General features: G+C 62.6%; 54 protein-coding genes (2 of these 54 running past the window's edge). 34 read left to right on the forward strand and 20 right to left on the reverse strand.

Going from position 1 to position 57047, the window contains the following annotated elements; translation table 11 throughout:
• From ABUH87_RS04190 to ABUH87_RS04215, 6 genes are all read left to right on the forward strand, one after another.
• On the forward strand, positions 1 to 656 hold the 3' portion of the coding sequence (locus ABUH87_RS04190; RefSeq protein ID WP_367769995.1) for a polyhydroxyalkanoate depolymerase. Its footprint begins 589 nt before the window's first position; 656 of the gene's 1245 nt are visible here — the last part of the coding sequence; its start codon lies beyond the left edge, outside the window; the stop codon is at positions 654 to 656.
• A 99-nt stretch (positions 657 to 755) separates the two neighbouring features.
• Positions 756 to 1460 (forward strand): murein L,D-transpeptidase catalytic domain-containing protein, encoded by a 705-nt coding sequence (locus ABUH87_RS04195; RefSeq protein WP_367769997.1) that lies wholly within the window; start codon positions 756 to 758, stop codon positions 1458 to 1460.
• Between the two features lie 59 nt (positions 1461 to 1519).
• Entirely contained in the window at positions 1520 to 2110 is a 591-nt protein-coding gene (locus ABUH87_RS04200) for a TetR/AcrR family transcriptional regulator (protein WP_367770000.1), read from the forward strand.
• Between the two features lie 71 nt (positions 2111 to 2181).
• Positions 2182 to 3183 (forward strand): XdhC family protein, encoded by a 1002-nt coding sequence (locus ABUH87_RS04205; RefSeq protein WP_367770003.1) that lies wholly within the window; start codon positions 2182 to 2184, stop codon positions 3181 to 3183.
• Positions 3180 to 3761 carry a nucleotidyltransferase family protein gene (locus ABUH87_RS04210; RefSeq protein WP_367770006.1) on the forward strand — a complete coding sequence of 194 codons (582 nt, stop codon included), beginning with the start codon at positions 3180 to 3182 and terminating at the stop codon, positions 3759 to 3761. Before ABUH87_RS04205 ends, ABUH87_RS04210 begins: the two co-directional genes overlap by 4 nt.
• Positions 3762 to 3810: 49 nt before the next feature.
• Complete coding sequence (locus tag ABUH87_RS04215) at positions 3811 to 4962, forward strand: oxidoreductase (protein ID WP_367770009.1); 1152 nt, start codon at positions 3811 to 3813, stop codon at positions 4960 to 4962.
• 26 nt (positions 4963 to 4988) lie between these two features.
• Here ABUH87_RS04215 and ABUH87_RS04220 read toward each other — a convergent pair whose 3' ends face one another.
• Positions 4989 to 5768, reverse strand: a complete 780-nt coding sequence (locus ABUH87_RS04220; RefSeq protein WP_367770011.1) for a TetR/AcrR family transcriptional regulator — start codon at positions 5766 to 5768, stop codon at positions 4989 to 4991.
• Between the two features lie 204 nt (positions 5769 to 5972).
• Here ABUH87_RS04220 and ABUH87_RS04225 point away from each other — a divergent pair, with 204 nt between their 5' ends.
• From ABUH87_RS04225 to ABUH87_RS04245, 5 genes are all read left to right on the forward strand, one after another.
• A complete protein-coding gene (locus ABUH87_RS04225; RefSeq protein ID WP_367770013.1) occupies positions 5973 to 6857 on the forward strand; it encodes a TauD/TfdA dioxygenase family protein in 885 nt (294 codons plus the stop codon).
• Positions 6858 to 6885: 28 nt separating this feature from the next.
• On the forward strand, positions 6886 to 7962 hold the full coding sequence (locus ABUH87_RS04230) for an LLM class flavin-dependent oxidoreductase (protein ID WP_367770020.1): 1077 nt from the start codon (positions 6886 to 6888) through the stop codon (positions 7960 to 7962).
• Between the two features lie 143 nt (positions 7963 to 8105).
• Entirely contained in the window at positions 8106 to 8996 is an 891-nt protein-coding gene (locus tag ABUH87_RS04235) for an SDR family NAD(P)-dependent oxidoreductase (protein WP_367770026.1), read from the forward strand.
• A 22-nt stretch (positions 8997 to 9018) separates the two neighbouring features.
• Entirely contained in the window at positions 9019 to 9984 is a 966-nt protein-coding gene (locus ABUH87_RS04240) for a TauD/TfdA dioxygenase family protein (protein ID WP_367770029.1), read from the forward strand.
• Entirely contained in the window at positions 9968 to 10276 is a 309-nt protein-coding gene (locus ABUH87_RS04245; protein ID WP_367770032.1) for a putative quinol monooxygenase, read from the forward strand. Before ABUH87_RS04240 ends, ABUH87_RS04245 begins: the two co-directional genes overlap by 17 nt.
• Before the next feature lie 47 nt (positions 10277 to 10323).
• On the opposite strand, the gene ABUH87_RS04250 is transcribed toward ABUH87_RS04245, so the two are convergent.
• Positions 10324 to 10842 carry a YqgE/AlgH family protein gene (locus ABUH87_RS04250; protein ID WP_419956665.1) on the reverse strand — a complete coding sequence of 173 codons (519 nt, stop codon included), beginning with the start codon at positions 10840 to 10842 and terminating at the stop codon, positions 10324 to 10326.
• Positions 10843 to 11029: 187 nt separating this feature from the next.
• Between ABUH87_RS04250 and ABUH87_RS04255 the strand changes: the two genes are divergently transcribed.
• A complete protein-coding gene (locus tag ABUH87_RS04255; RefSeq protein ID WP_367770036.1) occupies positions 11030 to 11725 on the forward strand; it encodes a fumarylacetoacetate hydrolase family protein in 696 nt (231 codons plus the stop codon).
• A gap of 43 nt (positions 11726 to 11768) precedes the next feature.
• Here the strand turns inward: ABUH87_RS04255 and ABUH87_RS04260 are convergent, their stop codons facing one another.
• Together ABUH87_RS04260 and ABUH87_RS04265 are read right to left on the reverse strand one after the other, a co-directional pair.
• Entirely contained in the window at positions 11769 to 14276 is a 2508-nt protein-coding gene (locus ABUH87_RS04260; protein WP_367770039.1) for a TonB-dependent receptor, read from the reverse strand.
• 271 nt (positions 14277 to 14547) lie between these two features.
• On the reverse strand, positions 14548 to 15876 hold the full coding sequence (locus tag ABUH87_RS04265) for an amidohydrolase family protein (protein ID WP_367770042.1): 1329 nt from the start codon (positions 15874 to 15876) through the stop codon (positions 14548 to 14550).
• Positions 15877 to 16091: 215 nt separating this feature from the next.
• Between ABUH87_RS04265 and ABUH87_RS04270 the strand changes: the two genes are divergently transcribed.
• From ABUH87_RS04270 to ABUH87_RS04285, 4 genes are all read left to right on the forward strand, one after another.
• Positions 16092 to 17951 carry a flavin-containing monooxygenase gene (locus tag ABUH87_RS04270; RefSeq protein ID WP_367770045.1) on the forward strand — a complete coding sequence of 620 codons (1860 nt, stop codon included), beginning with the start codon at positions 16092 to 16094 and terminating at the stop codon, positions 17949 to 17951.
• Positions 17952 to 18013: 62 nt separating this feature from the next.
• Entirely contained in the window at positions 18014 to 19420 is a 1407-nt protein-coding gene (locus tag ABUH87_RS04275) for an aromatic ring-hydroxylating oxygenase subunit alpha (protein WP_367770048.1), read from the forward strand.
• 127 nt (positions 19421 to 19547) lie between these two features.
• Complete coding sequence (locus ABUH87_RS04280) at positions 19548 to 20390, forward strand: TauD/TfdA dioxygenase family protein (protein ID WP_367770051.1); 843 nt, start codon at positions 19548 to 19550, stop codon at positions 20388 to 20390.
• Positions 20391 to 20432: 42 nt separating this feature from the next.
• On the forward strand, positions 20433 to 21851 hold the full coding sequence (locus tag ABUH87_RS04285) for an aromatic ring-hydroxylating oxygenase subunit alpha (protein ID WP_367770054.1): 1419 nt from the start codon (positions 20433 to 20435) through the stop codon (positions 21849 to 21851).
• An 11-nt stretch (positions 21852 to 21862) separates the two neighbouring features.
• Here ABUH87_RS04285 and ABUH87_RS04290 read toward each other — a convergent pair whose 3' ends face one another.
• Both ABUH87_RS04290 and ABUH87_RS04295 read right to left on the reverse strand, forming a co-directional pair.
• On the reverse strand, positions 21863 to 22471 hold the full coding sequence (locus ABUH87_RS04290) for a flavodoxin family protein (RefSeq protein ID WP_367770058.1): 609 nt from the start codon (positions 22469 to 22471) through the stop codon (positions 21863 to 21865).
• A 101-nt stretch (positions 22472 to 22572) separates the two neighbouring features.
• The gene (locus tag ABUH87_RS04295) at positions 22573 to 24381 is read right to left on the reverse strand and encodes an SLC13 family permease (RefSeq protein WP_367770349.1); all 1809 of its coding nucleotides are present in this window, start codon (positions 24379 to 24381) and stop codon (positions 22573 to 22575) included.
• Between the two features lie 354 nt (positions 24382 to 24735).
• Here ABUH87_RS04295 and ABUH87_RS04300 point away from each other — a divergent pair, with 354 nt between their 5' ends.
• Positions 24736 to 25338: a DUF4142 domain-containing protein gene (locus ABUH87_RS04300; RefSeq protein WP_367770062.1), complete on the forward strand. Its 603-nt coding sequence runs from the start codon at positions 24736 to 24738 to the stop codon at positions 25336 to 25338.
• A 71-nt stretch (positions 25339 to 25409) separates the two neighbouring features.
• On the opposite strand, the gene ABUH87_RS04305 is transcribed toward ABUH87_RS04300, so the two are convergent.
• Together ABUH87_RS04305 and ABUH87_RS04310 are read right to left on the reverse strand one after the other, a co-directional pair.
• Positions 25410 to 26930 carry a phospholipase D family protein gene (locus tag ABUH87_RS04305; RefSeq protein WP_367770065.1) on the reverse strand — a complete coding sequence of 507 codons (1521 nt, stop codon included), beginning with the start codon at positions 26928 to 26930 and terminating at the stop codon, positions 25410 to 25412.
• Between the two features lie 209 nt (positions 26931 to 27139).
• Entirely contained in the window at positions 27140 to 28327 is a 1188-nt protein-coding gene (locus ABUH87_RS04310) for a hypothetical protein (RefSeq protein WP_367770068.1), read from the reverse strand.
• A gap of 306 nt (positions 28328 to 28633) precedes the next feature.
• Between ABUH87_RS04310 and ABUH87_RS04315 the strand changes: the two genes are divergently transcribed.
• The 7 genes from ABUH87_RS04315 to ABUH87_RS04345 all read left to right on the forward strand — a co-directional run bounded on the left by ABUH87_RS04315 (position 28634) and on the right by ABUH87_RS04345 (position 35858).
• On the forward strand, positions 28634 to 29641 hold the full coding sequence (locus ABUH87_RS04315; protein ID WP_367770071.1) for a 2-oxoadipate dioxygenase/decarboxylase family protein: 1008 nt from the start codon (positions 28634 to 28636) through the stop codon (positions 29639 to 29641).
• A complete protein-coding gene (gene astD, locus ABUH87_RS04320) occupies positions 29638 to 31056 on the forward strand; it encodes a succinylglutamate-semialdehyde dehydrogenase (RefSeq protein ID WP_367770076.1) in 1419 nt (472 codons plus the stop codon). Before ABUH87_RS04315 ends, astD begins: the two co-directional genes overlap by 4 nt.
• Positions 31053 to 32252, forward strand: coding sequence for a hydrolase (locus ABUH87_RS04325; RefSeq protein ID WP_367770078.1), 1200 nt, complete (start codon positions 31053 to 31055; stop codon positions 32250 to 32252). Before astD ends, ABUH87_RS04325 begins: the two co-directional genes overlap by 4 nt.
• Positions 32249 to 33265 carry an arginine N-succinyltransferase gene (locus tag ABUH87_RS04330; protein WP_367770081.1) on the forward strand — a complete coding sequence of 339 codons (1017 nt, stop codon included), beginning with the start codon at positions 32249 to 32251 and terminating at the stop codon, positions 33263 to 33265. Before ABUH87_RS04325 ends, ABUH87_RS04330 begins: the two co-directional genes overlap by 4 nt.
• 53 nt (positions 33266 to 33318) lie before the next feature.
• A complete protein-coding gene (locus ABUH87_RS04335; RefSeq protein ID WP_367770084.1) occupies positions 33319 to 34569 on the forward strand; it encodes an N-succinylarginine dihydrolase in 1251 nt (416 codons plus the stop codon).
• Positions 34570 to 34629: 60 nt separating this feature from the next.
• Entirely contained in the window at positions 34630 to 35517 is an 888-nt protein-coding gene (locus ABUH87_RS04340; RefSeq protein WP_367770087.1) for an SDR family NAD(P)-dependent oxidoreductase, read from the forward strand.
• A 71-nt stretch (positions 35518 to 35588) separates the two neighbouring features.
• On the forward strand, positions 35589 to 35858 hold the full coding sequence (locus ABUH87_RS04345; protein ID WP_367770090.1) for a hypothetical protein: 270 nt from the start codon (positions 35589 to 35591) through the stop codon (positions 35856 to 35858).
• Positions 35859 to 35876: 18 nt separating this feature from the next.
• Here the strand turns inward: ABUH87_RS04345 and queF are convergent, their stop codons facing one another.
• Positions 35877 to 36353 (reverse strand): preQ(1) synthase, encoded by a 477-nt coding sequence (queF, locus tag ABUH87_RS04350; RefSeq protein ID WP_367770093.1) that lies wholly within the window; start codon positions 36351 to 36353, stop codon positions 35877 to 35879.
• A gap of 116 nt (positions 36354 to 36469) precedes the next feature.
• On the opposite strand from queF, the gene ABUH87_RS04355 reads away from it, so the two are divergent.
• From ABUH87_RS04355 to ABUH87_RS04365, 3 genes are read left to right on the forward strand one after another with little or no spacing between them, the layout of a single operon-like run.
• The gene (locus ABUH87_RS04355; protein ID WP_367770096.1) at positions 36470 to 37774 is read left to right on the forward strand and encodes a hypothetical protein; all 1305 of its coding nucleotides are present in this window, start codon (positions 36470 to 36472) and stop codon (positions 37772 to 37774) included.
• A 32-nt stretch (positions 37775 to 37806) separates the two neighbouring features.
• Entirely contained in the window at positions 37807 to 39021 is a 1215-nt protein-coding gene (gene metC, locus ABUH87_RS04360) for a cystathionine beta-lyase (RefSeq protein ID WP_367770100.1), read from the forward strand.
• Positions 39022 to 39068: 47 nt separating this feature from the next.
• Positions 39069 to 40094 carry a mechanosensitive ion channel family protein gene (locus tag ABUH87_RS04365; protein ID WP_419956666.1) on the forward strand — a complete coding sequence of 342 codons (1026 nt, stop codon included), beginning with the start codon at positions 39069 to 39071 and terminating at the stop codon, positions 40092 to 40094.
• Positions 40095 to 40147: 53 nt separating this feature from the next.
• On the opposite strand, the gene ABUH87_RS04370 is transcribed toward ABUH87_RS04365, so the two are convergent.
• Both ABUH87_RS04370 and ABUH87_RS04375 read right to left on the reverse strand, forming a co-directional pair.
• The gene (locus tag ABUH87_RS04370) at positions 40148 to 41845 is read right to left on the reverse strand and encodes an amidohydrolase (RefSeq protein ID WP_419956661.1); all 1698 of its coding nucleotides are present in this window, start codon (positions 41843 to 41845) and stop codon (positions 40148 to 40150) included.
• A complete protein-coding gene (locus ABUH87_RS04375; RefSeq protein ID WP_367770103.1) occupies positions 41842 to 42738 on the reverse strand; it encodes an NAD(P)-dependent oxidoreductase in 897 nt (298 codons plus the stop codon). Before ABUH87_RS04375 ends, ABUH87_RS04370 begins: the two co-directional genes overlap by 4 nt.
• Before the next feature lie 84 nt (positions 42739 to 42822).
• On the opposite strand from ABUH87_RS04375, the gene ABUH87_RS04380 reads away from it, so the two are divergent.
• Together ABUH87_RS04380 and ABUH87_RS04385 are read left to right on the forward strand one after the other, a co-directional pair.
• The gene (locus tag ABUH87_RS04380) at positions 42823 to 44127 is read left to right on the forward strand and encodes a threonine ammonia-lyase (protein WP_367770105.1); all 1305 of its coding nucleotides are present in this window, start codon (positions 42823 to 42825) and stop codon (positions 44125 to 44127) included.
• Positions 44128 to 44475: 348 nt separating this feature from the next.
• Positions 44476 to 45321, forward strand: a complete 846-nt coding sequence (locus ABUH87_RS04385; protein WP_367770108.1) for an arginyltransferase — start codon at positions 44476 to 44478, stop codon at positions 45319 to 45321.
• A 197-nt stretch (positions 45322 to 45518) separates the two neighbouring features.
• On the opposite strand, the gene tatC is transcribed toward ABUH87_RS04385, so the two are convergent.
• From tatC to argS, 8 genes are all read right to left on the reverse strand, one after another.
• On the reverse strand, positions 45519 to 46325 hold the full coding sequence (gene tatC, locus ABUH87_RS04390; protein ID WP_367770111.1) for a twin-arginine translocase subunit TatC: 807 nt from the start codon (positions 46323 to 46325) through the stop codon (positions 45519 to 45521).
• A 46-nt stretch (positions 46326 to 46371) separates the two neighbouring features.
• Positions 46372 to 46749: a Sec-independent protein translocase protein TatB gene (gene tatB, locus ABUH87_RS04395; RefSeq protein ID WP_367770114.1), complete on the reverse strand. Its 378-nt coding sequence runs from the start codon at positions 46747 to 46749 to the stop codon at positions 46372 to 46374.
• A gap of 30 nt (positions 46750 to 46779) precedes the next feature.
• Entirely contained in the window at positions 46780 to 47037 is a 258-nt protein-coding gene (locus ABUH87_RS04400) for a twin-arginine translocase TatA/TatE family subunit (protein ID WP_367770117.1), read from the reverse strand.
• A 61-nt stretch (positions 47038 to 47098) separates the two neighbouring features.
• Entirely contained in the window at positions 47099 to 47752 is a 654-nt protein-coding gene (scpB, locus tag ABUH87_RS04405) for an SMC-Scp complex subunit ScpB (protein ID WP_367770120.1), read from the reverse strand.
• A complete protein-coding gene (locus ABUH87_RS04410; RefSeq protein ID WP_367770123.1) occupies positions 47749 to 48540 on the reverse strand; it encodes a segregation and condensation protein A in 792 nt (263 codons plus the stop codon). Before ABUH87_RS04410 ends, scpB begins: the two co-directional genes overlap by 4 nt.
• Positions 48537 to 49565 (reverse strand): beta-N-acetylhexosaminidase, encoded by a 1029-nt coding sequence (nagZ, locus tag ABUH87_RS04415; protein WP_367770133.1) that lies wholly within the window; start codon positions 49563 to 49565, stop codon positions 48537 to 48539. The genes ABUH87_RS04410 and nagZ overlap by 4 nt, the downstream gene beginning before the upstream one ends.
• Positions 49566 to 49669: 104 nt before the next feature.
• The gene (locus tag ABUH87_RS04420) at positions 49670 to 50446 is read right to left on the reverse strand and encodes an SPOR domain-containing protein (RefSeq protein WP_367770136.1); all 777 of its coding nucleotides are present in this window, start codon (positions 50444 to 50446) and stop codon (positions 49670 to 49672) included.
• Between the two features lie 2 nt (positions 50447 to 50448).
• On the reverse strand, positions 50449 to 52194 hold the full coding sequence (argS, locus tag ABUH87_RS04425; protein ID WP_367770139.1) for an arginine--tRNA ligase: 1746 nt from the start codon (positions 52192 to 52194) through the stop codon (positions 50449 to 50451).
• A gap of 78 nt (positions 52195 to 52272) precedes the next feature.
• On the opposite strand from argS, the gene miaB reads away from it, so the two are divergent.
• Complete coding sequence (gene miaB / locus ABUH87_RS04430) at positions 52273 to 53607, forward strand: tRNA (N6-isopentenyl adenosine(37)-C2)-methylthiotransferase MiaB (RefSeq protein ID WP_367770142.1); 1335 nt, start codon at positions 52273 to 52275, stop codon at positions 53605 to 53607.
• Positions 53608 to 53643: 36 nt separating this feature from the next.
• On the opposite strand, the gene ABUH87_RS04435 is transcribed toward miaB, so the two are convergent.
• Positions 53644 to 54135 (reverse strand): RcnB family protein, encoded by a 492-nt coding sequence (locus ABUH87_RS04435; protein ID WP_367770145.1) that lies wholly within the window; start codon positions 54133 to 54135, stop codon positions 53644 to 53646.
• Between the two features lie 247 nt (positions 54136 to 54382).
• On the opposite strand from ABUH87_RS04435, the gene ABUH87_RS04440 reads away from it, so the two are divergent.
• The 4 genes in view from ABUH87_RS04440 to ABUH87_RS04455 are tightly spaced (at most 33 nt apart) and all read left to right on the forward strand, a layout consistent with a single transcriptional unit that may run on beyond the window.
• Positions 54383 to 55405 (forward strand): PhoH family protein, encoded by a 1023-nt coding sequence (locus ABUH87_RS04440; protein ID WP_367770148.1) that lies wholly within the window; start codon positions 54383 to 54385, stop codon positions 55403 to 55405.
• A 9-nt stretch (positions 55406 to 55414) separates the two neighbouring features.
• Positions 55415 to 55906, forward strand: a complete 492-nt coding sequence (gene ybeY / locus ABUH87_RS04445) for an rRNA maturation RNase YbeY (RefSeq protein ID WP_367770151.1) — start codon at positions 55415 to 55417, stop codon at positions 55904 to 55906.
• Between the two features lie 21 nt (positions 55907 to 55927).
• Positions 55928 to 56848: a hemolysin family protein gene (locus ABUH87_RS04450; RefSeq protein WP_367770153.1), complete on the forward strand. Its 921-nt coding sequence runs from the start codon at positions 55928 to 55930 to the stop codon at positions 56846 to 56848.
• A 33-nt stretch (positions 56849 to 56881) separates the two neighbouring features.
• Positions 56882 to 57047, forward strand: the beginning of a protein-coding gene (locus tag ABUH87_RS04455; protein ID WP_367770155.1) for a LysR substrate-binding domain-containing protein. The gene runs 719 nt beyond the window's last position; the window shows 166 of its 885 coding nt (coding positions 1-166); it begins with the start codon at positions 56882 to 56884; its stop codon lies beyond the right edge, outside the window.

The following is a 57047-nucleotide window of genomic DNA, read 5'->3' on the forward strand; positions in this document are numbered from 1 at the left end:
CCGCGACGCTCACCATGATGGGTGGGCCGATCGACACGCGCGAGGCTCCGACCAGCGTCAACGATGTGGCGATGCAGCAGCCCCTCGCCTGGTTCGAGAACAACGTCATCGCCACAGTTCCGCTATCGTACCCTGGCACCGGTCGACGGGTCTATCCCGGGTTCCTGCAACTCGCGGGGTTCCTGTCCATGAACCTGGGCAGCCACCTGATGAGCCACTGGGCCATGTTCAAGCACCTCGTCGCGGGCGACGGAGAAAGCGCCGCCGCGAGCAAGGCCTTCTACGACGAATACCGTTCGGTCTGCGACCTCACTGCGGAGTTCTACCTTCAGACAGTGGAGCACGTTTTCCAGAAGCACTCGTTGCCGAAGGGTGAATTCGTTCACCGCGGCAAGCGGATCGACCTTACCGCCATCAACGACACGGCGCTGCTGGCCATCGAGGGTGAAAAGGACGATATTTCGGGAATCGGACAGACGCGAGCGGCACTTCACCTCGCCACCGGACTGCCTGAGGCGCGCAAGAAGTACTATCTGGCGCAGGATGTCGGTCACTACGGCATCTTCAATGGCAGCAAGTGGCGCAACCGCATCGCTCCTGTTCTGGAAGAGTGGATCGAGACGCACCGGACGGCGCCTCTGGGGGCCCACTCCTGATCGCATCAGGCTCATCGCTGACCACGGGCTAGCAGAGTCGATGGTGAGAGGGGTTCGGCTCAGGCTGGAAAAGCGCGGATAATCCGCTAGCTTGTGGCCATGACAGAAATTCTGGGAAGGCGAGACATTCTGAAGGGTGCTTTGAGCCTGGGCGCGGGACTTACCGCGTCCGGCTGGGCCCTTTCGGCACAAGCGCAATCCGGCAGTACACAACCCGGCAGTCCGACGGATGCTCTGACTTCACGTACGGGTTCGCTGGCGTCGGGCCCGTCCTCGCCCGTTGGCACACCTGAGTACGACCGCCGCATCCTGGCAACTGCCAAGGCACAGGCAGAGCGCGTCGGAGCCAAGCTTTGGCGTACCGATCTGGTCGGCATCGCGGATTTTTCGCGCCCATCGTGGGAACCCCGATTGCACTTCGCGAATCTGGAAAACGGTACGGTGCGATCTTTCCTGCTCGCACATGGCAAAGGCTCCGATCGGGAGCATAGCGGTTGGCTACAGAACTTCTCCGATCTGCCCGGCTCGGAAGCGACATCGCGTGGCGCCTATCTCACCTGCGAGTGGTACACCGGCAAGTACGGCACTTCGATCCGTCTCGTCGGGCTCGATCCGGATAACGCAACCGCCTTGCAGCGCGCGATCGTCATGCACTCCGCCTGGTATGTAGACCGTGGGATGATCGACAAGTGGGGCAAGATCGGCCGAAGCGAGGGCTGTTTCGCCATGAGCCAGCCCGACTTCAAGGAAGCGCTGTGGCACCTGTCCGGCGGACGCCTGCTTTTCGCAGACCGCATCACCTAGCCTGCGCCGGAGGGCCGGATGGAATCGACACCGTTGCGCGCTGATGTTAGGCACGCCTGATGGAAGCCACACTGAGCGGAGCCAAGCGGGCCGAACCTACCGACGCGCGCCAGGTACGCTCGCGCAAGGCCCTCAACGAAGCACTGTTGGCGCTTCTTGAGGAGAAGCCGTTCGACCAGATCACCATTCGCGAAATCAGTGCCCGGGCCGGCACGGGATACGCGACGTTCTTTCGTCATTACGAGACGAAGGAAGCGCTCCTGGGCGACGTCGCCTCAGAGGAAATCGCCGGTCTCCTGGCGATGACACTGCCGATCCTGCGGCAGGCTAACAGCTACGAGTCCACGCTCGCACTTTGCCGGTATGTAGGAGCGCATGGAAAGCTCTGGTCGGCGCTTCTCGCGGGAGGAGCAGCGGGGATCGTGCGCGGCGAGTTCATCCGACAGGCCCGTGAACTCCCCGGCGATTTGCAGCGACCTGACGGTTGGCTCCCCGCCGACTTGGGGGTCGTTCATGGCACAGGCTCCATGATCGACGCTCTCGCATGGTGGCTTACCGTCGGCACTGACTACTCGGATGAGGAGTTTGCCGGGATCGTGCACCGCCTCGTCATCGCCCCATTGGTCGGCGACGTGAAGACTGAGCTTTGAAGAGCCATTGGATCGCGCAACCTGATGAGCAGGAGTGGCTAGATTCTGTGATCCGGCCTATATCGTAGCGGATGCGGCGCGACACCGATACTCAGGCGGATGATGACCTTCTTGCTGGCGCTGACTGGCCTACCTTCGGCTGGAGTGACGACGTGCGGCCGGCGCTTGCTCGGGCCATTGCGCAGGGTCAGGCAGCCGCGCTTGCAACGCTCTACAAGGTAGAGGGCAGCGCACCGCGGGGACCGGGTGCGCAAATGCTCTTCGTCGGCAACGAAGCGACCGGCTACTTTTCCGGTGATTGCATAGAGGGCGACGTCGCGGGCCACGCCCGCCAGGTCCTTGCCGATGGGCAGCCGCAACGCCTGCACTATGGCATGGGCAGCCCCTGGATCGACATCCGACTGCGGTGCGGAGGGGCTCTGCATATATTGGTGGAGCGGATTGCACCTGACAGCGCGTCTGCCTCGCACTTGCTTGCCATGGCGCAACACAGGCAAGTCTGCGTCTGGCGCAGCGACGGCACCATGCAACAGATTGTTGAAGGGGTAGCACCTCTGCTCTCCTTCTCGGACGAGCCTTTTGCCGTGGCTCGCCGCTTCGACCCGCCGCGCCGCCTGATCGTCTCAGGCGGCGATCCCGGCGCTCTGGCACTGGCACGGCTGGGAACGCTGACCGGATTCGAGGCGATCCTGGTTCGGCCTCACGGTCCTGAAGACGCCCCCCCGTTCCCTGTCGCTCAGTACGTGCGGGTTCCGGTGAGCGAGGCGCTTGATCACCTGGGCCTTGATCGCTGGACCGCCTATGTGGGCGCAACTCACGAGGATGAGCATGACCTCGGCGGATGCTTGTCCGCGCTTCGGGGCGGAGCTGGATACGTGGCGATGATTGGCGCCAAATCTCGCGCGCCGGGCCGTCTGGCCGCACTGCGCGATGCAGGAGCCACACAGGAAGAGCTCGCCCGGTTACGCCTCTCACCCGGCATCGCCGGACTGGGCAAAGCGCCTTGGGAGGTCGCCACCGGAATACTGGCCGAGGTGATGCAAGCTCTGAACCCGGCGCAGGAACGCGCTTGAAACTGGCCGCAGTCGTACTCGCGGCCGGTTCGGCGACCCGCTTCGGCAGCGACAAACTTTCGGCGCCGTTCCATGGCGAACCCCTGGTCTTCCATGCCATTCGCGCCGCCCGCGCCGCACCGGTCGAGAAGGTTGTCATCGTCGCGCACCCTGCGCTGAACATCGGTGTGTGGGCGGGAGAGCCTTGTACCGAGGTCGTGCGCATGACCAGTGACGGCCTCTCCATCTCCCTCCGTGCCGGATTGTCTGCAAGCGGCGAGGTCGACGGCCTCTTCGTCTTCCTCGGAGACATGCCTCTGGTGCCGCACAATGCCGCACAACGGCTCGCCGAGAAGATCGGAGATCACTATGCCGCCCTTCCCCGCTACCACGGCACCCCAGGTCACCCCGTTCTGTTGTCCTGCCGCGCCTTTGCCGATGTCCTCACACTGACGGGCGATGCTGGGGCCGCCAAGCTGCTGCGCGCTCGCAGCGATGTGCTGTTTGACGACTGTCCAAATCCGCTTATTCATCTGGATGTAGACCGCCCCGAGGATCTCGGGTGGCTGGCGAGACGCGGGCGGGAAGAAGAAGAATAGAAAAGAGGCCGTGCGCCAGGGACCGGCGGCCCGACCGGAGAGCGCATTGATGACGGATTTCGGCCCGCTGTTCACCCCGTTCCAGCTCGGCAAATTCACCTTGCCCAACCGGATCGTCTTCCCGCCGATGGGATTGCAGGTCTGCGAGGGCGGCATTCCCGGCGACGAGGCGGCCGAGTATTACGCGCGGCGCGCGGCGGGCGGCGCCAGCCTCGTCATGACCGAGGGCGTCTACATCGATCACCCCTCTTCCGGAGATAACCCGCTGCTAGGCCGCTTCCACGGTGAGGATGCGTTCGCAGCCTGGAAGAACGTCGCTGCGAAAGTTCATGCGGCAGGGGGCATCTGCGTGCCCGAACTCTGGCACGTCGGCCTGATCTACAGAGGGCCGGACGTGCTCACCGGGGGGCCGCTCGCTTACCGTCCGGAGCTGGGGCAAGTCAGTCCGTCAGGGTACATCGACCCTCAGAACAAGGTCTGCGAAGAGATGACCCAAGCGCAGATCGATGAGGTCATCGCCGCCTATGCCCGTGGCGCGCGCAAGGCAGTGGAACTCGGCTTCGATGGAGTCGAACTGCATGGCGCGCACGGCTACATCATCGACCAATTCCTCTGGAAGGCGCTCAACCGTCGGACCGACAGATACGGCGGATCCCCTCGGGCCCGCGGGCAGTTCGCTGCGGAGGTGATCCGCGCATGCCGTGCGGAGATGGCGCCCGGCATGCCGCTGATCATGCGGATCTCGCAGTGGAAGATGGTCGACTACAACGCTCGGCTGACGGAAACGCCGCAGGAGCTGGAGGAACTGCTAGCACCCCTCGTCGAAGCCGGTGTCGACTTGTTCGACTGTTCCCAGCGGCGCTTCTGGGAGCCCACTTTCGATGATGGCACGGACTATAACCTCGCGGCGTGGACGAAGAAGGTCACAGGCGTGCCAACCTGCACGATCGGATCGATCGGACTGGATAGCGACTTTTTCGTCAGCCTCGGCGAGGGCAGAGCCTCTGAACTCGACTTGCGCAACCTCGACGAACTGATGCGGCGTTTCGACCGGGGCGACTTCGATCTCGTCGCGGTCGGGAGAGCAATGATCGCGGAGCCAGATTGGCCGAAGCTGGTCCAGGCGGGAAGGCTTGACCGGTTAAAGCCCTTCACACCCAAGGCGCTCGACGAGGCGCTGATAGCACATGTAACGGATTGAAGGTGAAGCGGCCAAATTGTCGCGTCTCATCGCGACGGCCCCTTGCTCCCTATCGATTGCTCGACAGCCCTCAGATGCTTGCGCGCCTCATCGAGATGCGCGCAAGCATCGGTTACGAGCCGACTTAGCTGTTCGTTAGGTGGCGCCTCTTGCGGCGCCGCAATGCCATGCAAAAACAGGCGCACGCCGAAGCGAGTCTGACGTTCGACCGATCCCGGATCCAGCACCTGCCCCCAGGCTGCACTGTTCGCAGGGCCGGCAACGATCAAATTCAGGAACGCTTGCGCCGCCTCTTGCGCATGCGGCGCCGGCAGTTGCAGCCGTCGCTCCAGCAGGCCTGCGAGATAGTCCAGAGTTGGCGCCGTGCCGGAGCGAACATTCTCCGCGCTGATCTCCGGTGTACGCACCGACTCCGCATTCGTCAGGCGCAGCAGGCGCAAACCGGCGGGACTCAAGACGTTTGCGACCAGCGTGTCTCCGATCAGCACGAGAGTCTGCTCGAAATCCTCCTGCTCCAGAGCCCGGAGCCGCTCGACCGGAACGATCCACTCGTCGATTGCGCGCGAGAGCGCAGCCTTGAACAGCCGCGTCTTGTCGCCGTAACGCGCGTAGACGGTGCGCTTAGCCATCCCAGCCGCCGCCGTGATAGCGTCGATGCTGGTGCCCTCGAATCCCTTTTCGAGAAACAGGTCGAGAGCCTTGTCGAGAAGTTCTTCATTGCTGAGCGATGGCCTGCCGGGTCGCCGTGCAACCGATCCCTGGGCGTCCTGCGCGCCAGCAGCCCGTCGCCTCTCAGACGAACGCATCTGTCCCCCTACTCGTACCGTCACCCTGCCCGCCTAGCCGACGAGCAGAGATGGAGCAACCCGTTTGAAACGCATCAGGTTTCATTCATCCTTCATTTCGCACGTGACAAGACCAGTGCCGAATGGTAATGAAACGACAAAGGTGACTATCGCAAAAGACGACACACTTCGCATCGCTCACCTAGAAAAACGGAGAATGTGAGGATGACTTTGAATACGGCACCGCTCACTCCACGAATCGGGTCGGAACTGAAGATCGCGAAGGCAGATCTTCTGAGCGGAAATCATGCGCACGCCATCCGAGACCTGCTGGTCGAACGCGGCGCTGTTGTAATCCGCGGGCTTCATCTTGATGATGAGGAACTGCGGACTGCGGCGCGCACGCTGGGCGACCTGCGGGTGGGAACCGCGAAGAGAGGCGCCGATGGCAAGGTCCTGAAGGAAGGCGATGAAGGCGTCCTCAAGGTAAGCCTCGATCCGAAGGTGAACCCCGACTACGCGCGCTTCCTCTTCGGAAACCTGCTATGGCACATGGACGGCACTTACGAGGCCGTGCCGCCGTTTGCGACGCTATTCACGCCCCACCATCTTTCCATGCAGGGCGGCGACACGATGTTCGCAAGCACATACGCCGCGTACGAGGACCTGCCAGCGGAAGAGCAGGCCTTCTTGGATACCTTGCGGGTGGTCCATACCATGCAAGCCGCCTTGTTCCCGGCGAAGCGCGATTGCACACCGGAAGAGTTTGCTATCTGGTCCAGCTATCCGCAGCGCTCCCACCCGCTGGTCTGGCAGCATAAATCGGGACGCAAGTCGCTCGTGCTCAGCACCTCGGCAGCATACGTCGAAGGCATGCATCCGGCCGAAAGCCACGATCTGCTCCAGCGCCTGATGCTCCATACCGTCCAGGACAAATACACCTACCGCCACAAGTGGCAGGAAGGCGATCTGGCGATCTGGGACAACACCGGCGTCATGCATCGCGCCATGCCCTTCGAAGAGGGCAGCAAGCGCGAGTTTCATCGCTGCACATTGAACGGCGAGGAGCCGATTACCGCACCTGCCCGGGAACTGGCCGAGAGCGCCTGACATCCGCATTCGATAAGGAGAGTGACCCATGCAAGTCGGCGTTCATCTCGGATTCCAGAACCTTCACGGCCTTCCCGATTACGAGTTCTTCCGCAAGGAAACCCAACTGGCCATCGAGGCCGAAGCCATGGGTTTCGACTTCGCAGCCATGGTGGAGCACCACTTCACCGATTATGCCGCCTGCCCCGATCCCCTCCAGGCCCTGAGCTACGTCGCCGCCAAGACCAAGACGATCAAGCTGATGCCCGCCGCTGTCATCCTGCCATGGAACGATCCGCTGCGGGTGGTCGAGAAGACGGCGATGCTTGACGCCTTGTGTGAAGGCCGTCTGCACTTGGGAATGGGTCGCGGCGCGGCGCGGCGCGAGTTCGACAAGTTTGGCGTCACGCTGCACGACTCGCGCGAAATGTTCGACGAGGCCGCGCTCATCATCATGGACGGCCTTGAGAGCGGCTACGTCGAGGCAGACACCAAATGGTACAAGCAGCCGCGCGCTGAAATCCGACCTCGCCCTCAGGGCTGGAGCCGCGACCGGTGCGTCATGGTTTCGATGTCACCGTCCTCCTGCGAAGTTGCAGCAGACTATGGACTGAAGGCCCTGCGCTTCAGCCAGGGAGACTGGTCGAAGACGCTGCCGGAGATCGACAAGTACCGCAACACCTTCCGCGAAAAGCACGGGAAGCAAGCACCGCCCTTCATCATCTCGGACTTCATGGTCTGCTTCGCCGACCGTGCGAAGGTGACCGACTACACCGATAAGTACTTCGCCGCGCAATTCCGGCAGGTTGCGAACCATTACGAGTTCATGAGCCCGCATTTCAAGGACCTGCCGAGCTACGCCACTTACGCCTATATGGGTGATATGGCGGCGGCACGCGGGGGACCGGACAAAGCGTACAAGGACTATGTCGACGGTAATCTGATCGGTACGCCGGACGAGCTCTACGAAAAGCACCTCATGCGCAAGGCAATGGTGGGCGACTATGAGATTATCGCCAACTTCAGCTTCGGCGGCATGCCGTACGAAGATGTTTACGAGCAGATGAAGTTGTTTGCAGACAAGGTGATGCCGCGGCTCAAGGCGGAGGAGCCGGTACCAGCCTGAGCAACCGCGTCCCGGGCAGGCTTGGCACCACGGGAGGGGTACCGCCGCACATGTAGTCACCCCGCCCGGACCATCTGCCGCCGCGCGCCCTTGAGGGGCAGACGCTTGCAGATACCATACTAACGAGAAAGAGGAGGGAGAGGATGACGGAGATATCAGGCCGCACTGCGGTCGTCACCGGCGGAGGCAGCGGCATCGGCATGGGCCTCGCCAAGGCTCTCGCTCGCGAGGGCGCACGGGTTGCCGTGGCCGACATCATGCTGGGCAATGCTGAGAACGTGGCGGAGGCCATCCGGGCCGCCGGTGGCGAGGCAATCGCCGTCGAATGCGACGTGTGTGAGCGCTCCGCGATTGCCGCGATGAAAGACGCAGTGCACGCCGCCTATGGGCCGGTACAGCTCCTGTTCGCCAACGCTGGCGCAACCTCCTTCGACCCGCTGATGGATATGTCGGACGAGGACGTCGACTGGATACTCCAGGTCAACCTGCACGGCGTCATGAACACGACGCGCGCCTTCCTGCCCGACATGATTGCCGCACGTGAGGGCCATGTCTGCGCCACCGCCTCCATGGCGGGACTGCTGCCAGGCTGGATTCCCGAGCATGCACCTTATTCGGCTGCGAAGGCGGGCATCATCGGCCTGATGATGAACCTGTCGCTCGAAATGGCCGAGCACAACATCCACACGACCTCCTATTGCCCGGGCGGCGTGGCCACGGGAATGAAGGCCAACAATTCGCGCTATCGGCCTACCCGCTTCGGCGGCCCGACTGACGGCATGGTACATGTGAGCGAAGCGTCTGCAGTGGCTCACTCTCACGACTTCTACACACCCGAAGCGATTGCGCCGATGGTGCTTGATGCCGTGCGCCATAACCGCGCCTTCGTTTTCGACCACCCCGATCAGCGCGAGCATTTCCGGCGCACCTATTCGGGCGTCGTCGAAGCGTGTTATGATGCCGCCGACGAGTGGCACCGCGACCATGGAACGCCGAAGGCAAATCCGAACGGCGCAATGCTGCTCGAAAGCTAGAAAATGCCAAGAGGATGCAGAGATGAGTGACCTGAACGTTCGTCCATTGACCGAAGGCCGCGACTTCGGCGTGAGGCTTCGCGGCCTCACGTTTGAACAGACGCAGGATCCTGAGATTCGCACGCAGGTAAACGCGCTGTTCGAACGGCACGGGATGATCGTGTTCGAGGATGTCGAGCCTACCGGGCGGATGCATGTTGCTCTCTCGGACATCTTCGGGCCGATGAAGGATCACCCCAGCAAGGCAGTGCCCCGGGTGGACCAGGATTCCATGCCAGGCGTCATCGACATGACCTGCAAACCGTACCCCGAGGGACGGATCGAGATCGATGGAAAGGAGGTCACCCAATGGCTGCCCTGGCACTTCGATCATGCCTACAACAACGAACTCAATCGCGCAGGCGTGCTGCGCGCGCTCGACATCCCGCCTGAGGGTGGGCTGACCGGCTTCGTTGACGGCATCGAACTGTACGAAGCCCTCTCTCCCGAACTGCGCGAGAAGATCGAAGGATCCAACGTTCTCTACCGCATGAATGTCATCATGAAGGACTTTCACTTTGGCGCGCCTGAGAGCTACAAGTGCCTATCTGAAAATCCCTATTCCGACGCGGTGATGGAGGCCGCGCGCGACGTTCCGCGTGCAGTTCACCCGGCCGTCTGGACGCGCGAAAGCGGAGAGAAGGTGCTCCACGTTTCGCCGTGGATGGCCGAGGGCATCGAGAACAACGAGACGCCGGAGGGTAACGCTCTGCTCGACGCTGTCAGCCGGGAGGTGTTCGAAAATGCAAAGGACCTGTCCTATTGGCACGCCTGGAAACCGACGGACATGCTGATCTGGGACAACTGGCGCGTGCTGCATGCCGTCAGCGGCCACGACCCCCAGTATGGGCGCCGGATGCAACGCACCACGATCAAGGGTGATTACGGCCTCGGCTACTTCGAAGGCGGCGCATCGAGCGACAACAAGATCCTTGAGCGCACGTACTGATCCGATGATCCTCGTCATTGCGACCGTTCGCGTCGTGCCCGGTCAGGAGGCCGAGTACGAAGCAGCGGTCGCCGAGATCATGCCGAGGGTACGCGAGGCGAACCCCGGCATTCTCTTCTATCACGCGGGCCGATGCCGGGAAGAAGCAGGCACTTACCGCGTCGTCGAGGCATACGCCGACCGGGCAGCCATGGAACGCCATATCGGAAGCGCGAGCTTACAGGCGTCGCTGGCTCAGCTTCAGCCGGTGGTCGCGGACGTGGAGATCAAGCTTCACGACTTTGTCGCGTAAGGGACAGCCAGCGTGGAGAGCAGGTCCGCTTCAATCCCGAGAGCGGGTCACGCACTTCCCGTTGTGTTCGCAAGAAACGATGGGTCGATCCCCTCCGCACGCCAGGTTGCCGCCCATCGCCCGTCCACAGGCGTATTGAACAAGACCTCACGATGGCCGGAGGCGGCATACCAGCCGTGTTGGCGCATCTCGTTCTCGAGCTGCCCGCTTCCCCATCCTGCATAGCCCAGCGCAATCACCCAGTCCTTCGGGCCGCGTCCCTCAGCGATCGCACGCAACACGTCCAACGAGGCTGACATGGCGCAGAGCGGGTCCACGGTGATCGTGTCCTGACCGCTCCAATCGGTGGAATGCAGCACAAAGCCGCGGCCCGGCTCGACGGGGCCGCCATGCAGGACCTCACGGTCCGGCGCATCGCCGGGGTCGATCCCCACTTCCTCCAGGAGCCCTCGAAACCCCACGCCTTCGCGAACGTGGCCGATGCCGATGCCGAGCGCGCCATTCTCGTCATGCACGCACATCACGTTAACCGATCGCTCGAAACGAGGATCGAACATGCCGGGCATGGCGAGAAGCAGTCTTCCCGACAGGTATTGTTCTTGGGTCACGCGAGTGAATGTAGGCTATCGCGCGCACGCCGGGCAAGGCTTTCGGTCTCTTGCCGATCACCATTCGGCTCGTGGGGAATGGAGGCTTTTCTCAAGAGAGCGTCCAGCTTATGCCACCATGGCCTGTTATGGAGATTTCCGCCGCGTGACCTTGCTGTTCGATCCGCCATCCGCCCCCGTCGTACCCATCGTTGGGGCGGACACGCAGTTCCCGGTCCGGCGCATATTCTGCGTTGGCCGCAACTACGAAGCGCACGCGCGCGAAATGGGCTTCGCTCCGGAGCGCGAAGCCCCGATCTGGTTCACCAAATCGCCCGCCGCGCTGTGTACTGCCGGAGGCACGATCCCGTATCCGCCCGGAACGAAGAACTGCCATTATGAGATGGAATTCGTTGTGGCACTGGGCAGTGCCGGCTTTCGCGTGACCAGCGCCGAAGCCATGGACCTGGTTTTCGGCTATGCCTGTGGACTGGACCTCACGCGACGGGATCTGCAAAATTCTGCGAAGGAACGAGGCTTTCCGTGGGACACCGGGAAAGACTTCGAAAACGCTGCGGTGATCGGGCCTATTACGCGCGCGGCTTCGTTTGGAATTCCCGGCACACAGCGAATCTTCCTCGCACAAAACGGCACGATTCGACAGGACGCCGATCTCTCTGAGATGATCTGGGGCGTCGCCGAACTCGTCGCCGATCTCTCCCGCATGTACCACCTGGCGCCGGGTGACCTCATCTACACCGGAACGCCGGCTGGCGTTGGTCCGATCGCACCGGGCGATCTGCTGGAGGGCAGCATCGAGGGCTTAGAGCCCATCACGTTGGACATCAGCGAGCCCGAGTAGCGTCCGCCCCCTCTCTGCACAGAGGGGGCTTAACCTTCGCCGCTCAGTACCGGAACGTAGCCTGCAGAGTGACACTTCGCGGCAACGCCGGTGTACCCGTAATGTCGGGCTGCCGATCGCAATTGGTCTGCGTCAGGGTAGCACACTGGACAAATCCTCCCTTGCCGCCGCCGGTGCTGTTGCGATCGTTGGCATTGATCAGGTTGCGCTTGTTGGTCAGATTTCGCCCGATCAGAGCCAGTTCCCAGCGCCGGTCGGCCGAGAAGATCCGCATGGTGGCATCCAGCTTTGCGAAGGCTTCCTGATAGCTATCCGGATTGTAATTCGTGCTGGTGATGTAGCCGTCGGAGTAGGCGACGTCGGCTGACAGGCTTGCCATCCAGCTGCCGCTGACATCAAATTCATAGTAGCCGCCAGCATTGGCGGTCCACTTGGGAGCCTTTCTCAGGCGAACACCCGACAGGTCCTGCGACGTGTAGCGAGGCTCCAATTGCCCGGTCGCCGGATTGAATGCCAGCGACGAAGGACTGCCGACGTCGTTGAGAACAAGGTTGCAGCCAAGATCGCGTGTCTGCCCAGCATAACAATCGCCGATGTAATCCCGGAACTTGGCATCGTTCAGCGAGACTGCGGCGTGAAGGTTGAAGCCGGGCAGGCTACGCGGGTTGTATGCCGTCTGGAGTTCCAGGCCACGGACGCGCGCTTTCGCGGCGTTCTCTGTCCTAAAGGCGTGGATCTGCGTGTCGAACACCGACACTTGCAGGTCACCATAGTCGTACCAATAGCCGGTCAGGTTGAAGATGAGCTGCCGGTCTAGCAGTTCGGACTTGAAGCCCGCCTCAAAGCCCTCGACCTTCTCCGGCCTGAACGTCTGCCCCTGCGCTTGCCGCTGCGGCGTGAGGATAGCACCGGCCGTATAGCCCGCATCAAAGCCGCCGGACTTGAAGCCCTTCTTGTATGACGCGAAAAGCATCAACTCGGGAGACACGTCATACTTGACGGTGATCTCGGGCGAGAAGTTGTTGAATGTCAGCTTTGGATCGGGACTTCCCGGATATGTGGGCAGTTGCGTCACATCCACGGGGTTGTTCGGGTATGTACTGGCGGGATTATACACGAGATAGTCGCGCAGCTTCTTGATCTCGCGCGTGTAGCGTCCGCCTGCGGTGATCTGCAGTTCGGGCGTGACGTCGAACAGCACTTGTCCGAAGCCCGAATAGCTGATTTGCCGCTGGCGGGTCGTCTCAATGCCGTACAAGTTCAGCAAGAGCGTCGGCACACCGAGCTGCGTGCCCGTGAAGAGCTTCCGGTTCTCGTAGAACGCTCCGACCAGGAAGTTGACGGGTGAATCGAAGCTGGAGGCGAGGCGCAACTCCTCGGTGAACTGCTCAGAGTTGAACTTCACCGCAAAGGCGTAGTTCGGCACGATCTGGTAGGAGCCATTCGACATCAGGCTTTCCCGGATCCAATAGTACCCGGTGACGGACGTCAGCGTCAGTTCGTCCGTCAGGTCGTACTCGGCCGTTGCCGCGATCAAGGCCTGCTTGTTGTACCGCTCGCCCCGCCGATTGTTCAGGTTGAATTCGCTGATGCCCAGATAGTCAGCCGGTAAGAGGGAGGTGTAGATCACACCGTCGTTCTCGCAGTTGTTCAGAGCCGGCGTTTCCTGCGGCACGCCATAAGGACAATGCACCACGTCGGTGAAGTACGACGCGCTGCCTTCGATGTACGTGCGCGTGTACGTGCCCTTGAGCTTGAAGCTGAATCGGTCTGTGGGCGTGAAGGCCAGAGTGCCGCGCAGGAACGTCTCATCCTGTTTGGGAAAGGCATCAAGGTCATAGGGATCAATGCCTGCGGGATAGGCCTCGGATGGTAACTTCTTGATCTTGATGTAGCCGTCCATGGCTGAGTAGCGGCCGGCGAGGCGCAGGCCCAGGGTGTCCGTCAAGGGCGCCGAAACGATCAGTTCGCCGTACTTCTCATTTGCCTTGAACTCGTTACCCGCACGCGCGATCACCTCGAGGCGGTCACCCGGATCTTCCGAGGTCAGGGATATGACACCTCCAGGGCTGTTCTTTCCGAAGAACAGCGCTTGCGGTCCACGCAGTATCTCGATCTGCTTCAGATCGAGCTGCGCTGCCCGCAACAATTGGGCGCTGCTGATTTGGACGCCGTCGACGTTGAGCGAAACGACCTGGTCTATGAACGGCTGGCTCTCGCCCGATCCGACGCCGCGAAGCGAGATCGAACCACCGATCGAGCCGGAGCTCTCGCCGGTTATCAGCCCCGGCGTGAGCGATGCGATATTGTTGAGGCTTCGGACTGCGTAGCGGTCAAGCATGGCGCTGCTCAGAACCGAGATGGGGACAGGAGTCTCCTGCGCCGTCTCAGCGCGACGGCGTGCGGTGACGATGATCTCCCCCTCACTGAGGATGCGCGGGTCTTCCGCCGATATCTCTTGCGAGGCCGCCGTCTGAGCCGCAGCGGGAACGAACGTCGCACACAGTGCAAGCGGCGCGACCGTACGAAGCAAAGTCTGTGTTACCCTCATTCCTCGTCCCTCCTCGACGTCGACTATGCCGGACAGGCTCCGCCCTCCGGCATTGAGCAACCAGCCGAGGTGTCGACGCACCTTCTGTCGTTCGGCTGCTCTCATGGAGGCAGTATTAGGGGGGTAGCCCCCGATCAACCGCTGTGTGTCACTCCTCATCTATTGCCATCTAGATGTGGCTATTCGGCCGCTGACCTGTGGCTGATCCCAATCGACCCTCCTCGCCGCGGCTCCTCACCGAGGCAGAAGAGGGTCGATGGTCGACAGTTCTTTAGGCTGCTTCGATCTCTCTGGCCCTCTTTTCAGCGTGAGACTTCATCATATTCATGATGTCGCCTGACGTGATCGGCCGATCATCAGCCACCGGCTTCGATCCGCCGGAGCTCTTGGGGCTGGTATCGACGCCCTTGGCCGCTGCCTTCGCGCGCAACGCTCCGACTGTCACTTCCTCTCGCTTGAAGTTCTCGAACAGCGCGTCGTGCCGGAACCACTTGATGGCGTTGCGGTGCGTGATCTTGTCGATCTGCTCGTCGCTGAGCATGTGGCACTGCTTGTAGAGGTGCTCCGGCGCATCGGGCCACAGCGCGTCCGAGTGCGGGTAGTCGACTTCGTAAGCGACGTTCTCCTCGCCGATCTCGGCCAGGTTCTTCAGGCCATACTCGTCCCACAGGAAGCAGTGGAGGAAGTGACGCTTGACCATTTCGCTGGGCTTCAGGTCCTTGAACCGGGAGTTGGTCCAGGCGGCATGGCGCCAGTTGGAGAAGTCGGCGCGCTCCATGAAGTAGGGTACCCAGCCGATCGAACCTTCCGAGATGGCTATGCGCATGTCCGGGTATTTGTGCAGTTCCTCCAGCTGCAACCAGTCGGACAGCCCTTGGGCGACGGAGAGCGGCATCGTGGAGATCCAAGCCTCAATCGGCGTTTCCATCGAAGCATGCGGCGCCGGGTTGCCCGAGCCGATGTGCAGCGCCGTGGTCATGTCGTTCTCGGCGATGGCCTTGAACATGGGATCCCAGTAGTCGTTATGAATTGAGGGCAGCCCCTGCACTGTCGGGTTCTCGTTCATCGAGAGGACGCGGAAGCCCTTCTTTGCGCAACGGTTGATCTCCGCAACCGTGGCATCCATGTCCCAGGTCGGCAGGATCATGATCGGGATAAACCGCCCCGGGTAGGCCATGCACCATTCGTCGTAGTGCCAGTCGTTCCACGCCTGCAGGTGGCGCAGGGCCAGCTTCTTGTCGGGTGCCTTGTGGAACGTCTGCCCGTCGAAGCCGATGGAGTTGCCGAAGCACATGGAGGCGGCGATTCCGTTTACGTCCATGTCGTCGATCCGGGCGTGAACGTCATAGCAGCCCTCGCGCAGTTGGCTGAAGGAGCTTGGCTCCATGCCGTATTCCTCGAACGGACGCCCGACTACGGCGTTGAGGCCAATCAGCCCACGAACATGACCCTGATAATACCAGTAATTGTTGCCGTCCTCATCGGTTTTCAGCTTGGGGGCGCTGGCCAGCAGATCGCCGGAAAGCTGGTTGTCGAACATGTTGGGCGGTTCGCAGATATGATCATCGGTGCTGATGATCACCATGTCGTTCATTTCCATCGGTCGATCCTCTCAAGGTGAGCAGAGGGGCCGCTGATCGGCGCCTTATCCGCAAAGCTGCCCGCGCCCATCGATTGCGCCATTGATCGAGGTCAAACATGCGTGAGGCCCGCGTCATCGACAGCGCCATCCGGCATTTTGATCGCGATCAAGGTTCGGCAGCGACTCGCAGGTTAAATGAACAGCACTGTTGATTAGAACTTCGCGAGGATGCCATGTCGCTCTACAACCCGACCGTCTGCCCACCCGCCGACCAGATCGATATTCCCGCGATCCGGGCCAAGTACCTCGCCGAGCGGGACCGTCGCATCAAGAAGGAAGCCAACGACCAGTACGTCCCGACCAGCGGCAAGTACGCCGACATCTACGAGCACGATCCATACAACCCGGTGGTGCCGCGCGATCCGATCACCGGCGAGACCGACGTGGTCATCCTGGGCGCGGGCTACTGCGGCATGATGGTTGCCGCGCAGCTGAAGAAGGCTGGCATCGACGATTTCTACAACGTCGATCATGGCGGCGACTTTGGCGGCACATGGTACTGGAACCGCTATCCCGGGATCCAGTGCGACAACGATGCGCTATGCTATATGCCGTTGCTGGAAGAAACGGGCTATATGCCATCCAGGAAGTTCGCGGACGGCATCGAGATTCAGGCGCACTGCCGTATCATCGCCAAGCACTTCGGCCTTTACGACAACGCGCTGTTCCACACCCTCATCAAGACAGTGAACTGGGACCCGGCGATCAACCGCTGGCACGTGGGCACCAACCGTGGCGACCAGATCAAGGCCCGCTTCGTCGTCCTCGCCATGGGCCCCCTCAACAAGCCCAAGCTGCCCGGCATCCTGGGCATGGACGACTTCAAGGGCAAGATGTTCCACACCGCCCGCTGGGACTATGAGTACACCGGCGGCGAGTGGGGCCGTCCCGAGTTGGAGAAGCTGAAGGACAAACGCGTGGCCATCATCGGCACCGGCGCCACGGCCGTGCAGGTCGTCCCGTATCTCGGTAAATACGCCAAGCAGCTCTACGTCATCCAGCGCACCCCATCGACCATCGACTTCCGCAACAACCGTCCGACCGATCCCGAATGGTTCGCCGCGCAGCCCGACGGATGGCAGAACGCGCGTATCGAGAACTTCCACCATGCCGCCATGGAGCGGCTGTCGCCCGGCGAACCGGATCTGGTCGAGGACATCTGGACCGAGATCAGCCGCAACGTAAACGCCGAACTGGAAGCGGAAGGCTGGCCCGACGTCACGCCAGAGGAATTCGCCCGCCGCCGCGAGGTGATGGACTATCGCGTGATGGAGCGCCTGCGCGCCCGCGTCGATGCCATGGTCAACGATCCCGAAACGGCCGAGGCGCTCAAGCCCTACTACCGTTACTTGTGCAAACGGCCCTGCTCGAACGACGACTTCTACCCGACCTTCAACCGCCCGAACGTCAAACTGATCGACGTCGCTGAAACGCAGGGGCTGGAGCGCCTGACTGAGAACGGCTTCGTCCACAAGGGCGAGGAATACGAGATCGACTGCCTGATTTTCGCCTCCGGCTACGAGGTAACCAACGATCTCGACCGGCGCTGGGGCATCGATGTCATAGCCGGGCGTGAGGGGCTTTCGATCTACGACTACTGGCGCGAGGGCTTCCAGACATTCCAGGGGATGATGGCGCACAACTTCCCCAACATGTTCTTCACCGGCTTCACCCAGGCCGGAGCCAATGCCACCAACTCCAAGACGTTCATCGATCAGGGCCGCCACATCGGCTACATCGCCAGCGAAGCGATCAAGCGCGGCGTGGCAGTGGTTGAGCCCACGCAGGAGGCGCAGGACGCCTATATTGCGCACCTCCGTTCGGTCGCGGTCGACAACTCCGCCTACGTCAACGAGTGCACGCCCAGCTACTTCAACAACGAAGGCGACGCGACCAAGAAGCGCCACATCTTCGGTGAGCCCTGGGGCGAGGGCTATTACGCCTTCGAGGCCATGCTCCAGCGCTGGCGCGAGGCGGGCGAACTGAAGGGCCTCTCCCTCACCCCCGAAGCCGCTCTCGAACCAGCAGAGTGAAGAACGACGGGAGGCGCACCGGCCCGACCGCCGGGACGCCTCCAACGTCTGAGGAGGATGTCATGAACAAGCCTGAAAAGATCATCGCGGAAGACTTGTCCGAACCGCTCACCTTCCCCGCCGAGGCTTATACCAGCCGCGCTTATGCCGAAGCCGAAGGTGACCGCCTCTGGTCCAAGGTCTGGCAGCAGGCCGGTCGAGTGGAGGAGATCCCGGAGCCGGGAAATTACATCACCTACAACATCGGCCATGACTCGATCCTGATCGTGCGTGCGGACAAGGAGACCATCAAGGCCTACCACAATGTCTGTCCGCATCGCGGGCGACGGCTGGTCGGCAACAACTGCGGCGGTGGACACGGTCTTCTGCCGCAAAGCAAGGGTGAGCACAGCGCATGCGGTCGGCAGGGCGCCTTCGCCTGCCCTTATCACGCGTGGACGTTCAACGTTGACGGCAAGGCGACGCACATCCTCGACAAGGAGGACTGGCAGGGCACTCTTACCGAGGAGCGCACCAGCCTCACGCCCGTGCAGGTCGATACCTGGGGCGGATGGATCTGGATCAACATGGACCCTGCGGCGGGGCCGCTGCGGGACTATCTGGAGCCGATCGCCTCCCTGCTGGATCCGTTCGAATTCGATCAGATGCGCTACCGCTTCCGGGTATGGGGCGTGTTCGACTGTAACTGGAAGGTGGCGCTCGAAGCCTTCCTGGAGCCCTATCACGTCGCCGGCACGCATCCGCAACTCACCAAGTACGGGGACTTCTACGCCTGGTCGAAGGCGCTTGGCCTGCACGGCAACGACGGCTTCGACACCAAGGATCATGCCGCCGACGGGTCGGCCGCCGAAACCACCGTGCATCGCGCCGCGAAGGGCGAGGATGCACGCGTGAGCATCGCGCGCATGCAGCAGGAATTCTGGGACACCATCGGCGCCTCCACCACCGAGACTCTAGTGAAGGCTGCGCAGCGGCTCGTCGACGAACTCCCGGAAGGCACCGCTCCCCACGAGGTTCACCGTCATTGGATCGAGTCAGCCAAAGCCGATGATGCGATGCGCGGCGTACAGTGGCCTGCCATCACCGACGCCCAGATGGCTGCGGCGGGCCTCGCGCTGTCGATCTTCCCGAACATGAACATCCTGCCCGGTCCGACATTCGCGCTGTACTACCGCGTACGACCCTATGGCTCCGATCCCGACAGGTGCATCTATGAGGCTGTTGCGCTCGACCGCTTTGCGCCCGGCGAGGAGCCAAAGACAGAGTGGACGTTCCTGGAGCAGGATTTGAGCCAATGGCCGCACGTCATCGCACAGGACATCTCCAACATGGTGGAGATGCAACGTGGCCTGAAGTCGCGCGGCTTCCGGGGCAATCTTCCCAATCCGTGGCAGGAGCGCAAGGTCACCAACCTGCATCGCGGCCTTGCGCGCTTCATGGGGACCGGGGCGCCCGTACCGCTCGATTGAAATAAGCAGAAGGCGCGGCGGCTTGTTTGCGCAAGATCAAAGTCGCCGGCGCACCTGTGCTTCACCATCCTGTCATCAACGCTGATGCCGCCGAGCTGTTACCGGCGGTCCTGCATGGAGAGATGCCATGGCAACTGCCGCAACCACCCGCACCGCACTGAAGTACGAGATCATCAAGTCCAAGATCGGCGCACGTATCCTTAACACCAAGGACGAGCTGCTGAGCGGTGAACTGACCGATCAGATCAACGACCTGCTCGAGCAGCGCGGCGTGCTGGTATTTCCGCTGCTGCACTTCACCGACCCCGAGCAGGTCGCCTTCACCGACAGTCTCGGGGGCAATGCGCGCGAGATCCGCGGGCAGGATGTCTTCCCGATTTCGCTCGACAAGTCGATTAACAAGGAGGCCGTCGAATACCTCAAGGGCTCGCTGTTCTGGCACATCGACGGGACAATGAACTCTGTGCCGATCCGTGGCTCCATTCTGACCAGCAAGGTTCTCCCCACCTGGGGCGGCAACACTGAATTCGCCAACTGCTACGCCGCCTACGACGACCTTCCCGAGGAGACAAAGGCCGAGATCGAAGGCCTGAAGGTGGTCCATTCCATGTGGGCGTCACAACTCTATCACTGCCCCGAACCCAGCCTCGCCCAGCTCAAGGACTGGCAATCGAAGGGCGAGGTCGAGCTGCCGCTGGTGTGGACGCATCAGTCGGGCCGCAAGTCGCTGGTGCTGGGTAACACCGCACAGCAGGTGGTCGGAATGTCGCTGGCCGAGAGCGCGCGCATCCTGCACGGTCTGCGCGAGTTCGCCACCAGCGAGCCCTACCACTACAGCCACGAATGGAGCGTGGGGGACTCGGTGATGTGGGACAACACCGGCACTCTGCATCGCGCCATGCCCTACGACCCGGACTGCGGTCGCCTGCTCCACCGCACCATTCTGATGGGTGGCGAACCTTTCGCCTGACCCGGCAAACGGCTGCCGCAAGCCCCAACAGAGAGGTGCCTCATGGCTGATTTCGATTTCAACGAGCGTCTTCGCGCGGGCAATCCTTTCCCGATCATCGACCCGCGCCAAGTGCCCGCCGCCCGATACTACGACGAGGAGTTCTACAAGCTGGAGTGCGAGCAGCTATGGCCGCGCGCCTGGCAGATGGCCTGCCGCCTTGAGCAGATCCCCGAGGTCGGCGACTGGGTGGAGTACGAGAACGTCGGCAAGTCGGTGCTCGTGGTCCGCACTGCCGAGGGGGTGAAGGCCTATCACAATCACTGCCGCCACCGCGGGGTGCCGATCGCCGGCGGCGATGGCCAGTCCTCCGGCAATTGCGCGCACAGTGGCTTCATCTGCCCGTTCCACGGCTGGCGTTGGAACATGGATGGCGAGAACACCTTCGTCTACGGGCGCCAGCTGTTCGATCAGGACCAGCTCGACCACGCCGAACTCGCTTTGAAGCCGGTGAAGGTCGAGACCTGGGGCGGCTGCGCCTTCATCAACCACGACCGCGACGCACCTTCCCTGCGCGACACCTACGGCCCGGTGCTCGACCGTCTGGAAGCACACGGGATGAGCAAGCTGCGCTCCGAATGGTGGTTCGCCACCGATCTTCCCGCAAACTGGAAGATCGCGATGGAGGCCTTCATGGAAGGCTACCATGTGATGATGACTCACCCGCAGCTGCAGCGGGCGGTGCCGACGCTCTACAACCCGCGCTATGGCAACGACACTGGCGGCATCGGCCTGCCGATCGACCCCGACCAATCGGTCGCGGAGAACATCCGCAGCCAGATAGAGAACCTGGAACTGCTCAGCAATGGCATGGCGGGCATGTGCCACGCCAAGGAGGTCGAGATCGCGCGCGAACTCGTCGATGTCGACCTGCCGCCGACCGTCGCCGAGGCGGTCCCGATGTGGTTCGGGATCGTCCAGGAGGCGATCACGCGAAAGCTGCGCGAGCGCGGCGAGGACGTACCGGATCTCAATGCAGTCTGCCAATCCGATCCGGTGAATGCGGTCGAGTATCTGTTCCCGCACTATTTCCTGCTGCCGTTCTTCACCTCCATGGCCAGCTATCGTATCCGCCCGACGGGACCGGAGACGTGCCGCTTCGAGATCTGGTCCCTCACCCACTTCGCGCCGGGCGAGGAGCCGGAAGTGCCGATGGAACCCACGGTGCTGCCCTACAACAGTCAGGACTTCCCGCAGATCCCCCGACAGGACTATTCGAATATCCCGCTGCAGCAGAAGGGACTGCACAGTGAGGGCTTCGAATACATGCGACTCTCGGGCCAGGTGGAAGGCCTGATCAGCAACTATCAGAGGCTGATCGACGGCTATATTGCGGGGTGCGAGCCGGAGAAGCTGGCCACCGCCAACCGGCAGCTGGGCGGCAACTTCGATGGCCCGATCATCGAGGCGCTTCTGGTTTAACCCGGTCCGCCTTAGCCGGGATAGGGCGCTTCCTTCAGCAGACCGGCTAGGTGGGCTGCGTTGGAAGCAACCATCCCGGCTGTCTTGGTAACCTTCTCCGGCGTCTCGGGCAGATCCTTGAAATCTGTGGAGCCCATCGCCTCTCCGACCCAGTAGCAGGCGGCGACCGCCGGGATGGTCCAACCCACGTCGTTCAAAGCCTGAAACAGTTGAGCGGAGAGGAAGTGAGCACCGTCTTCATTCCCGACGATGGCCGCGACAGCGACTTTGCCATAGCTCGGCATCCGGCCTTGATCGTCCGTCTCGGAGAGGAAGGCGTCCATTCGCTCCAGCACGCGCTTGGCGACGCTGCCGATCTGACCGAGCCAAATCGGCCCGCCAAAGATGAGGACGTCGTGAGCGAGAATCTTCTCGCGCAACGCGGGCCAGTCATCACCGTCTCCTTCGTCAGACGTGACCCCCGGCTTGATGTTGAGCGCCGCCACGCGGACGGTCTCTGATATCTCGACGTCGTGCTGGTGAAAGGCTTTTCCCAGCACCGCGATCATTGCGTCAGTAGACGATGACTCGCCCTCTTCGGCCTTGAGTGTGCAATTCAGCGCGATGGCTTTGAGCGGCATGTTTCGTCTCCTCGCTGAGCACCGCAGAGCGGCGGGATCAGCCGAGGAAACGCAGCGCAGGCCCTTTCGTGCCCCTGCCCCTCAGTGCACACCTCCACTACCTAGAACAACCAGTTGATCGCAAAACACGCGGCAATCCCGACCACGATGTTCATCGGTAGACCTACTTTGATGAAGTCCGTAAACCGGTAGTTGGCGGCACCGTAGACCAACGTATTCGTCTGATAGCCAATGGGCGTGGCGAAACTGGCGCTTGCACCGAACATGATCGCCACGATGAGCGGCCTCGGGTCAGTGCCCATCGCCTCGCTAAGCCCTATGACCAGCGGCGTCATGATGACCGCAACGGCGTTGTTGGTGACCGTCTCCGTCAGAGCGCTCGTCAGTGCGTAGATCGCAAACAGAAGGACCAGAGGGGACGCATGTGTGAGCGCTGGGCGGATGAAATCCACGATCAGCTGAACTGTCCCGGCCGCCTGCAGCCCCGTGCCGAAAGCCAGCATTCCGAAGATGAGCACGAGCGTGTTGCCGTCGATCGTGCTCCACGCCTCTTCCGGCTCGATGCAACGCGTAATCAGGACCACCGCAACGCCCACGAGAGCCAGAGCCTCGATCGGCAGATTGAGCAACGCGGACCCCAGTACGACCAGGGCAAGCACCGCAGCGGCAATCGGCGCCTTTTGCCGCTTGAACGCACGCGCGGGTGCTTCCGCGACTTGCGCGAGTCCAATGTTGCTGGCGAGCGCGATTGCGGCATCCTCGCCAGCGGCGATCAGCAGACGGTCGGCGGCACGCACCCGTGCGTTGGCGAGATCGGGACCGGGAAGATGACGGGGGCGCGAAAGGCCGAGCACTCTTACCCGCAGGCGCGACAGCATCGGGATGTCTGCAAGACGGCGCCCGATTACCGGATGCGATGGTGAAACAACGGCCTCGACCAGCCGCGCATCCTCGGCTCTTTCAGGCCCGGCCGTGACGATGCCGCCGCCAATGCCGGTCAGCCCCACTCGAAAGTCCTGCTCTTCCGCCAGCGATGCCAGCTCGGCGGGGCTGGCGGAGACAACCAGTTGATCGCCCGCCTGCAACTCCACCTCGCCGAGTTGCTTGCGCAGTGTAGTCTGGCCACGCCTGATAGCGATTACCTGCACGCCTTGCCGGCGGCTGAGTCCAGTCTCCTCCAGCACCTGACCCACCAGCCGGCTATCCGCGAGCAGTACCAGGTGAGAAAGGTAGTTGTCGCTTTCGCCGTGTTCACCTGCGCCAGGTTCCTCCCGGTCAGGAAGCAGCCAAGGGCCGACGAGCCCAAGGAAGCCGATGCCTGCCACCGCCGTAATCAGGCCCACGCCGGTGATCTCGAACATCCCGAAGCCGGGTAGCCCCTGCTCCTGTGCGACGCCGTTGACCAGCAGGTTTGTCGAGGTTCCGATCAGCGTCAACGTTCCGCCCAGAATGGTGACATAAGACAGCGGAATCAGCAGACGCGTTGCACTGGTTCCAATCACCCTGCCGAGGCGCTTGATGATGGGTATCATCACGATCACCACCGGCGTGTTGTTCATCACCGCGGATGCGGCGAATGCGCCCGCACCGATCTCCGCCATCGCAAGACGCGGCCTGCGCATGGAACGGCGCAGCACCCAACCGGATATCTCTTCCAGCACTCCGGTCCGCAGGAGAGCGCCGGACAGGACGAACATGGCACCGATCGTCACGGGCGCCGTATTGCTGAAAACCTGCAGTAACTCGGATGGAGGGAGAAAACCCAGCACCATCATCAAGACTCCGGCCACCAGGGCGATCACCACCGGCGGGAGCCGTTCAGTGGCAAATGCAGTCAGGAGAACGGCGAGCAGAAACAGTCCGATGACGGCGCTGTGTTGGGCCAGAATGGGAGCAAGAGGGTGCGAAATAAAAGAACCTCCTCAAGATGGAACGCACACGCGCTCACATCGCCAATTCACTGCATCGCAGAAGGTGGCAAGCGGCGCTATCGCACCTTCATCCGATTTACTGTTCTGGCCTGCCGCTTTTGCCGGAAAGGCGCTCAGGCCGTACGGAGGATATAGCAGGGATCCGGGAACATCCCCCGGCGACAGCGCTTATCTGAGTGATCACTTCGAACGCCCTCGAGCGTGCTCGGGCGCTTCCGCGTGTAATCTGCTGGAACATTTATCCTCCGCTCCAGTTCAGAGAACGCACACGGGATCAAGGCATTGGCACAACGACCTGCAAGCCTTGCCCACGCGCCACACGGAGAAAGTGCCATGAAAAGACTCGTTCTGATAGCCGCATCCACCCTCGCCCTCACCGCCTGCGGCAGCAGCGAGAACGCGGCCGACGTGACCAACGAGATGAGTGACGCCGCAGGCTCGGCCGTCAGCGCAGTCGAAGACACCACCGCTGCCGCAGTCGGCGCAGTCACAGCTCCCATGGTGAACACAGCTGATGGGTATGTCACCAACGCTGCCATTAGCGACATGTATGAGGTTCAGTCGAGCCAACTTGCGCTGGAGAAAGCGCAGTCAGCCGAGGTGAAGCAGTTCGCTCAGAAGATGATCAACGATCATACCGCCACGACAGATCAGCTGAAGTCTACCGTGGCGTCAGCCAACCTCAACATCACCCCGCCCACATCGCTGGATTCGCGGCGCCAGGGCATGCTGGACAACCTCAAGGGCCTGTCCGGTGCCGAGTTCGACAAGGCGTATCTTGAGCAGCAGACCGCAGCCCACGAGGAGGCTCTCAACCTCCATCGCGGCTTTGCCGAAGATGGCGACAACGAAGCTCTCAAGAAGCTTGCGGCCGAAATTGCACCCAAGATCGAGAACCATCTTGAGATGGTCAGGGGCATGAAGACGAGCGCCTAACTCCCGCTCAGCCCTGCTCGTGCCCGGATCGAATGCTTCATTCGGGCACGAGCGTGGGCGTCCTCAGCGCTTCAGAGATACTTCTCGATAGGCAAGCGCGAAAGGACGGCCACCAATGCGCGGCTGAACAGTCCCGTGCCGGGTTCGACGAATTCACGCATCGGATGGTCGTCACGCCTATCGACCCAGTAGAGCCGGTCATCGTCAGTCACCCCCAGACGGTAGACGTTCTCGGCAATGTCATGGCTGAACGTCTGCGCGAGATCCCCAGCGAGTTCAGGTGACTCAATGACGAGACCCAGCTCCGTGTTGAAACAGGCGGAACGAGGGTCGAAGTTCGCCGAGCCGATATAGACTTCGCGCCCGTCGACCCCGAACATTTTCGCATGCAGGCTGCGGCCTTCATTTCGCAGGGCGCGAGAACGAGCGGAGCTCGCACGAACGAACTTGCGGGCCGTCTTCGGCTTGTCGTCAGGAGCGGGCATTTCGTAGATCTGGATTCCCGCACGCAGCAGCGCTCGCCGCCAGGGAGCGTAGCCTGCGTGAACGAAACCCACGTCCGTTGCTGCATACGAATTGGTCAGAACCCGCACTCGAACCCCGCTCCTGACCAGCTTTATCAGATCGGTCGCGCCTTCTTGTGTCGGAACGAAGTACCCGGAAATGATGTCGAGGGACTTTCGCGGCAACGCAAGGGAAGACGGCAGCAGTGCATGAAGATCGGTTACGCCGGTTTGCGCTTCTCCACTCTGATAGTCGTGATTGACCATGCGAGACGGCGCCCAGATCATCTTCATCGTGCCATCAATCAACTCCCCGAAAAGGCGCCGACAACGCACTGCCTCCCGGTAGCGTTCCGCCCGTTCGCTTGTTGCGAGGCGGTCCCGCGCACGTTCCATTTTCCTGCGCCTTCGGCTGGATACGCTGCCCACCAGACTTGCGACCGGCCGCACGTCGGGGCCATTCCAGCAGTCGTCGAACGCCCTTGAAACATGCGGCACCACGGCTCCCACTGCGAGGACATCGAGATCGGCGAAAAGGCCGCTCTTGCGGGCAGCGAAGTACTCATCACCGATGTTGCGGCCGCCCAAGATCGTGGCCTGGCTGTCAACCGTGAAGCTCTTCGCGTGCATGCGCCGGTTCAAACGTCGGAAGTCGAAGAGATAATTGATCGGCTTTGGGTAACGGATCACGCAGGGATTGTAGAGCCGCACCTCGAAGTTTGGCTGGGCGGCAAGGCACGCCAACCGCACGTCGAGGCGCGACGTGCCAACATCATCGAGCAGCAGGCGAACCCGGACTCCGCGCTGCGCTGCCGCTTCCAGCTCGTCCAGTAGCAGCGAGCCGGACAGGTCATCGTGCCAAATGTAATACTGCACATCCAGCGTACGCTCGGCGGAGCGCGCAAGGAGCACGCGGGCAGCGAAGGCGTCCTTGCCCTCGTTCAGCAGCTTGTGCCCACTCAAGCCACCCAGATGTGGTCCAAGCATTTCGACTTCGCGACCAAGCATCGTCGACTGCGTGTTGAGGTCTGCATGCGAAGAGGGGTAAACGCCGGGCGGCGGCAGTTGCAGGGCCTTCAGGCGTTTCACAGAGCGATGTCCCCCCTATCCGAGAACCGCAGACGCGCCTGCGGGTTCCACCGTCGACAGCATGGCCGGCGGCAGGCGGAGACAGTGGTGTCGGAGCTGTGGGACGACTTCGCAGGCCATGGGCCGCCATAACAGCTGCTGGCGCACATCCAAGCACCGAGGCGCGACGCGGGAAGCTCGCGTTCAGGTAGGCACTACCATTCTGAGGATCAGGCTCTGAGTGGCTCCGCCGCCGCTATCTCGCGCGTGTCGTTCTGAGAGCGAGGTGCAAGAGCGTCATGCGATCGGCGATGAAGAGCAAGCATGGCGCAGTGAGCAAGCTGGAAAGCCAGGGTGCTCTCGGCTCCGCAATCCAGGTGGGCGCCTGCACCTCCCATGCCGCCTCTGCAACGCCCGGTCGCCAGATCCGCGATCGGCAAAGATTGATCGTTCCCGCCCAGGAACCAGCGCCATGCAGTCATCGCATGCTGGAACCACAATTCGGAGGCGTGTGCCATGTGGGCAGTGAGACATGCCTCTATCGTCGCCTGTGCCTCCAGCGGCTGCCTGTCGGCGGTAGGAGAGACGTAGCCCGTCCCATGCAACTCCGAGCCGATCGGCCGGAAGAAGCCGGTGGAAGAGACCTGATGCCCGCAAACCCATTCCAGCGTCTCGACGCCTGAAGCGACCCAGTCATCACGGCCGAGGGCGGCGCCCGCCTCGATCAGCGCCTGCGGTAAGCGCGGGCTCTCTTGCGCAACCACAGCCTCGAACCAAGCCCAGTCAGGCCTCCGCTCACCACCCAGCAATTTCTGAAGAATGTCACCACCCTGCTGCAACGCATCGCGTGCGGCGGCGTGTCCCGGGCAGGCGCGCAGCATTGCGCCTGCCCCCAAGGTCTTCAATGCGATCGCGAGAGGAGATCCAAGCTCAGCAGGCCACTCCATGACCCGATCGTAGAAGCAGCGCGCCCAGTTTCGGATATCGGGAAGCGGCGCAAGCTCTGCCGCATGGCCAAGGCCCCACAAGGCCTGTCCGTATGCATCCTCCGACGCTTCACACCCGGACCAACGACCATCCGAGTGCATGATTTCGCGAAAGTGCCCTCTCTGCATCTCCCAGGCGGCCTGGACGAAAGCCGCGAACGTGGTGGACCAGCACATGCGGTCTGACGGCGGCAACCCTTCCGCAGCGCTCATCAGCATCAGCGCTCGGACATTGTCGTCCAGACGGTAGCGTCCCCCTTCCGGTGCAGAAGCAGAGACCTGCTGCAGTATCCCTTTGGAGTCGCTCATCGCAATCACAGCTGCGATCGGCAATTGCCGCGGCACCTGCATTTCGCTGGCCTTGAAGATCGAGTGGATCTTCGCGGAGTGTTGAGGACGGACTTTATACAGACTGCGAAAGACGTGATTCATCCGAGCATCCGTTCAGAGAGCAGGAGCGGCTCACAAATGCAGCGCAAGGACGTCGGTTCCATTCACGCTGCAAAAAAGATGATGCTCTCTGACGACTCGCTTATTCAAGGTCTTTGAGCACCTTACGATGGCTATGAAAGTACATGCTCCGGCACAAGGCAGTTAACCAATCACTGCGCTCATCCGTGCTGGCTGCAAGATAAAGGAACAGTTATCCTCCCGATCCGCGCCCCTCTGAGTGGGTTGCTCCCGATCTAAAGTTGCTTATGCTCGCAACAAACGAAAACAATAGGGGTTGGAAGGGTCATGGCTGGCAGAACCACCATTGCACGCTTGCTCGGATCGGCCGTCGGCGAAATCCGGGCTGAGCGCGGACTGCACACGCTGGAGCTTCCTTCGTCTCTGCTGACCCGCGAGGAGCCGGTCTCCAGGGAAGTGCTCGCCATGGCGCTCAACGCAGCGCTGTTCGACGATCTGCTTGCGCGGGTACCGACTGCAGCGCGTCATGTCGAGGAGGTTCGCGAGAGCGGTGAGCTTATCGTGTTCGATCATGGCGCTTTGCGCACCATCGCGGGCGATACAGGCAACCTGCCGTCCGGACACGGCGCCTTCGGCCGTTTGCTGGAGCCGCTGGGCTATACCGTCGCAGACATTTATCCGCTGCCCGCGCTGAAAATGACGGGTCGTGCTTACGTACACTCCGATTGTCCGGAGACTATCCCGCAGTTCTTCGTCAGCGAGCTTCATATCGATCAACTGCCGGAAGAGGCGCAGGAGGCCGCTCAGCGCGTATTCGGAACCTCGACCGATCCCGTAAGTCCATCGGATGGAGACCGGCTCGAGAAGCTGGAGCGCGACGGCTGGCTACCCTTCGCCGACGCTCTTGCCTTGCTGAAAAGTCTTACAGCCGCGTTCGGCCGCCAGCACGCTGCCCCCGGCTTGGCGGACTATAATGCCCTGCTTGCCCATTCAAAGGAGGCCGCCTGGATCGCCACCGAAGGCAACGCTTTCAATCATGCGACCACCCGCGTCCCTGACGTGGAGAAGCTGGCGGCAGAGCTTAAAGAGCGCGGATATCCGATGAAAGAGGCGGTCGAGGTTTCATCCAATGGCCGGGTGCGTCAGACCGCGATCCTGGCCGACAAGGTGCAGCGCTCGTTCCGGATGCCCGATGGCACGACAACGCAGCGTCTCGTGCCGGGCTCCTTTTACGAATTCATCTCTCGTGACATCGATCCTGCCACTGGCAAGCTCGACCTGACGTTCGACAGCGGCAACGCTACCGGGATCTTCGCTGTAACGAGGGGCACATGACCATGCTGCAATCCAGAGACCCAGCTAGCGGCGAACTCGTATGGGAAGGCGCAACGACCGATGCTGCCGAAGTAAACGCAGCTATCGAGCGTGCGCGCCACGCCTTCGCAAGCTGGGGCAAGCTGCCGCTGGACGAGCGCATCGCACATGTCCGGGCGTTCAGGCATGCTCTTGAATCGCGACGCGAAGCGATTGCGGAAGTGATCTCTCGCGAGACCGGTAAGCCCCTATGGGAAACGCGCGCAGAGCTTGGCTCGATGATCGGCAAGGTGGACATCTCCATCACCGCGCAAGCCGAGCGAGCAGGCGAGCGACGCAGCTCTACGGCGTTCGGCGAAGCTGTTCTGCGCCATCGCCCGCACGGCGTCATGGCCGTTCTCGGCCCCTTCAACTTTCCTGGCCATCTGCCGAATGGGCACATCGTTCCTGCCCTGCTTGCCGGCAACACGGTGGTTTTCAAACCTTCGGAAATGACGCCTGCCACAGGGGCCGCGATGGCGGACTGTTGGAAGGAGGCCGGTTTGCCAGACGGTGTCTTCCAGATCGTCCAAGGCGGGCGGGACACCGGCGAGGCGCTGGTGGCTGGAGATATCGACGGTCTGCTCTTCACTGGCTCCGCGGGTGCCGGTGCGCAGTTTCGCAGGCTCTTCGCCGATCGGCCCAAGGTCATCCTGGCGCTGGAACTGGGAGGCAACAATCCGCTGATCGTCTGGGACGGGAATGTGGATGAAGCCGCCTCGCTTGTGGTCCAATCCAGCTTTGTGACGACCGGCCAACGCTGCTCTTGTGCGCGGCGGTTGATCGTCCCCGACAGTTCCTTCGGACGCGATCTGGTCGAGGCCGTAGATGCACTCGCACGGCGGATCGTCATCGGCAGATGGAACGAGGATCCGCAGCCCTATATCGGACCGCTCATATCTGCTGCTGCGGCTCAGGCTGCGAAGGCGCGCACGGACGAGTTGGTCGCACTCGGCGGTAGAGAGGTGCGCGGCTTCAGTATCCTCGATTGCATGAGCCCTGCGTTCGTGCGCCCCGCCATCATCGACGTGACCGACGTGCAGGCACCGGATGAGGAGATATTCGCGCCTGTGGTCCAAGTCACGCGCGTTGCTGATTTCGATGCAGCGGTGGCCGCCGCCAATGCCACCCGCTTTGGCCTTTCGGCCGGTCTGGTCACGACCGACGATCACCTCTGGGAGCGTTTCGTCCTTGAGAGCCGGGCGGGCGTGGTCAATCGGAACCGGCCCACCACAGGTGCGGCGGGCTCAATGCCGTTCGGCGGGCTTGGAGGGAGCGGCAATCACCGGCCTAGCGCCTACTATGCCGCAGATTACTGCGCCTATCCCGTGGCCAGCTTCGAGGCAGGCAGCCCCGAAGGCAACAGTGATGCCCTCACCGGAATGCTGCGCCCATGATTGCGCCCGAAGAGACGGCCTTTCTCGAAGCGATCGAGCGAGAGCCTATCCTGTCGCGCACGCTGGAATGGGCTGCCATCAACAGTGGCACGGCCAATCTTGCTGGCCTGGCGGCTATGGCGGAGCGTCTGGCTGACGCCTTTTCCGCACTGCCGGGAGAGGTATCGCTGCTAGACCCGTCGCCGGTCGAGAAGGTCGGCGCGGACGGTCGGACCCATACAGTGTCCACGGGCCGGCACCTGGTTCTGCGCGTGCGCCCTGAGGCCGAAAAGCGGGTGCTGCTGACGGGCCACATGGACACGGTCTACCCCGCCGGTCACCCGTTCCAATCCTGCGACTGGATCGATGCGGATACACTGCATGGACCGGGCACGGCAGACATGAAGGGCGGGCTTTCACTAATGCTGGCCGGATTGGCTGCGTATGAGCAAGCCGCGCCTACGTTGGGCTACGACGTCATGATCAACTCTGATGAGGAGACAGGTTCGCTGAGTTCCGGTGCCCTGATCGCCGAGCTGGCGAGGGGCAAGATTGCTGCGCTGACGTACGAACCGGCACTTCCGGGCGGGATCATGGCGCGTGCGCGTCCGGGGTCCGGCAACTTTGCTGTGGTCGTGAAAGGCCGGTCGGCCCACGCGGGCCGCAATCCGGATGATGGACGCAACGCGCTTGTGGCAGCCGCTGAGCTTGCACAGCGCCTCTACGCAGCGCGCCGTGACGGCCTTACCGTCAACCCGGCACGGATCGAAGGAGGGGCGCCGAACAACACGGTGCCCGATCTTGCCGTGCTGCATTTCAACATGCGGCCGCGCAGCCCAGACGATCTTGCCGCCGGACAGGCGATCATCGACGCGGCCATAGCCGAAGTGGCCGCCTCACATGAGGTCTCGATCGCGCTTCATGGCGCATTCGCCCGCCCACCCAAGCATGTGGGCGCGCCGACAGAGAGGCTATTCACTCTCGTCTCGCAAGCCGCGGCCGATCTGGGAGACTCCATGAGCTGGAAAGACACCGGAGGCGTTTGCGATGGCAACAACATCGCAGCTTGCGGCGTACCCGTCATCGACACCATGGGCGCCTGTGGAGGTGCCATTCACTCCCCTGACGAGTTCATGCTCGTCTCATCGCTCGACGCGCGCGCCCGACTGACCGCGCTGGTCATGCACCGCCTCGACCGGCAGGGTGCACAGCGATGAGCTTCCTGCTGCGCCCGGCCCAGGATAGCGACCTCGCTGCGCTGTATCGCATCGCAAAGAGCACCGGCGGCGGGTTCACGAACCTGCCTCCCGACCGCCCTGCGCTGAAAGCGAAGTTGAGACGCGCAGCCGGGTGCTTCTCGCGCCAGGAGGATGCGCCAGCCGACGACCTGTTCGTCTTCATCCTTGAGAATACCGAGAGCAATCGGGTAGCCGGAACGTGCCAGATCTTCGCCCGGGTCGGATCGTCCATGCCGTTCTACTCCTACCGGATGGGAACGATGACCCAGCACTCGCAGGAACTGGACCGGACATTCCGCGCCGAACTGCTGACACTCTGCACCGATCTTGACGGTACCAGCGAAGTGGGCGGCCTGTTTCTCGACGCGGCGGAGCGCTCGGCGGGAGTGGGCAAGCTGCTGGCACGCAGTCGCTACCTGTTCATGGCCATGCACCGCGCGCGCTTTGCCGATCGCACGATCGCAGAGCTTCGCGGAGCGCACGATGATGCGGGCAACTCGCCGTTCTGGGACGGCCTGGCGGGACGCTTCTTCGAAATGAGCTTCGTCGAGGCGGACGAATTCAACGCGCGTCACGGGAACCAGTTCATCGCCGATCTGATGCCGAAACATCCGATCTATACCGCCTTGCTCTCCGATGCGGCGCGCGCAGTCATGGGGCAGCCTCATATCACCGGCCGCCCGGCGATGCGGATGCTGGAACAGGAAGGTTTCTCCTTCGCGGGCTATATCGACATTTTCGACGGCGGCCCCACGATGATCGCTCAGACCGATCAGATCCGTACCATACGGGAGTCGCGCAGCGTTCCAGTTGCCGCTGTGGGCGAGACAGACGGGGAGCCGAACCATATCGTCGCCTGCGGCCGCCTCGCTTCCTTTCGGGCGACGCTGGCCCACGCGAGCGTGACAGAGGACGGTATTACGCTGAACCACGAAGCGGCACGGGCGCTAGGTGTCCGACCCGGTGATATGGTCACGTATGCTCCGGTCTAGCCCAGCCCTGTTTGTACGTCTCTCTGACGGGGCCGAGAGATAGCGAGGCATTCATGCTTACCGAAATCAACTTCGATGGGATCGTCGGGCCCAGCCACAACTATGCAGGGCTCAGCCGCGGTAATCTTGCCTCCACCCGCAGCTTCGGCAGAGTATCACGACCGCGCGACGCTGCTCTCCAAGGGCTGCTGAAGATGCGGCTCAACCTCGATCTCGGGCTGACGCAGGGTTGGTTCATGCCTCAGCATCGTCCGGACGAGCGATGGCTGTCACGTCTGGGCACATCGATGGCGAATGCGGACGCAGCCTTGCGGTATGCAGCCATGTCTGCCTCGCCGATGTGGGCCGCAAACGCTGCGACGGTGAGCCCTGCACCTGATACGGCCGACCGCCGCTGCCATCTCACACCGGCAAACCTCGTCACCATGCCGCACCGCAGTCACGAATGGCCGGAAACACAGGCGCAACTCCGGCTCGCCTTTGCGGACGCCACGCACTTCGTGGTTCACGAGCCGGTCCCACCGCCGTTCGGGGACGAGGGAGCAGCAAACCACATGCGCCTGTGCTCCGAGCATGGCGCGCCAGGTGTCGAAGTGTTCGTGTTCGGCATCAGCGAAGGCGCCTTCCCGGCGCGTCAGCACCGGGAGGCCAGCGCCGCCGTAGCGCGTCTTCATGATCTCGATCCTGACCGAACGGTCCTGGCTCAGCAGTCGCCAGAGGCGATTGCGGCGGGTGCCTTCCACAATGACGTCGTCGCAGTGGCTAATGAACGCGTCCTCTTCGCGCATGAGCAGGCATTCGCCGACCGCGACGCTCTCTATACGGCGCTTTACGAGAAGCTTCCGGACCTCACGATCATTGAAGTGCCGGCAAGCCTTGTCACCCTGTCAGACGCGATCGCCTCTTACCTTTTCAATGCGCAACTGGTGACCTTGCCGGGCGGAGGCATGGCGTTGATCCTACCCGGAGAGGCGCAGGAAACGCCTGCGGTATGGGGATGGCTGCAGGATATGGTTGCAGGCAACGGACCGATCCGTGAACTGCACGTTGTGGACCTGCGCGAGTCGATGGCGAACGGGGGCGGGCCCGCATGCCTGCGCCTTAGAGTGGTGGCCGATCCGAACACCGTCGATCCACGTTTCCTCGTCTCTGCAGCTCGCCTGGACACTGCCGAAGCGATCGTGCGCCGCCACTGGCCAGAGGAGATCGCACCCGAGGACCTCAGCCGCCCAGCACTCTGGCAGACAGTCCGCTCGGCCCGTTCCGCTCTCCTGGAAGCGCTCGATCTCGACGTGCTGGGCTGAGCGCCTGTACAGACGCATCGCTCGCCCTCATAGTTCTCCCCAATAACGAGGGAGAGATGGATGGGACTGCGCGCAGCACACGAGGCATTGGCCGGAAAAATTGCCGTGGTCGTTGGAGGTTGTGCCGGTCACATCGGGCGCGGCGTGACGCTGGGACTCGCCCGTGAGGGCGTGCACGTGGTCGCGTGCGACAACGACCGTGAAGGGCTCGCCAGCATTGGCGCGGAGGTGGAGCAGGCCGGCTCGACGGTATCCGCCCACTACGCGGATGTTGCGGACGAGAGCTCGCTGGATGCCTTCTGGGATGAGGTGGCCAAGCAGACAGATCGAGTGGACATCCTCATCCATGTCGCGGGGCTGGTGGAACGTCACCTCTTCGCCGAAACGACCCGTACCCTGCACGCCCGCGATATACGCATGAACTACGACTACATCGTCCAGTCATGCCTGCGCGGGCTGCCGTTGCTGCGCGCGAGCGGCAGGGGCGCTTCCATTGTCAACTTCACCACTATCGAGGCGCATCGCGGCGCGGCGAGCTACGCCGTTTATGCCGGTGCGAAGGCGGCGACCACCAACTTCACGCGTGCGCTTGCGGTGGAGCTGGGTGCGGACATGATCCGGGTGAACTGCCTGGCAAGCGACACGACCCCCGCCCGCGCGTCCAATGCGGCACTGGCTCCTGAGGATTTTGCCCGCTTGGCGGAGTTGGGCTCCGATGCTCTTGCGAAGTCCATCGAATTCTATGTCCCCCAGAAGCGTCCGCCTTCGGTAGAGGAGGTAGTCGATGGTGTGCTCTTCCTTGTGAGCGACCTTTCGCGCGCGATCACCGGGCAGACGATCCACGTCGACGGCGGCACGAGCGCCTCGCTGGGCTTCCTCGACTGGCCCGAGGGCGACGGTTTCATGCCGGCACCTCTGGGCGGAACTCTGAAGCGCATGTTCGGCTGATCGTACGATTTGCACAGACGACGGGATACGTATCCCTCCGAATGCGTTAGGTCTCTGAAAGGGGATCATAAATGAGCGGAATGTTGTTTGCACTCGCACTGTTTGGCTGCGCCGACGATGGCTCAGCGTGCGAGCGTCTTGCCACTCCGGAACAGACATACGAAAGCCGGGTCGAGTGCCTGGCCTCCCAGTCCGCTGCGCTGGACAGTCGCGCAGCCCTGTCAGCCGATTTCCCAAGCGTGTTCGCTCACTGCATGACCCAGGCACAGCTCGCCCGCCTCGGCAAGCAGGACGTGGATCTGCGCGAAGCGGGCATCGCCTTTGCCGACGCGAGCTACTGAATCGAAGGTATCAGGCGTTCAGCCGCGCCCACGATACGACGCGACGCCCTGCTCCGGAACCCACAAACCTTCGGGCGGTGCTGAAGATTGCCAGAAAACATCGATCGGGATGCCGCCGCGCGGATACCAGTAGCCGCCGATCCGTAGCCAGCGCGGGCTCATTTCCGAAAACAGGCGCTGTCCGATCCCTACCGTCACATCCTCATGGAACCCGCAGTGGTTCCGGAATGACCCCAGGAACAGTTTGAGGCTTTTCGATTCGACGATCGTCTCGCCCGGCGCATAGTCGATCACGAGGTGCGCGAAATCAGGCTGGCCGGTTACGGGGCAGAGGGACGTGAACTCAGGTGCGGCAAAACGCACCAGATACAACGCTCCCTGACGCGGGTTCGGGACATAGTCGAGTTGCGCCTCTTCCGGTGAGGACGGAAGAGAACTTTGCTGCCCAAGATGCAGTGGCGCAGGCTGCAGCGGATTGGCTGGAGGTTCGCTCATGTCTATGCCAATGCCCCCAACCTCGGCAGGAGGCAACCTGCCGTGTACACACGGGAAATTAAGTCGCGGTTCAGTCGCACCGGAGCAGCGGCGGGGCTGGCGCAGGGGATAGCGGCATGCGGGTGGCGATCATCAAGGCAAAGCGTGGCAGCAAAACGCAAACAGCAGTTCCCCTTCTGCTTGCGAGTACCCTGCTCCTCACCAGTCCTGCACTTGCACAGAACACCGGCTCGGTCAGCGAATACCGGCTGCCCGCGCCAGATCAGACGGCAGTGCCGCAGCCTCAGGGACCGATCGACCCCGATAATCCGTGGATCGTGGGCTCCAGCAAAGGGGAGGACCGCGATGCGCCGGCTCCGACACCCAGCGCGACTCCAACCATTGCGCCCGCACCGCGAGTCACACCGACGCCTCCCGCGGTGACCGCCACGCAGCGTCCGGCGGCTCGGGCAGCGGATGTCTCTGCGCCCAGCGTTAGCGCCACTCCGCGCAACGCCGAAGCACCGGACCCCAGCCCGACGGCAACCGTATCCCCGGAGCCCGTGCCCTCCGAGAGTACGCCTGCCGCCAGCGATGTCAGCGTTCCGGAAGCCGCGAACGACAACGTTACCTTCTCGCCCGAGGCAACCCCAGAAGACGCGAAGCGGGAACTGTGGCTGATCGTCGCAGCTTTTGCCTTGCTGGCAGCCGTCGGTGCGTTTGTCGGTATTCGTCGGCGTGCCGGAGCGACAAAGCGCAGGGCAGCCAGCAATGCCCCTGAAGACGAGCAGTACGACCGTCTGCCGCAGCCTTCGCCGCCCGCTCGGACTCCGAAAGCGGGTGTGTCCGGTCAGAAGGCTCCGCCGCCCACCGCCCCGGCTGCTGCGCCGCCCCCTGCTGCTGCCGCGCCATCACCCGATGAGCCGCTGGCGCTCCAACTGGTCTTCAATCCTTCGACCATCCGCCTCTCGCTCGTCTACGCCACGCTGCAGTACGAGTTGGATGTCATCAACGACGGCACAGAGGCGCTCTCACCGCTGGAAATTCGGGCCGACCTTGCCTCGGCTCACGCCTCCTTGAGTGCGCGTGAGCAGCTTGCACCCTCCCCTCAACATCTGGAGGTAAAGCATACCGTTCCGGCCCTGGCCTCCGGTGAGGCAATTCACCTGAAGGGCGAGGTGCGGGTCTCCCTTCAGCAGATCCGCGCTTTGACCAAAGGCGATGCCCGTTTCTTCGTGCCCTTGGTGCGGTTCTGGTTCATCTCCTCAGGCGGTGCAGCGATCCGGCGGGTCTTTACGGTGGGTGCGAGCGATCCGAACGGTTCCAGTGCTCTGGTTCCGGTGCGACTCGATGCGGGGCCACGCACTTTGCGAGAGTTGGCCGCGCGCGAGATTGACGCCGCTCGCGGCTTAGCGCTCGACCTGATGGAGGCGCATGGTTAGGCTTGCCCAAATCATCTAGCGCGGAGCAATCATTGAACGACCGGTCTGACGACAGCGAACTTGCCACAGCTACCCGGATCGTAGGTGCCGGGCGCCGGAAGGAGTGGACCGGTCCGGTCGTCAACCCGCCAGTATGGCGCGCCAGCACTCACCTTTACGAAAACATGGACGCGCTTGCAGAAGGACCGCGCCGGAATGAGGATGGCCGCTTTTTCTATGGGCGCCGTGGTGCTCCTACGCAGTGGGCGCTGGCCGACGCGTTGACAGCACTCGAACCCGGCGCCGCTGGCACAGTGCTCTACCCCTCCGGCGTCGCCGCCATCGCTGGCGTTCTCCTGACTCTCCTGCGCCCGGGCGACGTCGTGCTGATGACGGACAATGCCTACGATCCGAGTCGAGCGATGGGGACCGGCCTGCTCGCGGACTTCGGCATAGAGACCCGTTACTTCGACCCTCTCGACCTCTCCGCGTATGAGCGCGCTTTTTGCAATCGTACCCGCGCAGTCCTGCTTGAGGCACCCGGCAGCCTCACCATGGAAGTGTGTGACATACCGGCTCTGGCGCGGATCGCGCATGAGCGCACAGCGATTTCCATTCTGGACAACACCTGGGCAGGTCCGACCGGCTTTGCTGCGCTGAGCCATGATGTCGATGTCGTGCTGATGGCGCTAACCAAGCATGTCGGCGGCCATTCCGACCTGATGATGGGAAGCGCCAGCGCCGGGCCCGAACTTTACAAGCGTTTGCGCTTGCGCGCGCAGAGCCTGGGGCATGTGGTCTCGCCGGATGACGCAGCACTGGCGTTGCGGGGGCTGAGAACGCTTCAATTGCGTCTGGAGCGTGAAACACGGAGCGCATTGCAGATCGCACAGTGGCTCTCGAGACGCGATGAAGTGGCGGCCGTTCTTTGCCCCATGCTTCCAGGAGCGCCTGGCCACGATCTCTGGAAGCGCGATTTTACTGGCGGATGCGGCCTGTTCAGCTTCGTTCTGCGCGGAGGCGATGCGAAACGACGTGCCCGCTTCATCGATGCACTGCAACTGCTCGGGATCGGCTACTCGTGGGGAGGCTTCGAAAGTCTTGTGGTGCCGGTCGACCCCTCCCCGATCCGCAGCGTAATGGCCTGGCCTCCCGTTGGAGCCGATTCCGCTGATCGCTTTGGTGTCCGCCTGTCAATTGGACTTGAAGACCCGCAAGACCTGATCGCCGATATCGAGCAGGCATTCGCCGCAATGGACATCGTGTGAGCGCGATCGTTCCTCCCGAGGTCGATGCGTCTGCCGCGCCAGACGCCATCGCAACTGATGCGGTGGTGATCCCGGCACCAGCGCCAACCGTCACCCAAGTGGTCGTAGACCAGCCGGTGGCCGCTGCGGACGGGCTTCGCGAAGCCGTTGCATCAAAGAGCGGAACAGGGGGCGAAGTTGTCGATACGCTCGATAAGCTCGCTCTCCAGATCGGCGCTACGCGGGTCTCCATTTGGGACCTGCTCGTCGTCCTCATCGTTATCGGCGCCGTTATTGCGGGCGCCTGGTTCGTCAGCCGTATGTCGCGGCGGCTGCTGGGGCGGCTCACCAGGCTCGATCTGGCGCAGGAGCTGCTCGCAGAGAAACTCATCAGCCTGTTTGTCTGGATCGTGGCGATCCTCATCGGGATCGACGTCCTCGGTATCGACCTCACAGCCTTGGCGGTTTTCTCTGGTGCATTCGGCCTTGCGATCGGTTTCGGCCTGCAAAAGACGTTCGGCAACCTGATCGCGGGGATTATCCTGCTGCTGGACAAGTCTATCAAACCGGGAGACGTCATCGCGATTGCCGATCAGAGCGGGCAATCGACTTTCGGACAGATCCGGCGCATCGGCATTCGCGCCGTCTCGCTGACGACCCGCGATCAGAAGGAGTACCTGATCCCGAACGAGAACCTGATGGTCAATCAGGTGGAGAACTGGTCCTACTCTTCCAAGAACGTGCGCATTCAGGTCCCCGTCGGGGTCTCGTACAATTCAGACGTGGGGCGGGCGGAGGAGCTGATGCTCGAAGCAGCGCGGAGCGCCCGGCGCGTGCTGCAGGTGCCGCCGCCCACGGTCTGGATGGACAGCTATGGCGACAGCTCGGTCAACTTCGTCATCCACTGCTGGATTCAGGATCCCGAAGAGGGCGTCGGCAACGTGCGCTCGGAAGTGCTGAAAAAGCTATGGTGGCTGTTCAAGGAGAACGGCATCGAGATCCCGTTCCCGCAGCGCGATCTCAATCTGCGCGACAGCGAGGCATTTCGCGCCCTGATCGAGGCGTTGCGGCAGGATTCCCAGTCGGACTCCTGAGTTGCACTCCTCCTGACCGCCCTATGCGGTCAGGAGCATGATCTGCCACTGGCTTACCGAGGGGATGATGAACCCGGCTTGGCGGCGCCACGTGTCGCGCTCCAGGCTTGCTGTCCGTTGATCCAGGTTTCCAGCACCTTCGTCTGTCGCAGGGATTCCGGCGTCGCGGTCGTAGGATCGCGGTCGATAAACAGGAAATCCGCTCGCTTGCCTCGCGCCAGGCGGCCCAGGCGATCCTCTGCAAACATCGCGTATGCGGCACCCGTAGTGTAAGCTGCCATGGCTTCCCCGATGGTCAGCCGCTCCTGCGGCTGCCAACCGCCGACAGGCTGCCCATCCACCCCTTGCCGGCTGATCGCCACGGACATCCCGGTGAAGGGCTGCGCGGGTTCGACCGGAGTGTCAGAGCCGAAAGCCAGCGTGGCCCCGCTCGCACCCAGCGACTTCCAGGCATAAGCGCCGGTGAGCCGGTCCGGCCCAAGGCGAGCTTCGGCCATGAGCCGGTCCGAAGCCTGGTGCTGGGGCTGCATCGAAGCAATGGTGCCGTGCTCTCCAAAGCGAGGAATATCCGTCGGATCGACGACTTGCGCATGCTCGACGCGCCACCGCCTGTCGCCCTTGTAGGTAGCGGAGAGCTGCTCGATGGTATCGAGGACCATCTCGTTGGCCTTGTCGCCAATGGCATGGACAGCCACCTGAAAGTTGTCGATCGCAGCCCGGCTCATGTGATTGCCAAGCTGCGTTTCGCTAAGCGCCGGAAGGCCCGTGACATCGGGCGCATCGGCATACGAGGTCTTCAGCCAGGCACCCCGGGAGCCGAGCGCTCCATCGAGATAGAGCTTTACACCCTGCATCTTCAGGCGGTCGTCATAGAGCCACGGCGTCGGTCCGGGCCCGCCGATGAGGGTCATGTCGTCAACGCCGTGAGCATAAGCGATGACACGGATCCGCAGGTTACCGGCGTCCGCAGCGCGGCGGTAAGCTTGCCAGTCGTGAATGGTCGTTCCCATATCGGCAACGGCAGTCACGCCCTGCTTCAGAAATTCGAGCTGCGCCTCACCGAAGGCGGTATCGCGGTCGGAGGGGCGGGGCTTGGGCATTTTGGCTGCGACAAGCGCCTGCGCCGCGTCGACCAGCACGCCCGCAGGCTTTTTGCTCCCCGGCAGGCGCTCGATCCGACCGCCCGCAGGATCAGGCGTCGTTTCCGTCACTTTACCTGCAGCAAGCGCGGCGCTGTTCACCCAGGCCGCATGTCCATCCACCCGCGTGAGGAAAGCCGGCTTACCGCCAGTCGCCCGGTCAAGCTCAGCCGCTGTTGGCATCCGATCGAGCCCCCAGTTTACCTGGTTCCAACCGCCGCCCTCGATCCAGGCGCGATCCGGGTGCGCGGCCACATACGCCGTGATGCGGGCGAGCGCCTCGTCCAGAGAGCGGGTTGCCGACAGGTCGAGCGTCATCTTCGCGAAGCCCGTGTCCATGACATGAGCGTGCGCGTCGATCATCCCCGGAACCACGACCCGGCCCTTTCCATTCACCTTGTAGGCAACCTTCTTGGGACGCTTCTCCTTCTCCCGGTAAACGGCAGCAATACGTCCGTCGTCGTTCACGAGCAGCCCGGTGAAGCGTTCCAGCCCCCCCTTGCCATCAGGAGAAATGCCCCTGACGTTATCGATGAGCACATCGGCAGCGGCTGGATAAGCACAGATGGCAAGCAGAGGCAGCGCCAGCGCTGCGAGCGGGCGCAAGGTCACTTCCCCCCCTTTCGTGGTAGGCGTTTGATGATGGCACTGGTGTCGAGACGTCCCCCGCCCATTGCCTGCACGTCAGCGAAGAACTGGTTCACCAGCGCGGTGATCGGCAGCGAGACGCCCAGGCCGCGCCCTTCGTCCATCGCCAGACCAAGATCCTTGCGCATCCAGTCGATCGCGAAGCCGAAGTCGAACTCATCGGCATCCATCGTCTTCCAACGGTTGTCCATCTGCCAGGACTGAGCAGCTCCGCCGGAAATGGCCTCGTAGACACGATCCATGTCGAGGTGGGACGCCTGTGCGAAGCGGACGGCTTCCGCGAGGCTCGACACGATCCCGGCTATGCAGATCTGGTTGGCCATTTTTGCGGTCTGTCCCGCGCCCGCCTTGCCGACATGGACGATAGCTTTGGAATAAGCCTCCATCACAGGTCGCGCTGCTTCGATCGCAGACTTGCGGCCCCCACACATGAGGGTGAGCGTGCCACTCTCGGCGCCAATCTGCGAACCCGTCATCGGCGCATCGACGCAGTGAACCTGCAGATCGCGTGCCTCCACAGAGATCTGGCGCGCGATGCGGGCCGAGACGGTGGTATGATCGACAAAGGTGCCGCCTTTGCGCAGCGCCTTGAACACTCCATTGGGGCCAAGGACCACGTCAGCCAGATCATCGTCGTTTCCGACGCAGGTGATCACGACATCTGCGCCTTCGGCCGCGTCGGCGGGACTGGAAGCCACGCGACTGGCGAGATCCGGATTGGCCTCCAGCCACTTCTCTGCTCTCTCTGGAGAGCGGTTGTAGATCGTCAATTCGTGCCCGGCGCGGCCAATATGCCGCGCGATGGCGCCGCCCATGACCCCAAGGCCCAGGAAGGAAACTTTTCTGGCATCGCTCATGGCCGGCATCCTTAAAGCCTGTCTCCATCGGGTGGAAGCGCCCCTGTGCTTTCATTCCGTTCGAGATTCCGGTAGCGGGCGATTATGGACCAGCAGCTCGATGAGATCGCCGCGCCGCCTGCTCAGGCCGCGCTTACCGCCGAGGACGTACGCGCCGCGGCGGAGCGAATTTCGGGCAAGGTCATCCACACGCCCACGCTGTATAGCCGCACGCTCAGCAAGATCGTGGGTGCCGAGGTCTGGCTCAAGTTCGAGAACCTGCAGTTTACCGCGGCTTACAAGGAGCGCGGGGCGCTCAACAAGCTGCTGACCTTGCCTGCGGAAGCAAAGACGCGAGGCGTGATCGCCGCTTCGGCGGGCAATCACGCGCAGGGTCTGGCCTACCACGCCGGGCGACTTGGCATCCCCGTGACCATCGTGATGCCCCGATCAACGCCGATCGTCAAAGTGCAGCAGACGCGCGGACACGGTGCCGAAGTGGTGCTTGAGGGCGATAGCTTCGATGAGGCTTACGCTCATGCTCGTGAGATCGAGAAGGCTCGCGGGCTCATCTTCGTCCACCCTTTCGACGACCGAGAGGTGATGGCCGGTCAGGGCACAGTCGGCCTTGAGATGCTTGAGGATGCACCCGAACTCGACACGATCATCGTGCCTGTCGGTGGCGGCGGTCTGATCTCCGGGGTCGCTGTGGCAGCCAAGAGCGTGAAACCCGACATTCGCGTCGTTGGCGTCCAGTCAAGCCAGTATCCCGCAATGTACCTTCTCAAGCGGTCCGAACCCGTCGCAGGTGGCGGGGATACGATCGCCGAAGGTATCGCGGTGAAAGAACCGGGCATGCTCACCCGCGCCGCGGTGCTGGAGCATGTCGACGAGATGCGGATCGTGTCGGAGACCCGGATCGAGGAAGCCATCTCATTGCTGCTCGACATTGAGAAGACCGTTGTAGAGGGCGCCGGCGCCGTGGGCCTTGCGGCACTGCTGCCTGCCAAGAACGGTGCCTACCGGCCAGAGTTCGTCGGACGGAAGATCGGCGTTATCCTGACAGGCGGGAACATCGACCCCCGCTTCCTCGCCAATGTCATTCTCAGGAACCTTGCGAGGTCGGGCCGCATCGGGCGGATCGCTGTCCTGCTTGATGACAAGGTCGGCGAGCTGTCGAAGCTCGCCGGTCTGTTCACGCGCAATGGTGCGAACATTATCGAAGTCTCGCACCAGCGCATCTTCGGTGTGCTTTCAGCCAAGAGCACTGAGACGGAGATCGAATACGAAATCCGGGACAAAGATGCTCTGGAGGGGCTTCTGCTCGACCTGGACGAGGCTGGATACGCCTACGAAGTGATGACGATTTCTGGTCGTCGACCCGGTCGATCTCTGCGCGGACGTCATTGACGGGAGCCATTAAGGCACCTCGGGCGTTGCGTTGAGACGCAGGCCATCGCCGGATCCTGTACCGCCCATCGGCGGACGGACTCCCGCCCGGCTGCCGCGCCTTTCTCTAAGGGACGGCATGGAGGCCCGCGCGTGAGAGGAGGCCCCGACGCCATGTTGCGACCAGTCGAAACCTATTCGCAGCACACTGCCCCAAACTCGGACGCTCACTTGCCCGAAAGGTCCACTCTTGTGCAGTTTTCGCGTCCATCGCCGTGGATCGTGGTTAAAACACTTTGAACGCCGAGGGACGGCATGCATATCTGGGGCAGGCTTATCGGCAAGATACTAAGAGGAAGAGACACCCCGGTGACGGCCCCCGTTCGTTTTCCAAGGTTCTTTGTGACCAGTCCAGCCCCTTGCCCGTACCTTCCGGGGCGGAGCGAGCGCAAGGTCTTCACGGAACTGAAGGGCCCCCATTCCGACGCCCTCAACGATGCGCTGGGAAGGATCGGCTTTCGCCGCAGCCAAAGTGTCGCTTACCGCCCGTCCTGTCTTGACTGCCAGGCGTGCGTTTCAGTGCGAGTGGCGGCCGAAGAGTTCACCCCCTCGTCAACTCAGAAGCGCAACCTGAAGCGCAACAGCGACCTTGTCGCGACCGTCTGCCGCCCCTGGTCGACGACAGAGCAGTTCGACCTGCTGCAGCGCTATCTGGGCGCACGCCACCCCGAAGGCGGCATGACGAGCATGGACGAGGTCGACTTTGCCGACATGGTCGAACACACGCCGGTGACGAGCTATGTGATCGAGTATCGTGAGCCCTCCCCTGACGCCGTGACGCCCGGTCGGCTCGTTGGGGCTTGTCTCACAGACAAGCAATGCGACGGGTTGTCGATGATCTACAGCTTCTATGACCCCGACCATGAGACGCGCTCAGGACTGGGCAACTACATCATCCTCGACCATATCCGCCGCACCGTCGAAATGGGCATGCCCTACGTATACCTGGGCTATTGGGTCGAGGGTTCACCGCGCATGCAATACAAGGTGCGCTACCGCCCGCTTGAGCGGCTCACGCGCAACGGCTGGGAACGGATGCCCACAGCCGAGCAGGACCGCCTGATTGCCGCTGCAGTAGCGACTCCGCGCGGCGCTGGCAGCGAAGGCGCAAGCAAGGACGGGCTGGTCGTGGGAAGCGGCTGCACCGTAGCCTGAGCGTCACCGAAGCGTCCCTGGGCACCAGAACAGGGTTGTTACTCAACCCGACGCAAGAACACGGAAGCAGCTCTCGGAAGAAGCCGATGCCGATCCGCGCCCCCCGATCCTCAGGCCCCCCGAGCCCCGGGTCATCGCGCTTCAGCTGAGGGTCGAGAGGCTGCCAGTCGGATCATCTACGCTCCGTATCGGCAGCATCACTCCGCCGCAGCGCCTTGCTCGGCTTGCTCGTTCTCAGCCCTCTCCCGCTCGTCGCGACGCTCCGTAAACCACATGAGCAGCAGCGTTCCTTCGAACAGAAGGATCAGCGGGATCGCCAACAAAAGCTGGGAAATGACATCCGGTGGAGTGGCGATCGCAGCGACCACGAAGATCCCCACGATCGCGTAACGGCGTGCGCTCAGCGCCTGCGCCCGGCTGACGATGCCCGCTCGATTAAGCAGCATCAGCAGAACCGGAAGCAGGAAGCTGATTCCGAAGGCGAGAATGAACTGCATCACCAGCGAAAGGTAGTCGCCCGTGCCGGGCAGCGCCTCAAGCTTCAACCCGCCTGTCTGCCCTTCAAATCCCAGGAAAAAATGGAACGCCGTGGGCATCACAACATAATAGGCCAAGGCGGCACCCATTGTGAACAGAACGGGGGTAGCAATCAGGAAAGGCAGGAATGCCCGCTTCTCCTTCGCATAAAGGCCGGGAGCCACAAAAGCCCAGATCTGGTTGGCTATGATCGGAAAGCTGACGAAGAAAGCCGCGAAGATCGCGACCTTCACCTCTACGAAGAAGGCTTCGTACAGCTTGGTGTAGATCAAACGGCCTTCGCCCGGGGGGAAAGCCTGGGTAAGCGGCCTTACAAGGAACGCGAAGATGTCGTCCGCGAAGTAGAAGCAGATACCGAAGGCGATCGCGAACGCGAACAGTGCCCGCATAAGGCGCGTGCGCAATTCGATCAGGTGATCGAGCAGCGGCGCCTGGGTGTCGTCGATGTCCGGGAGACGGAAGGCCATGCTCAAATGACCTTCAGGTGCCGAGGCGAGCGCAGGAAAACAGCGATCATGGCGGCGGCAGCGGCAATTGAGGCTCGGCCTCGCGCGACGTTTCGTCCGTCCCAGCAGAGCTTGCGGTCCGGCGCGCCTCGGCAGAGACCGACGGTGGGCCCATCTGCTCGAGGTCGATGTCGGCGCCAGAGGGAAGGTGCGGGTGCGCCTTCATGATGGCCTCGTTCTGTTCGCGCCACTTGCGCTCCATATCCTCCAGTTCGGCCTCGCGCACCATGGCGTCGATTCCGGAACGGAAGTGCCCGGAGATGCGGCGCATCTTGCCGATCCAGCGCCCCGCAGTGCGAAGCGCCATCGGCATGTCCTTGGGGCCGATGACGACAACCGCGATGATCACGATCATCAGCAATTCGGATGCCCCGATATCGAACATGGTCGCGGTCGCCCGGCGCTATTCTTGAAGTCAGACCTTGGTCTTGGTTTCATCCGTCGTGGAAGACGGTGCAGGACTTGCCGGAGTCTCGGGCGGCTGCGCAGGAATTTGGGCGGGAGGCGTCGACGGCTTCGAAGAACGCTCACCGCTCTCGTCGTTGATTCCTTCCTTGAAGCTTTTAATGCCCTTGCCAAAATCGCCCATGATTTCCGAGATGCGGCCGCGACCAAACAGGATCAAAACCACGAGCAGGACTATGATCCAGTGCCAGAGGGACAGGCCACCCATAATGCGACTCCAAATGCTTGCGCCGGTCGGTGACGCATGGCCCATCTAAGGCCTCAGACCATCAGTTGCCAGTGCCTTCGGGCGCGGCAGTGCCATCCTCGTCTGCATCGCCTCGCCCACGTGGAGCCGCACCCGACCCCGTGTCAGCCTTGGCTTCGCGCTGCATCGCAGTCTCGATCATCTCGTCATCCACCGGGTCAAGCAATCCAGCAGCGCGCATTTCGTTCACGCCCGGCAACTCCTTCAGGGAGCCAAGGCCAAAATGGCTCAGGAATTCAGCCGTCGTGGCGTAAATCACGGGACGCCCTGGCACTTCGCGCCGCCCGACGACTCGGACCCAGCCTGCCTCCATCAGCACGTCGAGCGTACCTTTCGCCGTCTGCACGCCGCGGATCGCCTCGATCTCGGCGCGGCTGACCGGCTCATGGTAGGCAACGATCGCGAGCACTTCTGTAGCCGCCCGGCTCAGACGCCGCACCTCCTCACGCTCCCGCCTCAGAAGATGCGCCAAGTCCGGAGCTGTCTCGAAATGCCAGCGCTTGCCCCGCTCGACCAGGCGCACCCCTCTTTCGGCATAGTGTGCCTGCAGTTCCGTGAGGGCAGAGCGGACGGATGCGCCGCCGAGATGATTCGAAATTGCCTCCACCGTCATCGGCGCGTCCGCGGCGAAAAGCGTGGCCTCCACAGCCCGGATGAGATCATCCGGCGCAGTCATGGGCGGATCGCCTTCAGGCGCAGAGGGCCAAAGGTCTCGTCCTGCGAAAGCTGCGCCTTCCCCGTCCGTGCCAGTTCCAGTGCCGCCACGAAGCTGGAAGCCAGCGCCGAGCGACGCAGGCGCGGATCGGCCCAGTCGCTCTGCCCAGCAGCAGGAAGAAACTCCCGCAACTCCATCCAGTCGAGCGCCACCCCCAGCATCGACGATACTCGTGTGAGGGCGCTTTCAAGCGTCATGACGGGCCGTTCGGGCACCATGTGAACCACCGGTTCGCTGCGAATCTGAACCTCACCGTACGCGCGAACAAGGTCGAACCAGTCGCACTGCCATCGGTTGCGCCGATCAACCCGCAAACCTTCGGGTGCCCCCCTCGCGAACACGTCGCGACCCACGCGATCACGCCCCATCAGCCGCGCCGCCGCCTCGCGCATCGCGCCCAGGCGCTGCAGGCGCAGATGGAGGCGCAGGGCGAGTTCTTCCGGGCTGGGATCCTCCTGCTCGTCCTTGGGCAGGAGCAGCGCGGATTTCAGGTACGTCAGCCAGGCCGCCATCACGAGGTAGTCCGCCGCCAGTTCCAGCCGCATCCGCTCTGCACCGGCGATATAGGCGAGATATTGATCGACCAGTTCGAGGATGGAGATGCGCCGCAGATCGACCTTCTGCCGCCGGGCAAGATCCAGCAGCAGATCGAGCGGTCCTTCCCAGCCCTCGATCTCGAGATAAAGCGCCCGCCCCTCCTCGGGCGCGCTCGACAGGGGAAGGATCTCCTGCGACGGCACCGCCTTCATGCGCGCGCTTCGCTGTGCTCCAGCAAGGCCAGCAGAGCGTTCCGCTTCGCAGTCAGTTCCGCCTGATCGCCTGCGGTTCCGCTATCACCCGCCGAGATCAACGCCCGTTGCAGGCGAAGTTTCGCCTCTTCGGAGATCGCCGGAAGGGCGTTCGCTATCCCGACCATGTCGTCCATCTTCGCCCAGCAATTGAGCGCGATGTCGCATCCGGCGGCGATTGCGCGTGCCGCCCTTTCCGGCACGCTACCGTTCAGTGCCTCCATGTCGAGGTCGTCAGTCAGAAGCAGGCCGGCAAAGCCGATGCGCTGGCGGATGACGTCGCCCACGACAACCGGCGAGAGTGTGCCCGCGTTCTCTGCGTCCCATGCCGCATAGCGCACATGAGCGGTCATCCCGACAGGTGCGTCGGCCAGGCTGCGGAAGGGAGCCAGATCTTCTTCAAGCTGCTCGGGAGAGGCATCGACCGTGGGCAGCTCCTTGTGACTGTCCGCCATGGCTCGTCCATGGCCGGGCATGTGCTTGATGCACCCCACGACGCCTGCGCGCGCAAGGCCGGCGAGTGCCGCACGCCCCAGCGCAGCCACCCGCATCGGATCTGAGCCGAAAGCGCGGTCTCCGATCACGTCGTGCGCACCCGGCCGCCGTAGATCGAGTGACGGATAGCAGTCGACCGAAATTCCCGCCTCCGCCAGGTCAAGCCCCAGCGCCTCAGCATTGCAGCGCGCGGCCTCAATGGCGCTTGCCGGTGCAAGTTCATAAAGGCGCTCGAACGCCTCACCGGGAGGGTAGGCCTGCCACACGGGAGGTTTCATCCGCGCGACACGGCCACCCTCCTGATCGATGCAGATGAACAACCGGTCGCGCCCGTGAATCGCCCGCAAACTGTCTGTCAGTGCACGGACTTGCTCACGATCTTCGATGTTGCGGCCAAACAGGATATATCCGGCCGGATCGGCATCGCGGAAGAAGGCGAGTTCATCGTCGCTGAGCGTCAGCCCAGCCAAGCCGAAAATTGCAGGCAGCATTAGAGCAGATTCGCAGAATTACGCCTTGGCCGCAAGCGACACGGCTGCAAGCCATGTGCAAAACGCCGCAAGGCCCTCTCCACCGGAGAGGGCTGGCAAGGAGCTTACCGCTTGACCTGGCAGCTCAAGCCCGCGTTCTTGAGATCAGCACACAGCTGGTTTGCTGCGGCAAGATCACCCGGCACCAATTGCAGCCGATAAACGGTCCCGATGTCCGCACGTCCCTCCACGATGCGGTATCGCATGCCGGAAAGCATTTCATACTGCTGCGAGAGTCTGGACCAGCCCTGCTCGGCCAGCTCCCTGGTTGAATAGGCCGCCACTTGCACACCGATTCCAGTGGGGGCTGGCGAAGCCGGACCAGCCTCGGCACCTGCTGGTGTGTCCGCCGTGGGATCGGCCGCAGGCGTCGCAACTGGAGCCGGAGCCTGGCTCTCCATCCTTACCTGTCGGGTCTGTCCTTCGGCGACGGCGAAGCTGGTGTCGCCCGAACCCTCGACAAATTCGCCGCCAGGATTCTGCGGACGCGTTTTGTAGGGCGCGTCGGGAGCCTCTATCGTCGCACCATCGGCAACGAGCGTATCCCCGGCCCCGTCTCTTTGCACCCACCAGACAGCGCCGACGATCAAGGCGAGGACGACCACGCCCAGCAGCACGAAGACAAGGAGTTGCCCAGTGCTGGGGCCTGTCTCTTCGAGATCGTCGTCGTCATCGCCCTCAAGCCAGGGCAACCGGATGTCATCGTCTCCGAGGTCGAGTTCGCCGGAGTCCTGGCGGCGGCCGTCGCCACCTTGAGCGGAGAAGCCGTCCGCTTTGCTGCCGCCGAAACCCTGTGGCTGGCCCGATCTCTCGCGCTCGCCGCTCTCACCCGGAAACGACATTCCTACATTTCCTCCACCGCCTCGACCCCAAGAAGAGCCAGCCCGTTACGTACCAACTGCCCGATCTGCGCAGCAAGAAAAAGCCTAGCGGATGTTAGGTTACCATCTTGTGCCACGATGAAGCGCTTTTCGACGCGATCGTTGCCAAGGTTCCAATAAGCGTGAAAAGCCGCGGCAAGCTCCTGCAGGAAAAAGGCGATGCGGTGGGCTTCACGCGCCGCCGCCGCCGCCTCGACGATGCGCGGAAACTGTGCGGCAAGCTTGATGAGCTCCAGTTCCTCCGCCCCGAGCAGTTCGACGCTATCGGGTGCAGGAGCGAACCCTTCCGCCGCCGCCTTCCGCAAAGTCGAGCTCACCCGGGCATGGCAGTATTGCACATAGAAGACTGGATTGTCCTTCGAGGCTTCGACCACTTTGGCGAAGTCGAAATCCATCTGCGCCTCTGGCTTGCGCGTCAGCATCGTGAAACGCACCACGTCCTTGCCCACTTCGCGGACGACGTCGGCCAGAGTCACGAACGTGCCCGCCCGCTTGCTCATCTTCACCGGCTCGCCGTTGCGGAGAAGCTGGACCATCTGGACCAGCTTGATTTCGAACGGGATCGGGTCCCCTTCCGCTCCCGTCATTGCTGCAACGGCAGCCTTGATCCGTTTCACTGTCCCCGCGTGGTCGGCGCCCCAGATATCGACCAGCGCATCGGCGCTCTGCGCCTTCTGGAAGTGGTAGGCGAGGTCGGCACCGAAGTAGGTCCAGCTGCCGTCCGACTTGCGAATCGGGCGGTCCTGATCGTCGCCGAACTGGGTCGAGCGGAAAAGCGGCAGCTCGACCGGCTCCCAGTCCTCAGGCGTCTTGCCCTTGGGAGCTTCCAGTACACCGTCGTAAACCAGGCCGCGCTGCCGCAACCACGCTTCCGCTTCGGCAGGCTTACCGGCGGCCTGCAATTCTGCTTCCGAAGAGAACAGGTCGTGCTTGATCCCAAGGAGTGCGAGATCCTCCTTGATCATGACCAGCATCGCAGCAACGGCCCGCTCGCGGAACAGCAGCAGCCAATCTGCTTCGGGCGCCGCCGCGTACCGGTCTCCGAACTCGCCCGCCAGTTCCTGGCCGATGGGAATCAGGTAATCGCCGGGATAGAGCCCTTCCGGGATCGTGACCGTCTCTCCCAGCGCTTCACGGTAACGCAGGTGCACAGAGCGGGCGAGAACGTCGACCTGCGCGCCCGCATCGTTGACGTAGTATTCGCGCGTAACCTGGTGCCCCGCGAATTCCAGCAGCGTGCACAAGGCGTCGCCGACAACCGCACCGCGGCAGTGGCCCATGTGCATGGGGCCGGTCGGGTTGGCCGATACGTATTCGACGTTGACCACGCTGCCGCCGCCCATTGTGGAGCGCCCGTAATCGGCACCAAGCTCTGCGATGGCCCGCAGCTCGGCCAGCCAGGCTGCAGGGGCCAGACGCAGGTTGATAAAGCCGGGTCCGGCGATCTCGGCGGATTCCACCGATGGAAGCTTTACCAGCTCTGCCACCAGCGCCTCAGCCAGATCGCGCGGTTTCATTCCGGCGGGTTTGGCCAGCACCATCGCGGCGTTAGTGGCCAGATCGCCATGCGAAGGGTCGCGCGGAGGTTCGACGGTAATCGCTTCTCGCTTCAGGCCCGCAGGCAGAGTGCCCGCTCCTTCCAGCGCATCGAGCGCGGCGGCAAGGTGGCCGGTGAAGGCAGCGTAGAGGGTCTGATGTGCATTGCTCATAGCGCGCGCGGTTAGCGGGTTTGCGCCGGCAAACCAACCTTCTTCAAATGCATGCCGCTTTGCTGTATCGGCCCGGACATGCCTCATGCCCCGTCCCCAAAGACCTACAAGGTCAAAAGCTTCGGCTGCCAGATGAATGTCTACGACGGGGAGCGCATGGCCGAACTCCTCACCGCAGAGGGGCTCACTGCCGCACCCGAAGGGGCGGATGCCGATCTGGTCGTGCTCAACACCTGCCACATCCGTGAAAAGGCGGCCGAGAAGGTCTACTCCGACATCGGCCGGTTGCGCCGGGACGACGGCTCGACTCCCCTGATCGCCGTAGCCGGTTGCGTGGCGCAGGCAGAGGGCGAGGAGATCATGGCACGCGCCCCGTCGGTAAAGATGGTCGTGGGGCCGCAAGCCTACCATCGCCTGCCTGAGATGGTGCGCGACGCGGCCGCTGGACGACGCTCCACCGATACGGACATGCCGGCGGAGACGAAATTCGCCAGCCTGCCGAAACGCCGCCGCAGCGGACCGAGCGCGTTCCTCACCGTGCAGGAAGGCTGCGACAAGTTCTGCACCTACTGCGTGGTGCCTTATACGCGCGGCGCAGAGGTATCACGGCCCTTCGCCGATCTGATGGACGAGGCAAATCGCCTGATCGAGGCCGGCGCACGCGAGATCACGCTGCTGGGGCAGAACGTCAACGCATGGAGCGGCGAAGATCACCGAGGCCGCACCGTCGGTCTCGACGGCCTGATCCGCGAACTGGCAGCCATTTCTGGTCTGACACGCATACGCTATACGACCAGTCACCCGACCGACATGACGCCCGCCCTGATCGCAGCACACGGCGAGATCGACAAGCTCATGCCGTTCCTGCACCTGCCTGTGCAATCGGGATCGGACCGCGTGTTGAAGGCGATGAACCGCAGCCACACTGCGGAAAGCTACTTGCGCATTCTCGAGCAAGTGAGAGCCGTCCGGCCAGACATCGCTCTTTCCGGTGACTTCATCGTGGGCTTCCCCGGAGAGACAGACGCTGAATTTGAAGAGACGCTGAAACTTGTGGCTGCGGTCGGATATGCGCAGTGCTTCAGCTTCAAGTACTCACCACGCCCCGGCACCCCCGCCGCCGGAATGGAGGGGCAGATCGCTCCGTCGGTGATGGATGAGCGCCTGCAGCAGCTCCAGGCAGCGCTCAACCGTGATCAGTTGGCCTTCAACAAGGCCAGCGTGGGCCGCACTTGCGAGGTTTTGGTGGAACGGCGCGGCAAACATCCCGGTCAGTGGCTTGGCAAGTCTCCCTGGCTGCAGTCCGTCCACTTCACCGGCGAGGGCGCGATCGGCGAACTGGTGCAACTGGAGCTGGTAGAGGCCGGACCCAACTCGCTCGCCGGACGTCCCTTGCTCCAGGTCGCTGCCTGATCCCGGCGCAAGCAAGCGCCGGGATTCTACTCCATATTACCAGAAGAACCGCTCATAGACCCGCAGGACGCGGCCATTGTTGATGTTCACCAAGGCGACGTCGTTGCCATAGCGCACCCAGCGCGCGCCACGGCCGGGTGAAGGCAGGCGATATCGGCGATAGTCATTTATCCAGTAGCGCCGGCCATAGTAATCCCGTTCGAACCGGTGTCCGACACCAACTGGCCGATAGGCATAGCCCCGTGGCCCCGCATAGGCAGGCCGACGGTAGACGTCCCGATGAGAACGACGATAGTCCCGCCAGTCCTGGCGCAGTTCGCGCCGGGAATGCCGAAGGTCGCGCTCAGCGTGCCGCACATCTCGCCGGTCGCCGTAGCGCCGCGCCTCCCGCAAGTCTCTCTGATCGCGCCGCACCTCGCGCGCGCTCTCACGCACTTCGCGTGCACTTTGAGCCTGTGCCGCGACGGGCACCAGAGTCGCCGGCACGAGCGCGCCTGCAGCGAGTGCGGCCATGATGATCTTGCGCATTGTGTCACTCCATCTTGCGCCCTGCGGTGGGCCGATTGGTGACGTTTGTGCCTCAGGCTGCCTGAACCGGCGACAAACCGCGTTTTCATCTACGATGCAGGCAGGCGCCGAACTGCCGACCTGCATCTCCGGGATGAGGCAGCATTCTAACGAAATTGTGAGCACACCATCGCGAGAGCGCTTGCGCAAGGCTGGAGGACGCCTAAGTTCCTCTGACTACAAACGCGCTTTTACATGAAAGGGGCGCATGGCTCGAAAGTCAGCGCGCGTCGGTGAGCCGACGCAATTCAGGCCCGACGCTCCGCGAAGAGCGCGTGTCGAAATCGAGTTCGACGAACCAGCGTTGCTCGGGACCTTGTTCGGCCAGTTCGATGCCAATCTCGTGCAGGTGGAGAACCGCCTGGGCGTCTATATCGCGGCACGCGGCAACCGCATCCAGGTGGAAGGTCCGGAGGACGCTGTCGCCCGGGCCCGCGAGACACTCACAGGAATGTATCACCGTCTGGAGAAGGGACATGATCTCGACTCCGGCGCAATCGAAGCGTTGATCACGATGTCGGCCGAACCCACCCTTGAAGGAATCGTGACAGGCGACGCCGGCGGCACCCCGCCGATCATGATCCGCACCCGGCGCAAGACCATCGTGCCGCGTTCGGCGACACAGATCGACTACATGCGCGCGCTGACGAAATCGGACATCATTTTCGCGCTCGGTCCAGCTGGCACCGGCAAGACTTATGTCGCAGTGGCCCAGGCTGTAAGCCAGCTGATGACGGGTTCGGTCCAGCGCCTCATCCTGTCGCGCCCTGCAGTCGAGGCGGGCGAGAAACTCGGCTTTTTGCCGGGCGACATGAAGGACAAGGTCGATCCTTACCTGCGCCCACTCTACGACGCGCTGTACGACTGCATGCCGCCCGAACAGGTGGAGCGGCGTCTGGCGAGCGGAGAGATCGAGATTGCCCCGATCGCGTTTATGCGCGGGCGCACGCTCGCTGATGCCTTTGTCATCCTCGACGAGGCACAGAATACGACTCGCGAGCAGATGAAGATGTTCCTGACCCGCTTCGGGCAGAACAGCCGCATGGTTATTTGTGGCGATCCGCGGCAAGTCGACATTCCCGGCGGAGATCGGCTGAGCGGCCTTGCAGATGCCGTTTCGCGCCTTGAAGGTGTCGAAGGCATCAACGTCACGCGCTTCTCATCGGCAGACGTCGTCCGGCACCCGATCGTGGGGCGGATTGTGGATGCGTACGAAGGGCAGGCGAACTAAGTCACGCGTATGCAGCTGGATATCGAGATCGAAGCACCGTGGCCTGCCACGGTGGAGTGGGAGCAATTGGCGCTGGACGCCGCTGAGGCAGCTGCACAGGTCGATACGACGCTTGGCAACGAGCGCCTGTGCGCAAGTATCTTGTTTACCAGCGACGCGGAGATCCGTTCGCTCAACAGTGAATGGCGCGGCAAGGACAAGCCCACGAACGTCCTGTCCTTTCCCATGCTGGAGCGCTCGCAGCTTCTCGACCTGCCGCTTGAAGGACCGCCCGAGCTGCTCGGAGATATCGCACTCGCCCTTGAGACCTGCACCAGGGAGGCGCAGGAAAAGGGCGTCGCGGTAGAGCAGCACGCGGTGCACCTGATCGTTCACGGATTGCTCCATCTCGCCGGTCACGATCATGAGACTGGCGAGGCTGAGGCTGAGGCAATGGAGGCCTTGGAGACAAAGGCTCTTGCGATCATGGGCATTGCGGACCCATATGCACCCGATCTTTAGTTACAGGGGTTGACCTAAAAGATGGCCGACAATGGCCGGCACACAGAATCCGGATCGGGAGACCCGGACAGTAGCGGCACGCTCTGGCGTGTCATCCGGCGCTTGTTCGTTTCCGACGTCGATCAGTCGCTCCGTGCGCAGATTGAGGACGTAATCAACGAACACGGCGAAAGCACCGAGGACGGCAACGGCGACCTCTCGCCGCTTGAACGGCAGATGCTCCGCAACCTCCTGCACTTCAGCGAGAACGATGCGGACGATGTTGCAGTGCCACGCGGCGATATCGTGGCCATTCCCGCATCGGCGAGCTGGCCTGATGTGGTCGAGGCCTTTGCCGAGCATGGCCACAGTCGAATGCCGGTCTTTGGCGAGTCTCTCGACGAGATTCGGGGCATGATCCACATCAAGGACGTGTTCCCGATTTTGGCTCGCGGGAATGTGCCTCCTGATGACTGGACGACACTCCTGCGCCAGCCCTTGTTCGTCCCGCAAGCCCGAGGCGCGCTGGACGTCCTGGCGGACATGCGTGCCAAGCGCATTCACCTGGCAGTGGTGATCGACGAATATTCCGGCACAGACGGGATCATCACGATCGAGGACCTTGTCGAGGAGATCGTCGGCAACATCGAGGATGAGCATGACGACGCCCCTGAGGAGCTGCTGGTGCCCCTGGACGACGGCGTGTGGGAGGCAGATGCCCGTGTCGAGCTTGACGAAATCGCGGAGAAGATCGATCCGCGACTTGCCGAGGTAGAGGAAGCGGTCGATACCCTGGGAGGCCTAGCCTCTGTGCTGGCCGAGCAAGTACCCGAAGTGGGAACTGTCCTTGATCACGAGAGCGGTTGGCGCATCGAGGTCACTGACGGAAACGAACGTCACGTCACGAGACTGCGTTTGTATCCCCCAACCGATGTTAACGAGACGAACAGGCTGCCCGAGTAAAACGGGCGTCCAAAAGCGGAAGAAGAGAAGAAATTGGTTGTACGCCGCCTGCCCCCCTTGCGTGCACTTGAAGCCTTCGTGCGCGTTGTCCGCCTCGGCTCTGCCAAGGCGGCGGCAAGCGAACTCGCGCTTTCCCCCTCCGCGTTGTCGCGCCGGGTTGCTGCGCTTGAGGACTTTACAGGAAAGCGCCTGTTCACTC

The organism is Novosphingobium rhizovicinum, assembly GCF_040813635.1.
Classification (GTDB): domain Bacteria; phylum Pseudomonadota; class Alphaproteobacteria; order Sphingomonadales; family Sphingomonadaceae; genus Novosphingobium; species Novosphingobium rhizovicinum.

Bases quoted from the DNA above. Each gene is read 5' to 3' on its own strand.
- ABUH87_RS04335 (WP_367770084.1), top strand. From the start codon at position 33,319: ATGCTTACCGAAATCAACTTCGATGGGATCGTCGGGCCCAGCCACAAC.
- scpB (WP_367770120.1), bottom strand. From the start codon at position 47,752: ATGACTGCGCCGGATGATCTCATCCGGGCTGTGGAGGCCACGCTTTTC.
- ABUH87_RS04310 (WP_367770068.1), bottom strand. From the start codon at position 28,327: ATGAATCACGTCTTTCGCAGTCTGTATAAAGTCCGTCCTCAACACTCC.
- ABUH87_RS04195 (WP_367769997.1), top strand. From the start codon at position 756: ATGACAGAAATTCTGGGAAGGCGAGACATTCTGAAGGGTGCTTTGAGC.
- ABUH87_RS04300 (WP_367770062.1), top strand. From the start codon at position 24,736: ATGAAAAGACTCGTTCTGATAGCCGCATCCACCCTCGCCCTCACCGCC.
- ABUH87_RS04375 (WP_367770103.1), bottom strand. From the start codon at position 42,738: ATGAGCGATGCCAGAAAAGTTTCCTTCCTGGGCCTTGGGGTCATGGGC.
- tatC (WP_367770111.1), bottom strand. From the start codon at position 46,325: ATGGCCTTCCGTCTCCCGGACATCGACGACACCCAGGCGCCGCTGCTC.
- miaB (WP_367770142.1), top strand. From the start codon at position 52,273: ATGCCTCATGCCCCGTCCCCAAAGACCTACAAGGTCAAAAGCTTCGGC.
- ABUH87_RS04440 (WP_367770148.1), top strand. From the start codon at position 54,383: ATGGCTCGAAAGTCAGCGCGCGTCGGTGAGCCGACGCAATTCAGGCCC.
- astD (WP_367770076.1), top strand. From the start codon at position 29,638: ATGACCATGCTGCAATCCAGAGACCCAGCTAGCGGCGAACTCGTATGG.
- ABUH87_RS04275 (WP_367770048.1), top strand. From the start codon at position 18,014: ATGAACAAGCCTGAAAAGATCATCGCGGAAGACTTGTCCGAACCGCTC.
- ABUH87_RS04215 (WP_367770009.1), top strand. From the start codon at position 3,811: ATGACGGATTTCGGCCCGCTGTTCACCCCGTTCCAGCTCGGCAAATTC.
- ABUH87_RS04250 (WP_419956665.1), bottom strand. From the start codon at position 10,842: ATGCCCGGCATGTTCGATCCTCGTTTCGAGCGATCGGTTAACGTGATG.
- ABUH87_RS04205 (WP_367770003.1), top strand. From the start codon at position 2,182: ATGCGGCGCGACACCGATACTCAGGCGGATGATGACCTTCTTGCTGGC.
- ABUH87_RS04400 (WP_367770117.1), bottom strand. From the start codon at position 47,037: ATGGGTGGCCTGTCCCTCTGGCACTGGATCATAGTCCTGCTCGTGGTT.
- ABUH87_RS04235 (WP_367770026.1), top strand. From the start codon at position 8,106: ATGACGGAGATATCAGGCCGCACTGCGGTCGTCACCGGCGGAGGCAGC.
- ABUH87_RS04225 (WP_367770013.1), top strand. From the start codon at position 5,973: ATGACTTTGAATACGGCACCGCTCACTCCACGAATCGGGTCGGAACTG.
- nagZ (WP_367770133.1), bottom strand. From the start codon at position 49,565: ATGCTGCCTGCAATTTTCGGCTTGGCTGGGCTGACGCTCAGCGACGAT.
- ABUH87_RS04325 (WP_367770078.1), top strand. From the start codon at position 31,053: ATGATTGCGCCCGAAGAGACGGCCTTTCTCGAAGCGATCGAGCGAGAG.
- ABUH87_RS04280 (WP_367770051.1), top strand. From the start codon at position 19,548: ATGGCAACTGCCGCAACCACCCGCACCGCACTGAAGTACGAGATCATC.
- queF (WP_367770093.1), bottom strand. From the start codon at position 36,353: ATGAGCGAACCTCCAGCCAATCCGCTGCAGCCTGCGCCACTGCATCTT.
- ybeY (WP_367770151.1), top strand. From the start codon at position 55,415: ATGCAGCTGGATATCGAGATCGAAGCACCGTGGCCTGCCACGGTGGAG.
- ABUH87_RS04410 (WP_367770123.1), bottom strand. From the start codon at position 48,540: ATGAAGGCGGTGCCGTCGCAGGAGATCCTTCCCCTGTCGAGCGCGCCC.
- ABUH87_RS04200 (WP_367770000.1), top strand. From the start codon at position 1,520: ATGGAAGCCACACTGAGCGGAGCCAAGCGGGCCGAACCTACCGACGCG.
- ABUH87_RS04345 (WP_367770090.1), top strand. From the start codon at position 35,589: ATGAGCGGAATGTTGTTTGCACTCGCACTGTTTGGCTGCGCCGACGAT.
- ABUH87_RS04285 (WP_367770054.1), top strand. From the start codon at position 20,433: ATGGCTGATTTCGATTTCAACGAGCGTCTTCGCGCGGGCAATCCTTTC.
- ABUH87_RS04435 (WP_367770145.1), bottom strand. From the start codon at position 54,135: ATGCGCAAGATCATCATGGCCGCACTCGCTGCAGGCGCGCTCGTGCCG.
- ABUH87_RS04355 (WP_367770096.1), top strand. From the start codon at position 36,470: ATGCGGGTGGCGATCATCAAGGCAAAGCGTGGCAGCAAAACGCAAACA.
- ABUH87_RS04240 (WP_367770029.1), top strand. From the start codon at position 9,019: ATGAGTGACCTGAACGTTCGTCCATTGACCGAAGGCCGCGACTTCGGC.
- ABUH87_RS04290 (WP_367770058.1), bottom strand. From the start codon at position 22,471: ATGCCGCTCAAAGCCATCGCGCTGAATTGCACACTCAAGGCCGAAGAG.
- argS (WP_367770139.1), bottom strand. From the start codon at position 52,194: ATGAGCAATGCACATCAGACCCTCTACGCTGCCTTCACCGGCCACCTT.
- ABUH87_RS04220 (WP_367770011.1), bottom strand. From the start codon at position 5,768: ATGCGTTCGTCTGAGAGGCGACGGGCTGCTGGCGCGCAGGACGCCCAG.
- ABUH87_RS04330 (WP_367770081.1), top strand. From the start codon at position 32,249: ATGAGCTTCCTGCTGCGCCCGGCCCAGGATAGCGACCTCGCTGCGCTG.
- ABUH87_RS04380 (WP_367770105.1), top strand. From the start codon at position 42,823: ATGGACCAGCAGCTCGATGAGATCGCCGCGCCGCCTGCTCAGGCCGCG.
- tatB (WP_367770114.1), bottom strand. From the start codon at position 46,749: ATGTTCGATATCGGGGCATCCGAATTGCTGATGATCGTGATCATCGCG.
- ABUH87_RS04260 (WP_367770039.1), bottom strand. From the start codon at position 14,276: ATGAGGGTAACACAGACTTTGCTTCGTACGGTCGCGCCGCTTGCACTG.
- ABUH87_RS04270 (WP_367770045.1), top strand. From the start codon at position 16,092: ATGTCGCTCTACAACCCGACCGTCTGCCCACCCGCCGACCAGATCGAT.
- ABUH87_RS04420 (WP_367770136.1), bottom strand. From the start codon at position 50,446: ATGTCGTTTCCGGGTGAGAGCGGCGAGCGCGAGAGATCGGGCCAGCCA.
- ABUH87_RS04450 (WP_367770153.1), top strand. From the start codon at position 55,928: ATGGCCGACAATGGCCGGCACACAGAATCCGGATCGGGAGACCCGGAC.
- ABUH87_RS04230 (WP_367770020.1), top strand. From the start codon at position 6,886: ATGCAAGTCGGCGTTCATCTCGGATTCCAGAACCTTCACGGCCTTCCC.
- ABUH87_RS04340 (WP_367770087.1), top strand. From the start codon at position 34,630: ATGGGACTGCGCGCAGCACACGAGGCATTGGCCGGAAAAATTGCCGTG.
- ABUH87_RS04265 (WP_367770042.1), bottom strand. From the start codon at position 15,876: ATGGAAATGAACGACATGGTGATCATCAGCACCGATGATCATATCTGC.
- ABUH87_RS04315 (WP_367770071.1), top strand. From the start codon at position 28,634: ATGGCTGGCAGAACCACCATTGCACGCTTGCTCGGATCGGCCGTCGGC.